The 56047-nt window shown below is 66.4% G+C and carries 55 protein-coding genes and 1 pseudogene (1 of these 56 running past the window's edge); 27 read left to right on the top strand and 29 right to left on the bottom strand.

Features of this window, described 5'->3' with window-relative positions; translation table 11 throughout:
* Positions 1-54 precede the first annotated feature (54 nt).
* From argE to WT24_RS12800, 3 genes are all read left to right on the top strand, one after another.
* Positions 55-1275, top strand: a complete 1221-nt coding sequence (gene argE / locus WT24_RS12810; protein ID WP_060033805.1) for an acetylornithine deacetylase — start codon at positions 55-57, stop codon at positions 1273-1275.
* 60 nt (positions 1276-1335) lie between these two features.
* Positions 1336-2355 (top strand): threonine/serine dehydratase, encoded by a 1020-nt coding sequence (locus tag WT24_RS12805; protein ID WP_059505980.1) that lies wholly within the window; start codon positions 1336-1338, stop codon positions 2353-2355.
* Positions 2356-2489: 134 nt separating this feature from the next.
* Positions 2490-2924, top strand: coding sequence for a DUF3574 domain-containing protein (locus WT24_RS12800; protein ID WP_060033803.1), 435 nt, complete (start codon positions 2490-2492; stop codon positions 2922-2924).
* An 81-nt stretch (positions 2925-3005) separates the two neighbouring features.
* Here WT24_RS12800 and WT24_RS12795 read toward each other — a convergent pair whose 3' ends face one another.
* On the bottom strand, positions 3006-5528 hold the full coding sequence (locus WT24_RS12795) for a penicillin-binding protein 1A (RefSeq protein ID WP_059506105.1): 2523 nt from the start codon (positions 5526-5528) through the stop codon (positions 3006-3008).
* Positions 5529-5971: 443 nt separating this feature from the next.
* Here WT24_RS12795 and WT24_RS12790 point away from each other — a divergent pair, with 443 nt between their 5' ends.
* The 4 genes from WT24_RS12790 to WT24_RS12775 all read left to right on the top strand — a co-directional run bounded on the left by WT24_RS12790 (position 5972) and on the right by WT24_RS12775 (position 9365).
* Positions 5972-6652, top strand: a complete 681-nt coding sequence (locus tag WT24_RS12790; protein ID WP_060033800.1) for a PspA/IM30 family protein — start codon at positions 5972-5974, stop codon at positions 6650-6652.
* Positions 6653-6741: 89 nt separating this feature from the next.
* Positions 6742-7917: a lipopolysaccharide assembly protein LapB gene (locus WT24_RS12785; protein WP_059790621.1), complete on the top strand. Its 1176-nt coding sequence runs from the start codon at positions 6742-6744 to the stop codon at positions 7915-7917.
* A 236-nt stretch (positions 7918-8153) separates the two neighbouring features.
* Positions 8154-8585 (top strand): large conductance mechanosensitive channel protein MscL, encoded by a 432-nt coding sequence (gene mscL, locus WT24_RS12780; RefSeq protein WP_059505972.1) that lies wholly within the window; start codon positions 8154-8156, stop codon positions 8583-8585.
* Positions 8586-8918: 333 nt separating this feature from the next.
* Complete coding sequence (locus tag WT24_RS12775; protein ID WP_006488003.1) at positions 8919-9365, top strand: hypothetical protein; 447 nt, start codon at positions 8919-8921, stop codon at positions 9363-9365.
* A gap of 66 nt (positions 9366-9431) precedes the next feature.
* Here the strand turns inward: WT24_RS12775 and WT24_RS12770 are convergent, their stop codons facing one another.
* Positions 9432-10325 (bottom strand): NAD(P)-dependent oxidoreductase, encoded by an 894-nt coding sequence (locus WT24_RS12770; protein ID WP_060033797.1) that lies wholly within the window; start codon positions 10323-10325, stop codon positions 9432-9434.
* 168 nt (positions 10326-10493) lie between these two features.
* On the opposite strand from WT24_RS12770, the gene WT24_RS12765 reads away from it, so the two are divergent.
* Both WT24_RS12765 and WT24_RS12760 read left to right on the top strand, forming a co-directional pair.
* Positions 10494-10703 (top strand): dodecin, encoded by a 210-nt coding sequence (locus WT24_RS12765; RefSeq protein ID WP_059505968.1) that lies wholly within the window; start codon positions 10494-10496, stop codon positions 10701-10703.
* Positions 10704-10920: 217 nt separating this feature from the next.
* Positions 10921-11850 carry a LysR substrate-binding domain-containing protein gene (locus WT24_RS12760; protein ID WP_006762467.1) on the top strand — a complete coding sequence of 310 codons (930 nt, stop codon included), beginning with the start codon at positions 10921-10923 and terminating at the stop codon, positions 11848-11850.
* 129 nt (positions 11851-11979) lie between these two features.
* Here WT24_RS12760 and WT24_RS12755 read toward each other — a convergent pair whose 3' ends face one another.
* Positions 11980-13392 (bottom strand): 8-oxoguanine deaminase, encoded by a 1413-nt coding sequence (locus WT24_RS12755; protein WP_060033794.1) that lies wholly within the window; start codon positions 13390-13392, stop codon positions 11980-11982.
* Positions 13393-13922: 530 nt separating this feature from the next.
* On the opposite strand from WT24_RS12755, the gene uraH reads away from it, so the two are divergent.
* Both uraH and WT24_RS12745 read left to right on the top strand, forming a co-directional pair.
* Positions 13923-14276 carry a hydroxyisourate hydrolase gene (gene uraH / locus WT24_RS12750; RefSeq protein ID WP_027784716.1) on the top strand — a complete coding sequence of 118 codons (354 nt, stop codon included), beginning with the start codon at positions 13923-13925 and terminating at the stop codon, positions 14274-14276.
* 53 nt (positions 14277-14329) lie between these two features.
* Complete coding sequence (locus tag WT24_RS12745; RefSeq protein WP_059505962.1) at positions 14330-15523, top strand: urate hydroxylase PuuD; 1194 nt, start codon at positions 14330-14332, stop codon at positions 15521-15523.
* Between the two features lie 99 nt (positions 15524-15622).
* Here the strand turns inward: WT24_RS12745 and WT24_RS12740 are convergent, their stop codons facing one another.
* The 12 genes from WT24_RS12740 to WT24_RS12685 form a co-directional block, all read right to left on the bottom strand.
* Positions 15623-16987, bottom strand: a complete 1365-nt coding sequence (locus WT24_RS12740) for a hypothetical protein (RefSeq protein WP_060033790.1) — start codon at positions 16985-16987, stop codon at positions 15623-15625.
* 201 nt (positions 16988-17188) lie between these two features.
* A complete protein-coding gene (locus tag WT24_RS12735; RefSeq protein WP_059505958.1) occupies positions 17189-17701 on the bottom strand; it encodes an ureidoglycolate lyase in 513 nt (170 codons plus the stop codon).
* Positions 17698-18711 carry an allantoicase gene (alc, locus tag WT24_RS12730; RefSeq protein WP_059505956.1) on the bottom strand — a complete coding sequence of 338 codons (1014 nt, stop codon included), beginning with the start codon at positions 18709-18711 and terminating at the stop codon, positions 17698-17700. Before alc ends, WT24_RS12735 begins: the two co-directional genes overlap by 4 nt.
* Positions 18712-18799: 88 nt before the next feature.
* Positions 18800-19321, bottom strand: a complete 522-nt coding sequence (gene uraD / locus WT24_RS12725; RefSeq protein WP_034207576.1) for a 2-oxo-4-hydroxy-4-carboxy-5-ureidoimidazoline decarboxylase — start codon at positions 19319-19321, stop codon at positions 18800-18802.
* The gene (puuE, locus tag WT24_RS12720; protein WP_034207577.1) at positions 19318-20271 is read right to left on the bottom strand and encodes an allantoinase PuuE; all 954 of its coding nucleotides are present in this window, start codon (positions 20269-20271) and stop codon (positions 19318-19320) included. The genes uraD and puuE overlap by 4 nt, the downstream gene beginning before the upstream one ends.
* Positions 20272-20432: 161 nt before the next feature.
* Positions 20433-21224, bottom strand: a complete 792-nt coding sequence (locus tag WT24_RS12715; protein ID WP_059790609.1) for an aspartate/glutamate racemase family protein — start codon at positions 21222-21224, stop codon at positions 20433-20435.
* A 10-nt stretch (positions 21225-21234) separates the two neighbouring features.
* The gene (locus WT24_RS12710) at positions 21235-22719 is read right to left on the bottom strand and encodes an NCS1 family nucleobase:cation symporter-1 (RefSeq protein ID WP_060033787.1); all 1485 of its coding nucleotides are present in this window, start codon (positions 22717-22719) and stop codon (positions 21235-21237) included.
* A 147-nt stretch (positions 22720-22866) separates the two neighbouring features.
* On the bottom strand, positions 22867-23571 hold the full coding sequence (locus WT24_RS12705; RefSeq protein WP_059790607.1) for a GntR family transcriptional regulator: 705 nt from the start codon (positions 23569-23571) through the stop codon (positions 22867-22869).
* A 308-nt stretch (positions 23572-23879) separates the two neighbouring features.
* Positions 23880-24818: a muramoyltetrapeptide carboxypeptidase gene (ldcA, locus tag WT24_RS12700; RefSeq protein ID WP_060033784.1), complete on the bottom strand. Its 939-nt coding sequence runs from the start codon at positions 24816-24818 to the stop codon at positions 23880-23882.
* 101 nt (positions 24819-24919) lie between these two features.
* Complete coding sequence (gene tadA / locus WT24_RS12695; RefSeq protein WP_060033781.1) at positions 24920-25513, bottom strand: tRNA adenosine(34) deaminase TadA; 594 nt, start codon at positions 25511-25513, stop codon at positions 24920-24922.
* On the bottom strand, positions 25510-25911 hold the full coding sequence (locus WT24_RS12690; RefSeq protein WP_027784729.1) for a DnaJ family domain-containing protein: 402 nt from the start codon (positions 25909-25911) through the stop codon (positions 25510-25512). The genes tadA and WT24_RS12690 overlap by 4 nt, the downstream gene beginning before the upstream one ends.
* 290 nt (positions 25912-26201) lie before the next feature.
* Positions 26202-27425, bottom strand: a complete 1224-nt coding sequence (locus WT24_RS12685) for an MFS transporter (RefSeq protein WP_060033777.1) — start codon at positions 27423-27425, stop codon at positions 26202-26204.
* A 315-nt stretch (positions 27426-27740) separates the two neighbouring features.
* Here WT24_RS12685 and WT24_RS12680 point away from each other — a divergent pair, with 315 nt between their 5' ends.
* The 8 genes from WT24_RS12680 to WT24_RS12645 all read left to right on the top strand — a co-directional run bounded on the left by WT24_RS12680 (position 27741) and on the right by WT24_RS12645 (position 33966).
* Positions 27741-28511 carry a GntR family transcriptional regulator gene (locus tag WT24_RS12680; RefSeq protein WP_060033774.1) on the top strand — a complete coding sequence of 257 codons (771 nt, stop codon included), beginning with the start codon at positions 27741-27743 and terminating at the stop codon, positions 28509-28511.
* Positions 28508-30247: a fumarate reductase/succinate dehydrogenase flavoprotein subunit gene (locus WT24_RS12675; RefSeq protein ID WP_060033771.1), complete on the top strand. Its 1740-nt coding sequence runs from the start codon at positions 28508-28510 to the stop codon at positions 30245-30247. Before WT24_RS12680 ends, WT24_RS12675 begins: the two co-directional genes overlap by 4 nt.
* 11 nt (positions 30248-30258) lie before the next feature.
* Positions 30259-30504 carry a ferredoxin family protein gene (locus WT24_RS12670; protein ID WP_060033768.1) on the top strand — a complete coding sequence of 82 codons (246 nt, stop codon included), beginning with the start codon at positions 30259-30261 and terminating at the stop codon, positions 30502-30504.
* A gap of 132 nt (positions 30505-30636) precedes the next feature.
* Positions 30637-31632, top strand: coding sequence for a HEAT repeat domain-containing protein (locus WT24_RS12665; protein ID WP_060033765.1), 996 nt, complete (start codon positions 30637-30639; stop codon positions 31630-31632).
* Complete coding sequence (locus WT24_RS12660) at positions 31629-31907, top strand: gamma-butyrobetaine hydroxylase-like domain-containing protein (protein WP_060033762.1); 279 nt, start codon at positions 31629-31631, stop codon at positions 31905-31907. Before WT24_RS12665 ends, WT24_RS12660 begins: the two co-directional genes overlap by 4 nt.
* Positions 31908-32013: 106 nt before the next feature.
* Positions 32014-32898 (top strand): NAD(P)-dependent oxidoreductase, encoded by an 885-nt coding sequence (locus WT24_RS12655; protein ID WP_060033759.1) that lies wholly within the window; start codon positions 32014-32016, stop codon positions 32896-32898.
* A gap of 43 nt (positions 32899-32941) precedes the next feature.
* Positions 32942-33421, top strand: a complete 480-nt coding sequence (locus WT24_RS12650) for an NUDIX hydrolase (protein WP_082742161.1) — start codon at positions 32942-32944, stop codon at positions 33419-33421.
* Positions 33422-33516: 95 nt separating this feature from the next.
* Positions 33517-33966 carry an acetyltransferase gene (locus WT24_RS12645; protein WP_060033756.1) on the top strand — a complete coding sequence of 150 codons (450 nt, stop codon included), beginning with the start codon at positions 33517-33519 and terminating at the stop codon, positions 33964-33966.
* Positions 33967-34047: 81 nt separating this feature from the next.
* On the opposite strand, the gene WT24_RS12640 is transcribed toward WT24_RS12645, so the two are convergent.
* Entirely contained in the window at positions 34048-34671 is a 624-nt protein-coding gene (locus WT24_RS12640) for a 2'-5' RNA ligase family protein (RefSeq protein WP_060033754.1), read from the bottom strand.
* Between the two features lie 117 nt (positions 34672-34788).
* Between WT24_RS12640 and WT24_RS12635 the strand changes: the two genes are divergently transcribed.
* The 3 genes from WT24_RS12635 (at position 34789) to WT24_RS12625 (ending at position 38561) form a co-directional block, all read left to right on the top strand.
* Positions 34789-35406: a PolC-type DNA polymerase III gene (locus WT24_RS12635; RefSeq protein WP_060033751.1), complete on the top strand. Its 618-nt coding sequence runs from the start codon at positions 34789-34791 to the stop codon at positions 35404-35406.
* 96 nt (positions 35407-35502) lie between these two features.
* Positions 35503-37098 carry a VPA1262 family N-terminal domain-containing protein gene (locus tag WT24_RS34310; protein ID WP_156441788.1) on the top strand — a complete coding sequence of 532 codons (1596 nt, stop codon included), beginning with the start codon at positions 35503-35505 and terminating at the stop codon, positions 37096-37098.
* On the top strand, positions 37083-38561 hold the full coding sequence (locus WT24_RS12625; protein WP_156441787.1) for a hypothetical protein: 1479 nt from the start codon (positions 37083-37085) through the stop codon (positions 38559-38561). The genes WT24_RS34310 and WT24_RS12625 overlap by 16 nt, the downstream gene beginning before the upstream one ends.
* A 210-nt stretch (positions 38562-38771) precedes the next feature.
* Here WT24_RS12625 and guaA read toward each other — a convergent pair whose 3' ends face one another.
* The 5 genes and pseudogenes from guaA to WT24_RS12600 all read right to left on the bottom strand — a co-directional run bounded on the left by guaA (position 38772) and on the right by WT24_RS12600 (position 44438).
* Positions 38772-40391 carry a glutamine-hydrolyzing GMP synthase gene (gene guaA, locus WT24_RS12620; RefSeq protein ID WP_059505925.1) on the bottom strand — a complete coding sequence of 540 codons (1620 nt, stop codon included), beginning with the start codon at positions 40389-40391 and terminating at the stop codon, positions 38772-38774.
* A 107-nt stretch (positions 40392-40498) separates the two neighbouring features.
* The gene (locus tag WT24_RS12615; protein WP_060033745.1) at positions 40499-41098 is read right to left on the bottom strand and encodes a hypothetical protein; all 600 of its coding nucleotides are present in this window, start codon (positions 41096-41098) and stop codon (positions 40499-40501) included.
* A gap of 6 nt (positions 41099-41104) precedes the next feature.
* Positions 41105-42565 (bottom strand): IMP dehydrogenase, encoded by a 1461-nt coding sequence (gene guaB / locus WT24_RS12610; protein WP_034207642.1) that lies wholly within the window; start codon positions 42563-42565, stop codon positions 41105-41107.
* A gap of 279 nt (positions 42566-42844) precedes the next feature.
* On the bottom strand, positions 42845-43645 hold the full coding sequence (locus tag WT24_RS12605) for a DUF2182 domain-containing protein (protein ID WP_060033744.1): 801 nt from the start codon (positions 43643-43645) through the stop codon (positions 42845-42847).
* Between the two features lie 27 nt (positions 43646-43672).
* A pseudogene (locus WT24_RS12600) lies at positions 43673-44438 on the bottom strand (DUF899 domain-containing protein).
* 114 nt (positions 44439-44552) lie between these two features.
* Here WT24_RS12600 and WT24_RS12595 point away from each other — a divergent pair.
* The 3 genes from WT24_RS12595 (at position 44553) to WT24_RS12585 (ending at position 47574) form a co-directional block, all read left to right on the top strand.
* Positions 44553-45773: a hypothetical protein gene (locus tag WT24_RS12595; protein WP_059505921.1), complete on the top strand. Its 1221-nt coding sequence runs from the start codon at positions 44553-44555 to the stop codon at positions 45771-45773.
* Positions 45774-45804: 31 nt separating this feature from the next.
* Positions 45805-46491 carry a hypothetical protein gene (locus tag WT24_RS12590; protein WP_060033992.1) on the top strand — a complete coding sequence of 229 codons (687 nt, stop codon included), beginning with the start codon at positions 45805-45807 and terminating at the stop codon, positions 46489-46491.
* A gap of 117 nt (positions 46492-46608) precedes the next feature.
* Positions 46609-47574, top strand: a complete 966-nt coding sequence (locus WT24_RS12585) for a DMT family transporter (protein WP_059790575.1) — start codon at positions 46609-46611, stop codon at positions 47572-47574.
* 42 nt (positions 47575-47616) lie between these two features.
* Here WT24_RS12585 and WT24_RS12580 read toward each other — a convergent pair whose 3' ends face one another.
* Positions 47617-47940, bottom strand: a complete 324-nt coding sequence (locus WT24_RS12580) for an RnfH family protein (RefSeq protein ID WP_050012887.1) — start codon at positions 47938-47940, stop codon at positions 47617-47619.
* Positions 47941-47944: 4 nt separating this feature from the next.
* Positions 47945-48382 (bottom strand): type II toxin-antitoxin system RatA family toxin, encoded by a 438-nt coding sequence (locus WT24_RS12575; protein WP_034188832.1) that lies wholly within the window; start codon positions 48380-48382, stop codon positions 47945-47947.
* Positions 48383-48481: 99 nt separating this feature from the next.
* Here WT24_RS12575 and smpB point away from each other — a divergent pair, with 99 nt between their 5' ends.
* Positions 48482-48928, top strand: coding sequence for an SsrA-binding protein SmpB (smpB, locus tag WT24_RS12570; RefSeq protein WP_034181129.1), 447 nt, complete (start codon positions 48482-48484; stop codon positions 48926-48928).
* Between the two features lie 153 nt (positions 48929-49081).
* Here the strand turns inward: smpB and WT24_RS12565 are convergent, their stop codons facing one another.
* The 3 genes from WT24_RS12565 to ppsA form a co-directional block, all read right to left on the bottom strand.
* The gene (locus WT24_RS12565; RefSeq protein ID WP_059505918.1) at positions 49082-50017 is read right to left on the bottom strand and encodes an SPFH domain-containing protein; all 936 of its coding nucleotides are present in this window, start codon (positions 50015-50017) and stop codon (positions 49082-49084) included.
* Positions 50018-50049: 32 nt separating this feature from the next.
* Positions 50050-50484, bottom strand: coding sequence for an NfeD family protein (locus WT24_RS12560; RefSeq protein WP_059505916.1), 435 nt, complete (start codon positions 50482-50484; stop codon positions 50050-50052).
* A 201-nt stretch (positions 50485-50685) separates the two neighbouring features.
* Positions 50686-53085 (bottom strand): phosphoenolpyruvate synthase, encoded by a 2400-nt coding sequence (gene ppsA, locus WT24_RS12555; RefSeq protein WP_034207651.1) that lies wholly within the window; start codon positions 53083-53085, stop codon positions 50686-50688.
* Positions 53086-53461: 376 nt separating this feature from the next.
* Between ppsA and WT24_RS12550 the strand changes: the two genes are divergently transcribed.
* Positions 53462-54277, top strand: coding sequence for a pyruvate, water dikinase regulatory protein (locus WT24_RS12550; protein WP_034207652.1), 816 nt, complete (start codon positions 53462-53464; stop codon positions 54275-54277).
* Positions 54278-54376: 99 nt separating this feature from the next.
* Here WT24_RS12550 and WT24_RS12545 read toward each other — a convergent pair whose 3' ends face one another.
* The 3 genes in view from WT24_RS12545 to lpxB are tightly spaced (each overlapping or abutting the next) and all read right to left on the bottom strand, a layout consistent with a single transcriptional unit that may run on beyond the window.
* Positions 54377-55159 (bottom strand): RNA methyltransferase, encoded by a 783-nt coding sequence (locus WT24_RS12545; RefSeq protein WP_059790573.1) that lies wholly within the window; start codon positions 55157-55159, stop codon positions 54377-54379.
* Positions 55156-55800, bottom strand: coding sequence for a ribonuclease HII (rnhB, locus tag WT24_RS12540; protein ID WP_060033741.1), 645 nt, complete (start codon positions 55798-55800; stop codon positions 55156-55158). The genes WT24_RS12545 and rnhB overlap by 4 nt, the downstream gene beginning before the upstream one ends.
* Positions 55797-56047, bottom strand: the 3' end of a protein-coding gene (lpxB, locus tag WT24_RS12535; RefSeq protein WP_059505911.1) for a lipid-A-disaccharide synthase. The gene runs 919 nt beyond the window's last position; only the last 251 of its 1170 coding nucleotides appear in the window; its start codon lies beyond the right edge, outside the window — the gene reads right to left on this strand; its stop codon occupies positions 55797-55799. Before lpxB ends, rnhB begins: the two co-directional genes overlap by 4 nt.

The following is a 56047-nucleotide window of genomic DNA, read 5'->3' as shown; positions in this document are numbered from 1 at the left end:
GCGGGCCGGCGCGTTTTTGAGTATGATTTCCCATTCATCAGACGGAGTTTTGCCATGTCCACTCTCGACGCGACGGCACCGTCCGCCGCAACCGAAGGCGACGCATCGCTCGTCAGCCTGCCCTGGGTCAAGCAACTCGTGTCGATGGACACGACGAGCCGCGTGCCGAACCTCGGCCTGATCGAAACGGTACGCGACGCGCTCGCCGCGAAGGGCATCGCGTCGACGATCACGCACGATCCGCGCGAAGGCTGGGCGAACCTGTTTGCCACCGTACCCGCGCACGACGGCTCGACCAACGGCGGCATCGTGCTGTCGGGCCACACCGACGTCGTGCCGGTCGACGGCCAGCAATGGGACAGCAACCCGTTCGCGCCGGAAATCCGCGATGGCCGCCTGTACGGCCGCGGCACCTGCGACATGAAGGGCTTCATCGGCGCGGCGCTCGCGCTGCTGCCCGAGATGCAGGCGACGAAGCTCGCGAAGCCGATCCATTTCGCGCTGTCCTACGACGAGGAAATCGGCTGTGCGGGCGCGCCGCTGATGATCGCCGATCTGGTGAAGCGTGGCGTGCAGCCGTCCGGCTGCATCGTCGGCGAGCCGACCAGCATGCGGCCGATCATCGCGCACAAGGGCATCAACGCATACCGCTGCTGCGTGCGCGGCCATGCGGCGCATTCGTCGCTGACGCCGAAGGGGCTCAACGCGATCGAGTATGCGGCGCGCCTCATCTGCCACATCCGCGACATCGCCGAGCGCTTTCGCGCCGAAGGCCCGTTCGACGAACTGTACGACGTGCCGTTCACCACCGCGCAGACGAGCACGATCCAGGGCGGCAACGCGATCAACACGGTGCCGGCCGAGTGCCGCTTCGACTTCGAATTCCGCAACCTGCCGACGCTCGATCCCGAGCAGATCTTCACGCGCATCGAAACGTATGCGCAGGAAACGCTGTTGCCGCAGATGCTTCGCGAACATCCGAACGCCGCGATCGAGTTCTCGAAGATCGCCGCGGCGCCCGGCCTCGACGCGACCGAACAGGCCGCGATCACGCAGCTCGTGCGCGCGCTGACGGCCGACCAGGACAAGCGCAAGGTCGCGTACGGCACCGAGGCCGGCCTGTTCGAACGCGCGGGCATCCCGAGCGTCGTGTGCGGCCCCGGCAACATCGAGCAGGCGCACAAGCCGAACGAATATGTCGAGCTCGCGCAGCTCGCCGCCTGCGAGCAGTTCCTGCGCAAGTTCATCCGCAGCATGTCGGTCGACGCGCACTGACTGCCTCCCGCCACGCCGGCCCGCGTGTGCGGGCCGGTCCACTCCGCCACCCGCCACGTCATGTCGACTGAACAGCAAGGCACCGCCCATACGACGATCGACGGCGAGCCGATTCCGACGCTCGACGAAATCGCCGCGCAGCATTTCGCGTTGTCACCCTGGGTCGCGCGCACGCCCGTGTTCGAACGCGCCGACCTGCCTTCCCTCGAAGGCACGCACGTCAACTTCAAGTTCGAACTGCTGCAGGCGAGCGGCAGCTTCAAGGCGCGCGGCGCGTTCACGCACCTGCTCGCGCTCGACGAAGGCCGCAAGAACGCCGGCGTCACCTGCGTGTCGGCCGGCAATCATGCAGCGGCCGTCGCATATGCGGCGATGCGGCTCGGCAGCAGCGCGAAGGTCGTGATGTTCCATACCGCGAGCCCGACGCGCATCGCGCAATGCAAGCAGTACCGCGCGGAAGTCGTGCTGGCGGGCAGCGCGTCGCAGGCGTTCGATCTCGTGCGGCGCATCGAGGCCGAGGAAGGGCGCTTCTTCATTCATCCGTTCAACGGCTATCACACGATCCTCGGCACCGCGACGCTCGGCTACGAATGGGCGACGCAAACGCCGGACCTCGACGCGGTGATCGTGCCGATCGGCGGCGGCGGTCTCGCGGCCGGCACGGCGACCGCGCTGCGGCTCGCGAATCCGCGCGTGCACGTGTACGGCGTCGAGCCGGAAGGCGCCGATGCGATGAGCCGCAGCTTCGCGGCCAATCACACGATCAAGATGAGCGCGATGCAGACGATCGCCGATTCGCTGATGGCGCCGCATACCGAGGAATACAGCTACCAGTTGTGCCGGCGCCACCTCGAGCGCATCGTCACCGTATCCGACGACGCGCTGCGCGCCGCGATGCTGTTCCTGTTCTCGCACCTGAAGCTGTCGGTCGAGCCGGCCTGCGCGGCCGCCCTCGCCGCGCTGCTCGGCCCGCTGCGCGAAACGCTGCAGGGCAAGCGCGTCGGCGTGCTGCTGTCGGGCACGAATACCGATCCCGCCACGCTCGGCATGCATCTCGCGCACGCGCAACTGCAACACTGATCGCGCGCCGGCCAACTCAGGGTTATCCCCAGATTATGTTGACAGCCCTGTTGATAACCCGCCGGACACGCACGCAAGTGGTTGAGCATGCAGCGTTTTGCGCGCGCGAAGGTCGATCGTCACGAAATGGGCAGATGCGGCGGCTGGCTGCATGCGCGGCGGCGCTCGCGCTGCTCGCCGGTTGCGCGGCGCCGCCCTCGTCCACCTCCCGCGCGCAACCCGCGTCCTGCACGCAACCGGGCGAAAGCCGCATGCTGCAGGCCGACCTGCTGTTCGGACGCGACATTGCCGGGCGCGGCCCCGTCACCGATGCCGAACGTGCGGCATTCCTCGCCGACACGGTCACGCCGCGCTTCCCCGACGGCCTCACCTACTGGGACACGCACGGCCAGTGGCGCGACCGCTCGACCGGCGGGGTCACGCGCGAAGACAGCTTCGTGATCCGTATCATCGCCGACGATACGCCCGACACGCGTACGCGGCTCGCCGCGATCCGGCAAGCGTACGTCCGGCGATTTCACCAGCAATCGGTCGGCATGACCGTCGTGCCGGCCTGCGCGTCGTTCTGATACACCGTCTTCCGGTGCCGGCCGCGTAAAAAAACGGGCGCCCGAAGGCGCCCGTCGCATGGGTGAAGAACAGCGTACCGCTTACTTGTTCTCGAACATGTCCATGATCTGCTGTTTCTCCTGCGGCGTGACGGGCGGCGGCGCGAGCCCTGCCGCGCCGGCCGAACCGAGTGCGTCGTTCGCGCTGATCGCGTTCTCGGCCGGGTTGATGTCGACGTTTGCGACGAAGCCGTTACCCGGCGTGCGATCGGCGTAGTACAGCTCGCCGTCGATCGTGGTCAGGCCGTCCGGCATCGGCATCTGCTGCTCGGGCACGCCGTTCAGCGCGGTGCGCATGTAGTTCACCCAGATCGGCAACGCGAGCTGCGCGCCGAATTCGCGGCTACCGAGGCTCTTCGGCTGGTCGAAGCCCATCCACGCGACCGCGACGAGCGACTGCTGATAGCCGGCGAACCATCCGTCCTTCGCGTCGTTCGTAGTACCCGTCTTGCCCTGCAGGTCGTTGCGGCCCAGCGCGTTGGTACCCGCGCCCGTGCCGGCCGTCGCGACCGAATGCAGCAGGCTGTTCATCACGTACGCGTTGCGGCCTTCGATCGTGCGCGGCGCCGTACCGCCCGCGACCACCGGCTGCGACTTCTGCAACGGCTGGCCGCGCGCGTCGTCGACTTCGGCGATCAGGTACGGATCGACCTTGTAACCGCCGTTCGCGAACACCGCGTAGCCGGTCGCGAGCTGCAGCGGCGTCACGAGGCCCGCGCCGAGCGCCATCGGCAGGTAAGGCGGCGTCTTCGCCGGATCGAAGCCGAAGCGCTGCGTCACGTACTGCTGCGCATACTGCGTGCCGATCGACGCGAGGATCCGGATCGACACCAGGTTCTTCGAACGCTGCAGGCCGGTGCGCATCGTCATCGGGCCGTCGGGCTGGTCGTCGTCCTTCGGCTCCCATGCGGTGCCGCCCGGCACGCTCGGCGGGAAGTACAGCGGCGCGTCGTTGATCATCGTCGCCGGCCCGAGCCCCTTGTCCAGCGACGCCGAATAGATGAACGGCTTGAACGACGAGCCCGGCTGCCGCCATGCCTGCGTCACGTGGTTGAACTTGCTCTTGTTGAAGTCGAAGCCGCCGACGAGCGAGCGGATCGCGCCGTCCTGCGGCGCGATCGCGACGAGCGCGCCTTCGACCTGCGGCAACTGCACGACCTGCCAGCCCGTCTTGCCGTCCTTCAGCACGCGCACGACCGAGCCCGGCTTGATGCGCAGCGTGTTGTTCGCGCGGGCCCCGAGCGCGGCCGCTACGAAGCGCAGCCCGGCCGGTCCGATCGTCGTGGTCGCTCCGCCGACGAACTGCACCTCGACCGCGTTCGGCGAGGCGGACAGCACGACCGCCGACTGCAGGTCGCCGTTGTCCGGGTGATCGGCGAGCGCGTCGTCAATCGCCTCGTCGCGCTCGTCGCCGGCCGGCGGCAGATTGATCGACGCTTCGGGGCCGCGATAGCCGTGACGGCGCTCGTAGTCGAGAATGCCGCGGCGCACGGCCTGATACGCGGCCTCCTGATCGGCCGAGTTGATCGTCGTCGTGACGGTCAGCCCGCGCGTGTAGGTTTCGTCCTTGTATTGCTCGTACATCATCTGCCGCACCATCTCGGCGACGTACTCGCCGTGCACCGCGTACTGGTTGCCCGGCGTGCGCACGTGGATCTCTTCCTTGATCGCTTCGTCGTACTGCGGTTGCGTGATGTAGCCGATGTCGAGCATACGCTTCAGGATGTATTCCTGACGCACCTTCGCGCGCTTCGGATTGACGACCGGGTTGTACGCGGACGGCGCCTTCGGCAGCCCCGCGAGCATCGCCGCTTCCGCGAGCGTGATGTCCTTCAGGTCCTTGCCGAAGTACACGCGGGCCGCAGCCGCGAAGCCGTACGAACGCTGACCGAGATAGATCTGGTTCATGTACAGCTCGAGAATCTGGTCCTTCGTCAGGGCCTTCTCGATCTTGTACGCGAGCAGCATTTCGTAGATCTTGCGCGTGTAGGTCTTCTCGCTCGACAGGAAGAAGTTGCGCGCGACCTGCATCGTGATCGTGCTCGCGCCCTGGCGCGCACCGCCGTGCATCAGGTCGGCCACGCCCGCGCGCAGGATGCCGAGGAAATCGACGCCGCCGTGCTCGTAGAAGCGGTAGTCCTCGATCGCGAGCACGGCCTTCTTCATCACGTCGGGAATGTCCTGGAAGCGCACGAGGCTGCGGCGCTCCTCGCCGAACTCGCCGATCAGCACGTGATCGGCGGTGAACACGCGCAGCGGCACCTTCGGCTGGTAGTTGGTCAGCGCATCGAGCGACGGCAGTTGCGGCGCCATCACGACCAGCGCGTAGCCGACGATCAGCGCGCCGACGACCGCCAGTGTCGCGAACAGGCCGACGAACCACAGCGCGACGCGCGAACCGAACGTGCGGCGGCGCCCTGCGCCACCTCCGCTGCGCTGCTGCGCGCGGCGGCCGTCGTCGCGATCGTCGTCATCGGGGTAATAGGCTCCGGACGGCGAACGGCGCAGCGTGTAGTGGGGTTCGTTCCTGTCGGAAGAAGAAGGCGGTCGTTTGATAATTGGCATGTCGGAATGGCGGGCGTACATCGCGCCCTCGGACGCATGCGGAAATGCAAGCGGATGAATCAGAGTGGGTGCATCGAGATGCGGCTGTCACGTCGACAGACCCCGCCGCGCGGCGATCCGTTCCCGCGACGTGACAGCGCATTTTAATGAAATCGACCGGGGGCCTTCGCGATTTTTTGTAAAAATTCCCGCAATGCCGTGATTTCCGGAACGTATTGTCGGCATCCTCGGCCTATGATGGACACGCAATGCGGCATGCACGGGCGAATTTCTTTCAGTGACGAAAGGTTTGGCGTCCCGATGCGCGAGCCGCTTGAACTCGCGCGTTTAAGCCGTATTTAAGTGAACCGGTGGTGTAATATCCGCCGGCTCACGCGGGCCCGAACCGGCTCGCCGCGGGCACTGCCGCGGTCGCGCGGCGCCTTTCAACCACGGAGGATTTCATGTCGCTTTTCGACTCTATTTCGCGCACGATCAAAGGTCTGCTGAACGATGCGGCCGATTCGGTACAGGATCCGTCGCGCGACGCACGGCAGATCGTGCGGGAGCTCGACGACAGCATCGGCCGTGCCGAGAATTCGCTGATCGAGATCGAGGCACAGGTCGCGACCCAACGCAGCAAGCGCGATGCGGCCGACGACAAGGTGAAGAAGTACGAGGACGGCGCGAAGCGTGCATTGCAGAGCGGCGACGAAGCGCTCGCCCGCGAGGCGCTCGCCGCGCAGGCGAACGCGGAAGCCGAGCGCGATGCGCTCGCGGCGGAGCTGACGACGCTTGAGCCGTCGGTCGAGAAGCTGAAGGGGCAGATCGCCGACATGCGTCAGCGCCGCAACGACCTGAATGCGCGCTCGAACATCCTGCAGGCCAAGCAGGAAATCGCGCAGGCGAAGGACGTGGCCGCCAGCGCGCTGGGCGGTATCGGCGGCAAGAACCTGTCCGAGGACTTCCAGAAGCTCGAGGACAAGGTCGCACTGCAGAACGCACGCTCGGATGCACGCCTCAATTCGGCCGACACGTCGAGCGGCAAGGCGCTCGACGACAAGCTCGCCGCGTTGAACAAGGGCCCGTCGGTCGAGGATCGCCTCGCCGCGCTGAAGAAGCAGCTCGATACGCCCGCGCAGTAACCGCCGCGCGGGCAACCGCGCCGCGCCCCGGCACGGGTGCGCGGCGCGCACCGATCGTCAGGAGACGGGCGCCTGCGCCCGGTTCGACCATGAAGAAATCCCTCGCCGCACTCGGCCTGTCGCTGATGTTGCTGTCGTCCGCCGCATTTGCGGTCCCGTCGTTGCAGCAGGTCGAGCAATCGATCGCGCAGCGCGACTGGCAACGCGCCGACACGCAGCTGTCGCAAGTCATCGACGCCCATCCGAACAACGCGCACGCGCGCTACCTGTATGCGCAGGTGCTGGACCGCGAAGGCCGCGCGTCCGACGCGCTCGCGCAACTGCAGCGCGCGAAATCGCTCGATCCGCAGTTGCGCTTCACCGACGCGTCGCGTTTCGCGCAGACGGAGTCGCGCATTCGCGCCGACGCCGCGCGCGTGAGCGGCAACACGCCGTCGGCCACGCAGGCCGGCACGCTGCAGCCGGGGCTCGCCCCCGCCGTCGCACCGGCCGACAAGCACGGCCCGTCGACCGGCATGTGGATCGGCCTCGGGCTGATCGTCGCCGTGATCGCGCTGGTGCTGCGCTGGACGCTGCGGCGCGCACGCACGGCCGACAACGGCCGCGCCGACGACGAACGCCGCACGCAGCTCAAGCGCGCGACCGACGTGCTGAACGACATCCGGCCGCTGAAGCTCGATGCGAAACTGTCGACGGCGCCCGGCGCCGCGGCGCTGACCGGCGAACTCGAAGCGATCGAGAACGACGCGCGCACGCTCGTCGAAACGCTGTCGAACGGCAAGAATCCGGTGCCGCCGTATCGCGTCGACGAACTCGAACAGCGTCACGCCAGCGTGAAGGCGCGCGTCGAAGGCCGCCCCGACCCAGCCGCGCAACCCGCGGCGCCGACGAACGGCAGCGGTTCCGTGTACGCGCAGGAAGCCGACCGCATGACGGGCGCCCAGGGCCAGCCGTATCAGCAACAGCCCTACCCGCCGCAGCAACCGTATCCGCAACAGCAGCCGCCCGTCGTGATCCAGCAAGGCGGCGGTTTCGGCGGTGGAATGGGCGGGCTGCTGACCGGCGTGCTGCTCGGCGAAGCGATGTCCGGCGGCCGCGATCGCGTGGTCGAACGCGACGTGATCGTCGACGGCGAGCACCGCCGGCACGAATCCGACCCGGGCTTCGATCTCGGCCGCGGCGACGATTCGAACTGGAGCGACGGCAGCGGCGGCGGGATGGACCTCGGCAGCAACGACGACGGCTGGACCGACGACAACACCTGAGCACCCGCGCACCGGGCGTCGACTCGCGTGTCGACACCCGGCACGCACGCTAGGCCCCGCTGCATGACCGGCCGCGCCGACCCGCGGATTTGTCAATCATTTCAAGATGGACTACCGGCAATGGGGCACGTTCGCTATCATGCGGCCATCGGCGTGCCACCGACCCTCATTCGACGCAAAGCAGTCCAGCGCGTCGCGGCACGCCTCCCTCGCCCCCAACCAGGAGAAAGCCGCTCATGAGCATCATCAAGGAATTCAAGGAGTTCGCCGTCAAGGGCAACGTGATGGATCTCGCCGTCGGCGTGATCATCGGCGGCGCGTTCTCGAAGATCGTCGACTCGGTCGTGAAGGACCTCATCATGCCGGTCATCGGCGTGCTGACCGGCGGCCTGGATTTCTCGAACAAGTTCGTTCTGCTCGGCACCATTCCCCCGTCGTTCAAGGGTAATCCCGATTCGTTCAAGGACCTGCAGGCCGCGGGCGTCGCCGCATTCGGCTACGGCTCGTTCATTACCGTGGCGATCAATTTCGTGATCCTTGCGTTCATCATTTTCCTGATGGTGAAATTCATCAACAAGCTGCGCAAGCCGGAAGAAGCCGCGCCGGCCGAGACGCCGGAAGACACCGTGCTGCTGCGCGAGATCCGCGATTCGCTCAAGCAGCGCTGATCGTCACGCGCTCCGCCCGCCAGGCCCGCCCCGTGCGGGCCTTTTTATTGCGCACGCGATGCACCGCCGCATGCGGCCTATCTCATTTTTTTGTGACGAGCGAATGCACGCGCGGGAAAAGCAGGTCTATGATGGAGACTAAACGACAGTACGGGCGCCAAGACGCTGGCTGTGTCGATCATGGCGAGCAGGTCGACGGGAGACATTGATCGTCGTACTGCACGAATGCAGCATTTTCGTGTGCTATAAAGGATCGACATGCGGCGTACATAGCCGGGAGTGGGTCGCATGAAAGTGCCGCATTTCTTGCAATTGTTTTTGAGGCGAGTGTTTATGTCCTTCCCGAAAAAACGTCGGCGTGCGCCGCAGGATGGCCAGGAGTCGTTCCTCGCGGTCTTGCGCCACTCGAAACCGTTTGCCCAGCTCGACACCAAGATTGCCCGCGCCCGCGCGCAGGACGAGCCCGTCCTCTATGCGCACGTGCTGCCCGGCCTCGACGTGCTCCTGTGCAGCGTACGCGGCGCGCAGCCGCCCTATCCGGCCATCGCCGAACTGCGCAAGCGCTGCATCGAATCGATCGCCAACGCGCTCGAGCAGCCGCTCGACGGCCTCGAGAACGGCGGATACTGGTACGAAGCGAACGGCTTCGGCTTCCTCGTCTTTGCAAGCCGTGCGCGTGCGCGCATCCTGCCCGAGTTTGGTGCAGGCACGAAAGCCAGCCTGCGTGGCGGCCTCGGCCGCCAGAACGCGGGCGACACGACACCCCGCTCGCTCGGCTGAGCCGCCAGTCATTCGATGGGCCGCCTCCGGGCGGCCCATTTGCCATTCACGCGCCCCGCTTGCCGCTCACGACGCCTGCCGGCGACCGTTGTTCGGACGCACGATGTCGATGAACGCGGCGAAATCGGCCCCGGCGAGCCCCTGCGCGGCGCCGAGCCTCAGCACCTGCTGCACGGTGGCCGACACGGGCATCACCGCGCCCGTGTCGCGCGCGGCGTCCGCGATGGCATCGACATCCTTCTGAAACGTACTCAGCGCACCGATCGGTGGATGGCCGCCCGACGTCATGCGCGGCACGAACGTCTGCAGCAGCACCGAATCGGCCCACCCGCCGGCCAGCGCCTCGGCCAGACGCGCGGCGTCGATGCCGCTCGCCTGCGCCAGGCCGACCGCCTCGGCGATCGCGGTGACCGTCGCGGTGACGATCGCCTGGTTGCACAGCTTCGCCGTCTGGCCCGCGCCGGCGTCGCCCATGTGCGTGATGCGCGACGCATACGTATCGATCAGCGGGCGCACCGCATCGAGATCGGCCGCGCGGCCGCCGGCCATCACCGCGAGCGTGCCGGCCTGCGCGCCCGGCACGCCGCCGGACACCGGCGCATCGACCCAGCCGACCCCGAGCGCGGCCGCGCGCGCCGCATAGTCGCGCGTGGCGGCCGGCGGAATGCTCGAATGATCGACGATGCGCTGCAGGCGGCGCGCGCTCGCGTCGCCGGAAAGCAGCCCGTGCTCGCCGAACACGACGTCGCCGACCGCCCGGCCGTCGAGCACGCACACGAATACCGTATCGACGCGTTCGGCCAGCTCGCGCGGCGTGCCGACCACCTGCGCGCCGTCCTTCACCAGCGCGTCGGCCTTGTCGCGCGAGCGATTCCACACGCCGACGCGATGCCCGGCCGCCAGCAGATGCCGAATCATCGGCGCGCCCATCAATCCCGGTCCGCAAAATCCGACTTCCACGATGTTCCTCGTCTCCGATATGGGTTGCACTTGCCGCCCATCATACCTATCACTCAAGAAGCCGGGCACGCATGGGACCGTTGCGGAACCGCCTCGGAACCGTAGCGGAACCGCTTCGGGACCGCGCCTTGCACCGGCCCGCCATACGAACGTCCCAGGGAGCGCATCATGAGCGACCACGTATACAAGATGATCGAGCTGACCGGTTCGTCGCGGCAATCGAGCGACGACGCGATCCGCAACGCGATCTCGAAAGCCGGCAAGACGTTGCACAACCTGCACTGGTTCCAGGTGACCGAAACGCGCGGCCACATCGAAGGCGACCAGGTCGTGCACTGGCAGGTCACGCTGAAGGTCGGCATGCGCCTCGACGACTGACGCACCCGCCGCCTCCCCACGCCGCGCTTCGGATCCGCGCAATCCGGATCCGCGCGGCGCCGCGCGCCCCGCGTTCCACCCCGTTCAGGTCCGTCGTCGCGGCCTGGCCGGCGGGCATCCGCGGGTATCCATCTCTTGACGCTGATTTTCGTTCATATTAAAAACGATATACCCGACCACCCCCTCGATCAGCCCAGCCATATAAACCGGAGATAACATGAGTCAGCAACGCGAGGCGATCGACACGTACCTCTTGCGCGTCTTGCACACCTTGTTGATGGAGCGCAGCGTCACGCGCGCGGCCGTCAAACTGAACCAGTCGCAACCGGCGATCAGCGCCGCGCTGCGGCGCCTGCGCGACATCACCGGCGATCCGCTGCTGGTGCGCGGCAAATCCGGCATGGTGCCGACCGAATACGGGCTGCGCCTGCTCGAGCCCGTGCAGAACGCGCTGCGTGAAATCGAGCGCATCAAGTTCCAGCAGCACAATTTCGACCCGGCCACGTCGATCCGCTGCTACCGGATCGGCTGTCCCGATTACCTGAACGTGCTGTTCGTGCCGACGGTCGTCGAACGCTTCCGTCAGGCCGCGCCGAACGCGACGCTCGAGTTCCACTCGCTCGGCCCCGCGTTCGACTACGAGCTCGCGCTGGAGGACGGCAAGCTCGACATCGTCGTCGGCAACTGGCCCGAGCCGCCCGAGCAGTTGCACCTGTCGAACCTGTTCGTCGACGAAATCGTCTGCCTGATGAGCAACACGCACCCGTTCGCGAAGCGCGGCGGGCTCACGCTCGACCAGTACCTGAACGCGCCGCATCTCGCGCCGACGCCGTACTCGGTCGGCCAGCGCGGCGCGATCGACGTGCATCTCGCGCGCGAACGGCTCAAGCGTCATGTGGTCGTCACGCTGCCGTACTTCAACCTCGCGCCTTACGTGCTCGTGAAGTCGGACCTGATCTTCACGACCACGCGGCTGTTCGCCGATCACTACGCGAAGTTCCTGCCGCTGTCGGTCGTGCCCGCGCCGCTCGACTTCCCGCCGATGCAGTACTACCAGCTGTGGCACGAGCGCTGCCATTACTCCGACGAAGTGCGCTGGCTGCGCAGCCTCGTCGCAGAAGCCACCCGCACGCTGATCGAGGCGTAATCGCATACGGCGCGCAGTGCGCGCCGGTCGCACCGTTACGCGGCGGCCCGGTGCGCGGCGCGGCGGGTCACGGCCGCAACGGCCGCGCGGCCGCTGCGTAGCGTGCGGCGCCACCGCCCCGCCGACGCGTCAACGCGACGCTTCCACCAGCGCCTGTGCAAGCACGTTGTGACGCTCGATCACGGGCGGCAGATCGAGCGTCGCGAGCCGCCCTTCCCGCACCACCACCTTGCCGTTCACCACCGTGTACGCCGCCTGCGACGGCGCACAGAACACGAGCGCCGCGACCGGATCGTGCAGCGCGCCCGCGAACAGCGGCTGACGCAGGTCGAACGCGGCGAAGTCCGCGGCCATGCCGGGTTTCAGTGCGCCGATGTCGTCGCGGTTCAACACCTTCGCGCCACCGAGCGTCGCGATCTCGAGCGCTTCGCGCGCGGTCATCGCATCGGGTCCGAAGCCGACCCGCTGCAGCAGCAGCGCCTGGCGCACTTCCGCCACCATCTGCGCGCCGTCGTTCGATGCGGAACCGTCGACGCCGAGGCCGACCGGCACGCCCGCGAGCCGCATCTTCTTCACCGGCGCGATGCCGGACGCCAGCCGCATGTTCGAACATGGGCAGTGCGCGACGCCCGTGCCGGTACGCGCGAACAGGCCGATGCCCGCCTCGTCGAGCTGCACGCAGTGCGCATGCCACACGTCGTGGCCGACCCAGCCGAGATCTTCCGCATATTCGGCGGGCGTCATCCCGAACTTCTCGCGGCTGTACGCGATGTCGTTGACGTTCTCCGCGAGGTGCGTGTGCAGCGACACGCCGTACTCGCGCGCGAGCACGGCCGCATCGCGCATCAGCTCGCGGCTCACCGAGAACGGCGAGCACGGCGCGACCACCACGCGCAGCATCGCGTAGCGGCCTTCGTCGTGATAGGTCTCGATCAGACGCTGCGCGTCGCGCAGGATGTCGGGTTCGCGCTCGACGACCGAATCGGGCGGCAATCCGCCGTCGCGCTGGCCGACGCTCATCGCACCGCGGCTCGCATGAAAACGCATGCCGATCCGCTGCGCGGCGCCGATGCTGTCGTCGAGCCGGCTGCCGTTCGGGTAGATGTACAGATGGTCGCTCGACGTCGTGCAGCCCGACTGCAGCAGCTCGGCCATCGCGGTGAGCGTCGACACCTCGATCATCTCGGGCGTCAGGTGCGCCCAGATCCGGTACAGGTTCGTGAGCCAGCCGAACAGTTCGGCGTTCTGCGCGGCCGGCACCGCGCGCGTGAGGCTCTGGTACATGTGGTGGTGCGTATTCACGAGCCCCGGGATCACGAGGTGGCCGCGCAGGTCGAGCACTTCGTCGGCCGTGTCGGGCAGCTCGGCGGTCGGGCCGACCGCGACGATCCGGTTGTCTTCGATGTAGAGCCCCGCGTCGCGCAGCTCGCGGCGCGTATCGTCCATGGTCACGAGCACGTCGGCGTGCTTGACCAGCAGGGTCGTCGGGCGGGATGAAAAGGAGTTCGGCGCGCGTGCGCCGGCGTGCTGCTCGAAATTCATGCGTTCTCCGCGTCGGTCTGCCTCCAGGGGCTGCCCTGGAGGCGGTCACACAGCCGTTCGAACGCTGAATCGCGGCACGCCCGGTGCCTGCGTCCGTTCGAACGCCCTGGCCCGGTTACCCGGCGTGCTCGCCGTCTTCGGGGTACGCGCCGGCCACGGGCCGACGCGCACGGCGTGAGGATCGCCCAGGCGCGCGCCGCACACAATACGCGATCCGGAATACCGCCCTTCAGGGATTCGGTATGGTACGCCGCCCGACGCCCCGCCGAGCGCCCCGAGGGGTACCCCGACGGGTGCCCGAAATCCGCGCTCGAAGCCGTTCCGGCGTGCCGTCGACAGCCGCTCATGCGCGGCGCATTATCTTCGATATCGCGCCCGTATTTGCGCGGGGAACCTTTTTACAATGCCTGCACGGCGCTCGCTTCAATCTCGCCGACGGGTATGTAGCCACGTGACGTGGAGCCTCGATCCGCCGCACGGTCAATGGATCGAGTCGCCGCCGAACCTCGCATTCACACAAGGAACAACGAATGGGAAAGCTCACTACCCATGTACTCGATACGGCGCACGGTCGCCCCGGCGCCGCCATCAAGGTGGACCTCTACGCGCTGGACGGCGATTCGCGCCGCGCGATCAAGACCGTGCTGACCAATAGCGACGGCCGCTGCGACGAACCGCTGCTCGAAGGCGCCGCGCTCGCCGCCGGCGAATACGAACTCGTGTTCCATGCCGGCGACTACTTCGCGGCGCTCGGCGTGAAGGTGCCCGAACCCCGCTTCGTCGACCGCGTCGTCCTGCGCTTCGGCATCGCCGACACCGGCTCGCACTACCACGTGCCGCTGCTCGTGTCGCCGTGGTCGTACAGCACCTATCGCGGCAGCTGACAGGCGAATCAGCGCCTGCATCAAGACAAACGATCTGAGTCTGGAGGAGTTTCATGGAAGGCTTCATCACCGACTGGCTGAACCTCGCGCTGCGATGGCTGCACGTCATCGTCGCCATTGCGTGGATCGGCGAGTCGTTCTATTTCGTCGCGCTCGACAACAGCCTGAAACCGCCGACCGACCCGAACCAGCGCAAGCGCGGCGTGTTCGGCGAGCTGTGGCACGTCCACGGCGGCGGTTTCTACAACATGCAGAAGTACACAGTCGCCCCGCCGGAAATGCCCGACGACCTGCACTGGTCGAAGTGGCCGTCGTACACGACGTGGCTGTCGGGCTTCACGCTGTTCTTCGTGCTGTACCTGCTCGCACCGAACACGTACCTGATCGACAAGAACGTGCTCGACATGGGCCCGGTGGTCGCCGTGGCTTCCGCACTCGGCTTCCTCGCCGCCGGCTGGATCGTCTACGACTCGCTGTGCCGCATCCTCGGCACCAACGATCGCGTGCTCGGCATCTGCGTCGGCGTGTACGTGGTGATCGCCGCGTATCTCGCATGCCACATCTTCTCGGGCCGTGCCGCCTACCTGATCGTCGGCGCGATGCTCGCGACGATCATGTCGGCGAACGTGTTCTTCGTGATCATCCCCGGCCAGCGCAAGATGGTCGACAAGATGCTCAAGGGCGAGGAGCCGAACCCGATCTACGGCAAGCGCGGCAAGCAGCGTTCGGTGCACAACACGTACTTCACGCTGCCGGTCGTGTTCGCGATGCTGTCGAACCACTATGCGATGACGTACACGAACAAGTTCAACTGGGTCGTGCTCGTGCTGATCATGCTGGCCGGCGCGCTGATTCGTCAGTTCTTCGTGATGCGTCACCGCGGCAAGCAGCTGTGGTATCTGCCGATCGGCGGTGTCGCGCTGCTGTCGGGCGCGCTGGTGTGGACGATGCCGAAGCCGGTTGCTCCGGAAGCGCAAGCGGCCAACGCACCGAAGGTCGCGATCCACGACATCATGCCGATCCTGCAGCAGCGCTGTGTCGAGTGCCACTCGTCGAAGCCGACGCTGATGGGCAGCGCGCCCGCGGGCGTGATGTTCGACACGCCGGAAGAAGTGTCGAAGAACGCGCAGCGCATCTACGACCAGGCCGTACGCCTGAAGGCGATGCCGATCGGCAACGTCACGCACATGACCGACGACGAGCGGATGAAGCTCGCCGCGTGGTTCGAGGGCGGCGCCGCGAAGTAAGCCCCTGGTTCGACCGCGCCTGAACGACTGGCCCGCTTCGGCGGGCCTGTTTTTTTGTATGCCGCGGGACCGCTCGACGGCGACGTCGAGCCGCACCGGTCAGCCGGCCGAATAGCGCGGCGCGTAGCTCGCCTTGCGCGCGGCAAGCTGCGTCGCCCGCTCCGCCGGCGTGACGTAGCGAGTCGTCGCCGGCAGTACCGAGCGCAGGTCGGCCAGCTTCACGAGCATCGCATGCGCGGCAGGCGCCGCGCCGGCCGACGTCGCGGGTAGCCCTTGCCAGCGCAGATTCAGAAAGCCTTCGTGGATGCCGACCGTATCCACCCAGTTGTAGACGCCCGGATCGCTCGGCGATACGACGAACGTGAGCGTACCGTCCGGATTCGCGACCGCCTGGCTGTTGTTCAGCGACTGCGTGTGATTCACGTAGTCGGTCGTGATCAGCCAGCGGCCATAGGCGGGCGCAATGAAGTATTTCGCGCCGCCAAGGCTGACCGTCACCACCAACGCTTCGTCGTCGGCGATCCGGAACGCGCTGTAGGTGGCCGCCTGCGTCGACAGCCGCCCGGCCGAGCCACCCAGCGATACGGCCGGAATCGTATTGACCGGCTGCGCGTTCGCGAGCGCGTTGTAGCTGGCGAACGTGCTGCCGCCGTTGCCGACCTGCGCGGCCAGCGCGGCGATCATCTCGGCCTTGGTCGGCGCCGCCGCCGACGAAGCGCCGGACACGCGCTCGATCGACAGATCGTCGAATTGCTGCACGCCCCATTCGGCGACGGTATCGCGAATGAAGAACGATGCGGCGACCGCCGGCAACACGACGTGATTGCCGGTACCGTCTCCCGCGCCGGAATCCGCGGTAATCGTGAAGCTGCCGTCCGCACCGACCCGCAACTGATCGCCGGTCAGGTTCGACAGCGTCGCGTGACGGCTGTCCCACAAGCTGACGTTGCTGTCGACCGGGCCGTCGCGATGCACGTTACCGCGAATCACGTAACGCGCCGTCGGGTCGACCGGAAAGCTGCGATAAATCGTATCCGGATTGTCGAACGTCGTGCGCGAGCCCGGCACGTCGATGCCGAACCACGTATGCGGCGCGGCGAGTCCGGAGATGACTTTCGGCGCGTTCGGATCACGGTTCGTGATCGCGAGCGCGCTCGACATCGCCGATTCGTCGACGGCCGTCTGCAGATAGGCGAGCGACTCGTCCGGCACGCCGCCCACCGCCTGGGCCGCGGCCAGCCATTGCGCCTTCAGCGCAGCCTTCGCCTGCACGACCGCGGGCGCGGCCACCAGTTCGAGCGCGAGTTTCTCCGCCGCGATCTGATCGGGCGTGGCCAGCGGGTTCGCGCTACGGGCCGCGCTCGTGCCGGTACTGGCGACGATGTCGCCGTCGCTGCCGTCGCATGCGGCGAGCGCCAGCACGGCCGCCGCCACTGCCGCGGCGATCGGGAGTCTTCCATTCATATCGGGATGTTCGTGGGAGGAGGTTCGAGGATTCGGAACGTACCGGCCCGCCGGGCCGACAAATCGGTCAAGATACCGGGCTCCCGTGCCGCAACGAACCAACGATATGGAATATGCAAAGTCCTCGCGCGACAACCGTGCAGCGAAATGAAAAAAGCCCGCGCATCGTGCGCGGGCTTTCCGGGTAACGCCGCCGTCGGCTCAGGCCGTCACCGCGTCCAGTGCATCCTCGGTGAGCCACAGCGACTCCTGCAGATCCTGCTCGTTCAGGTTCAGCCCATCGCCGCCGCGATCGACGACGATGAAGTCGCTCACGCCGCCCAACGCGATCAGCGGGTGATGCCATACGCCCTTCGCGTAGTTGACGCCCTGCCAGCCGCTCGTCACGAATGCGCGGATCTTCGCGGGATCGAGCTCGCCCGCGGGCGCGACGACGACGAGATACGGCTGGTCGTTCAGCGGCACGAACGCCTGACTGCCGAGCGGATGCCGCTCGAGCATCTTCACCTCGAACGGCAGCGTGCGCGGCTGGCCGCGGAACAGGTTGACGAGCGTGCGGCCGCCTTCATCGGTCACGTCGACTTTCGCGAGATCGTGAAAGCGGATCGTCGTGCCGAGGTTGATCGGGATCTGCTTGGCCCCTTCCGTTTCGATCACGTCGCCGAACGGCGCAAACGCTTCCTTGGTCAGCGGTTCGATGGCAAGCGTCTTCATTTGTCGAGCGTCCCCCACAGACGCAGGCGCGACACGCCGCCGTCCGGAATGATGTTCAGCCGCACGTGCGTGACGGGGCCGAGCGATGCGACGTCGTGTTCGAAGTAGTGCTGCTTGTCCATCTGCAGCTTCTGTTCGCCGAGCAGCACCGGCCAAAACATCGACTGCGTGATCAACGAGCTGTCCGTGCCGCCCGACACATAGGCAGCCTGGATCGAGCAGCGATCCGGGTAATTGCCCTTGAAGAACGCGGTATCGACTTCGATCTTGCGAATCACGCCCGGGTGCGCGAGCGCGATGATCGCCCAATCGTTGCCCGGTTCGCGGCGACGGCGAGTTTCCCAGCCGTCGCCCATGTTCACGCCGCGGCCCGGCAGCAGCAGGTTCGACGCGACGCCGAAGTGCTGGTTGTTCGCCGCCACCACGTAACCGCCGTTTTCCATCGCCGCGAGGTCGAACTGCTCGGTCGCGCTCGCACCGGCCCAGTCGAGCTGCGGCTGGCCGTACACGCGCAGGCGCGCGATGCCGCCGTCCGGGTAGATGTTTATGCGCAGGTGCGTGAACGCGCGCGCGTCGCTCGCTTCGACGTAGTGATGGCTGTTGCCTTGCAGCGTGGTCGACGCGACGATCTCGACCCACTCGGTGGCCTGCGTCGGCGCGCCGTCGGCCACGAACGCGGCCTCGATCGACGCCGCCGGCGGGAAGTTGCCGGTGAAGTGGCTCGTATCGATGTCGAAGCCCTTGATCACGCCCGGGCGCGCGAGCTTGACGATGCACCAGTCGTAGCCGGTCGTGCGCTTGCGGCGCGTCTCCCAGCCGTCCATCCACTTGCCGTGGTCGTCGTACTTGCCGGGGATGAAGACGGCGGGCTCGGGGTTCAGCATCCGGTCCTTCGGCGCGAAGAAATCGTCGCTGGCCTCGAGCGCCTGCGCACCGAGACGCGGGTCGGCAAGATTCACGTAGCGCCGCGTGAAATCGGGTGCGTTCGGATCGAGAAGCGGAACAGCCATGATGTTTCCTTGTTTCAGTGAGGCGATCGAGCCGCTGCGACGCAGCAGGCCGTATCGCGGTGTCAAGCGGCGGTGTCAGGCGGCGATGTCAGGCGTCGATCAGGTCGTCGAGGCGAAAGCGCGCGATCCGGTAAATCTGGTCGAGGCTCGCGCGCAGCTCCTCGGCCCGCGAATGATTCACGCGCGACTCGAAGTTCGCGATGATGCCGTGGCGGTCATAGCCGCGCACCGCGAGGATGAACGGGAAGCCGAACTTCTCGCGATACGTGCGGTTCAGCGTCAGCAGCTTGTCGAATTCTTCTTGCGTGCACTGGTCGAGGCCCGCGCCGCTTTGCTCGCGGGTCGACTCGGCCGTCAATTCGCCGCGCACGGCGGCCTTGCCGGCCAGCTCCGGGTGGGCGTTGATCAGCGCGAGCTGGCGCGCTTCGCCGCTGGTTTCCACCGCATCCGACATCGTCTTGTGCAGCGCGTCGATACTCGCGAACGGCCGCTCGCCCGCGGCGACCTCGGCCACCCACGGCGAATGCTCGAAAATCCCCGACAACGCCGCGACGAATGCGCTCGGCGCCATCGTGTTCAGTTGTTCCAACGTGTAGCGCATCGCCTTCATGCTTTCCCTTCGTTTCGATGATTGGGCTGATACGGATGATGTTCACGCCAGTGACGCGCGATATCGACACGGCGCGTCACCCATACGCGATCGTGCTTCTCGATGTGATCGAGGAAACGCTGCAGCCCGCGGAACCGGCCCGGCCGGCCGAGCAGCCGGCAGTGCATGCCGATCGACAGCATCTTCGGCGCCTCGTCGCCCTCCGCGTACAGCACGTCGAATGCGTCGCGCAGGTAGTGGAAGAAGTGATCGCCGGTGTTGAAGCCCTGCGGCGTCGCGAAACGCATGTCGTTCGTGTCCAGCGTGTACGGCACGATCAGTTGCGGCGACGTGCGGCCGCCCGACACCTCGACGTCCATCCAGAACGGCAGGTCGTCGCCGTAGTTGTCGGAGTCGTATAGGAAGCCGCCGTATTCGGCGACCAGGCGGTGCGTGTTCGGGCTGTCGCGGCCGGTATACCAGCCGAGCGGGCGCTCGCCCGTCACGCGCTCGATCGCTTCCATCCCGAGGCGCATGTGTTCGGCTTCGAGTTCCGGCGTCATGCTCTGGTAGTGAATCCAGCGCCAGCCGTGGCACGCGATTTCATGGCCGAGCTCGACGAATGCGCGCGCAAGCTCCGGATGACGCTCGATCGCCATGCCGACGCCGAATACCGTCAGCGGCAGCCCGCGCTTCTCGAATTCGCGCAGGATGCGCCACACGCCGGCCCGCGACCCGTATTCGTAGATCGACTCCATGCTCATGTGGCGGTCCGGATACGCGGCGGCGCCGACGATTTCGGACAGGAACTGCTCGGAGCCCGGATCGCCGTGCAGCACGCAGTTCTCGCCGCCCTCCTCGTAATTCAGCACGAATTGCACGGCGACGCGGGCGCGCCCCGGCCAGTTCGCCTGAACGGGATGGCGGCCGTAGCCGATCAGGTCGCGAGGATAGTTGGGATCGAGTGACATGGTTCGAAATGCAACGAATGCGGGCTGAGTGAGCGGGCTGAAATAATGGGTTCGCATCGACGGCGCGGCGCCCGGAAGCGGGCCGCACCAGCCGATGCGACGACGGCCCAGTGTAGCGAAAACGTTCATACGCGCCCATACAGCGGCGCAGATAGTGCGTGTCAGACGGTGTGTATGTGCGGGTGCGGCAAATCCGGGACCGGTTCCGCCGTATCCCCGTCCGGCGGGCTGAAGCGGGCGAACGCACCGTCGTAGCGCTTCGGCAGCGGCCGCGCGTAGTCGCCGCGCTTCGCGGTCGCGAGGCGCAACGCGACGAGCGCCTCGGCCCACTTGACGGCCGCCGTGACGCCCTCGACCACCGGCGCACCGATCTGCTGCTCGATCTCGTGCGCGAATTCGGCCATCCCCGCGCAGCCGAGCACGATCGCGTCGGCACCGTCCTCGTCGAGCGCGCGCCGGCATTCGTCGACGATGATCCGGCGCGCGGCCGAGCCGGGCCGGTCGAGTTCGAGCACCGCGACGTCGGTTGCGCGCACGTTGCGGCAGAACCGCTTCATCCCGTAGCGCTCCGCGAGGTGCCACGCCATCCCGCAGGTACGCGCGAGCGTCGTGACGACCGAGAAGCCCGGCGCGAGCACGCTTGCTGCATGCATCGCGGCCTCGGCGATGCCGATCACCGGCCCGCGCGCGAGTTCCCGCGCCGCATACAGGCCCGGATCGCCGAAACACGCGATCACGTATGCGTCGCAGCCGTCGCGCTCGCCCTGCGCGATCTCGGCGAGCAGCCCCGGCGTCGCGAGCGCCTCGTCGTAATACCCTTCGATCGACGGCGGCCCCATCGGCGGGCTCACGGCCACGATCTCCGTGCCGGCGGCCGCGACCTCGCGCGCGCAGCGGCCCATCGCGTCGGTCATCCGCTGCGTCGTATTCGGATTGATCAGTCGGATCTTCATCGCAGGCTCCTTACGCCTTCGCGCCTGCCAGCAGCCGGTAGAACCCGAAGCCGAGCCCTGCGCCGATGAACCACGAGAAATTCGCGACGCCCTGCCAGCCCGGCACCATCACGCACACGACCGCGATCACCGCAGCCGGCAGCAGCGCGGCGAGCGCGCGGCGGTTCACGCCGCCCGTGTACCAGTAGGCGCCGCTTTCCGACATCGTGTACAGGTCGTTGCGCACGAGGCGGCCGCGCTTGACGAGGTAGAAGTCGGCGATCAGCACGCCGTACAGCGGGCCGATGAACGCGCCGAGCACGTCGAGCGTGTAATGGATCACCGCCGGGTTGTTGAACAGGTTCCACGGCGTGATGAAGATCGATGCGACGGCGGCGAGCATCCCGCCCGCACGCCAGCTGATCAGGCGCGGCGCGACGTTCGAGAAATCGAACGCGGGAGACACGAAGTTCGCGACGATGTTGATGCCGATCGTCGCGATCGTGAACGTCAGCGCGCCGAGGATCACCGCGGTCGGATGGTCGATGCGGCCGACCGTCTCGACCGGGTCGGTGATCAGTTCGCCGAACACCGGCAGCGTCGCGGCGGTGGTGATCACCGTGACGAGCGAGAACGCGAGGAAGTTGACGGGCAGCCCCCAGAAATTGCCGCGCTTCACGTCGCCGAACGAGCGGCAGTAGCGCGAGAAGTCGCCGAAGTTGAGCATCGGCCCGGAGAAGTACGACACGACGAGCGACACGGCGGTGATCATCACCGGAATCACTTCGGCGCCGTGATACTTGACGCCGCCGAGGTTGATGCCGATGTTGCGCCAGCCCGCGCGCCACACCATGTAGCCGGCCAGGATGAACATCACGACATAGACGGCCGGGCCCGCGAAGTCGATGAACTTCTTGATCGTCTCCATCCCGTTCCAGAACACGAACGCCTGGAGCACCCACAGCAGCATGAAGCCGGCCCAGCCGACCGCCGACAGCCCGAGGAAGCCGTAGCGATGGACGTCCGCATACGGCAGCCATTGCGGGAAGAATTTCAGCACGACGATCACGAGCGCGCTCGACGCGAGATAAGTCTGGATTCCATACCATGCGATCGCGATCAGCCCACGGATCACGGCCGGCACGTTCGCGCCGAGCACGCCGAAGGTCGCGCGGCACGCGACCGGATACGGCACGCCGATCTGCTGGCTCGGCCGCGCGATCAGGTTGCACAGCCCGTTCACGAGGCCGATGCCGACGATCAGCGCAATCAGCACCTGCCAGCTCGTCAGCCCGAGCGCGAACAGGCTGCCCGCGAACACGTAGCCGCCGACGCTGTGCACGTCCGACATCCAGAACGCGAAGATGTTGTACGCGCCCCACGTCTGATTTTTTAGGGGTGCCAAATCTTCGTTATACAGACGTTCGCTGTAACCGTCCGGCAATGCCGGACCGCCGCCCTCGCCGCCTTCTTCCGCCGGATAGGCGCTGTCGTGCGCCACACTGAATTGAGCCATGACTTCTCCTTGACGCGGCCGGAAGGCCGCTCCACCGTCATCGATATCGCTCCGGATCGTCGCCCGGAGTCGGACCCGCGGCCCTCGGCAAACACCGCAGGCCTGCATTGCTCTCGTCGTGTGGCGCGGCCGGGTTCGCGTCGCCGCTCAGGCGCCGCCGAACACTTCGCGCAAATCGACCTGCCCTTGCGCGGGCCGGTCCAGCATCTTCAGTTCGACATGCTGCAGGTGGCGCGCCATCAGCGTCACCGCCTGCTTCGGATCGCCCGCCTCCAGTGCGGCGAGGATCTCGTCGTGGTCGTCGCACGAACACGGGCTGCGCCCGTGCGATTCGTACAGCGCCGACATCAGCGTCGAGCGTGCGACGAGCCCTTCGAGGCACTCGCTGAGCGTCGCATTGCCCATCAGCGTCGCGAGCGCCGTATGGAATTCGCCCGACAGCCGGATCCACGCCGCGAAGTCGTGCCGCTCGAACGCCTTGCGTTCCTTGTCGATCAGCGCCGCGACGCCCTTCAACCGCCTGGCGCCGGGGCCGGTCGCGAGCCGCTCGACCACGGCCAGCTCGATGATCCGGCGCATCTCGAACACTTCGTGCACGTCCTGCAGCGACGGGCTCGCGACGAACGCGCCGCGGTTCGGCTCGAGGTCGACCAGTTTGTCGGTCGCGAGCTGCGCGAGCGCCTGGCGGATCGTCCCGCGCTTCACGCCGAACACTTCGCAGAGCTGCGCCTCCGTCAGCTTCGCGCCGGGCGCGAGCCGATGCTCGAGGATCGCGGTGCGGATGCGCTCGGCGATCGCTTCGGGACCGGCTGCGCCGGACGGATGGGAATCGGGCTCGTTCATGATCTGCATCGTGTGATGGTCCTCATCCTAGGATGGACATAAAGATTGTCAACAATTCTTTTGCGAGATTTCGCACGACCGGCGTGCGTCGGCGTGTCCCCATTCGGTGCAACGCGCACGAAATCCATGCACCACAAGCTTGGAAAGCAAGACGGAGGCCTTTCTCGTCGTATACCCTCCCGGCTATTTTGTTGACAAAAATGGTGCAAACCCGAGCGAAGATCGTGTGGGCGTCGACGAAAAATATTGACCGTTAGTTGCGTACTTACATAAAGAAAAAGGCGGGGAAACCCGCCTTTCGATCGATCGCGCCGGCGTCAGCCGAGATGCGGATAGTCCGACACCGTCAGCCGGAACCCGTGCGCATTCGCGACCAGTTGCGCCTGGGCGCCGAACGGCAGCGTCAACAGATCGGGTACATGGCCGAACTGGAGCCCCGTGACGACCGGAATCCCGACCACCGCGCGCACCTGGTCGATCATCGCCTGCATGTCGTAGCCGTTGTCGTACTCGAACGGCCGCGCGCCGGTGAACTGGCCGAGCACGAGCGCCTGCTGGCGCGCGAGCAGCCCGGACAGGTGCAGTTGATAGATCATCCGCTCGATCCGGAACGGCTGCTCGTTGACGTCTTCGATGAACAGGATGCCGCCCTCGATGTCGGGCATGTACGGCGTGCCGACCAATGACGTGAGGATCGCGAGGTTGCCGCCCCACAGCGTGCCCGTCACGTTCACCGTCTGCACCTGCGGTGCGTCGGCGACGATCGTCGTGCTCGGCTGCGTCAGCGTCTGCCAGAAATGCTGCATCGTGAAGTCGCTCGGCGTTTCCGCGCCGAAATCGGCCGACAGCATCGGGCCGCCGAACGTCTTGATGCGCGCCTTCGCGTACAGCGCCAGCTGGATCGCCGTGAAATCGCTGTGACCGACGAGTGCGATCGGCTGGTCGCGCAGCCGGCGCTCGAGCCCGCGATAGTCGAGCCCGTGCAGGATGCGCGCGGCGCCGTAGCCGCCGCGCACCGCGAGCGCGATGTCCGGCAGCGGCCGCTCGGGATCGGCGAGGCGGTTCAGGTCGCCCGCCCGCTCGCCGTCGGTGCCGCCGAAACGCTGGAAGCGCCGCTGCGTCGCCTCGATGTTCTCTATGCGCTGCTGCGCGCTGCTGAGGCGCTCGAGCGCGCGGTTGATCGCGTCGGGGTCGTGCGGATAGCCGGACGGCGCCAGCAGGCGGATGGTGTAGGACGCGGCGGGCTGGAAGGACATGGCGAAAGGTGTCGGGATCGTCAAACCTGCTTAGAGGGTCCGAACCGTGTCCGGTTCACGAAAACCGTGCACGCCCGTAACGACGGGCGCGACAGCGGCGCCTATGACGCGCCTGATTCGGCGTCGCGGGCGAGCCGCGCTTCGCGCAGCGCGCGACGGCGCTCGGCGAAGAACGACTTCAGCGCGGCGCCGCACTCGTCGGCGAGCACGCCGCCGGTCACTTCGGTGTGGTGGTTGAGCTGCGGATTCGCGAATGCGTCGATCACGCTGCCGCACGCGCCCGTCTTCGGATCGGCCGCGCCATAGACGACCCGCGCGATGCGCGCATGCATGATCGCGCCTGCGCACATCAGGCACGGCTCGAGCGTCACGTACAGCTCGCAGCCGGGCATCCGGTAATTGCGCAGCTGCTGCGCGGCCATGCGCAGCGCGGCCATTTCGGCATGCGCGGACGGATCGTGCCCGCCGATCGGATGGTTGAAGCCGCGTGCGATCACTTCGTCGCCGCGCACGAGCACCGCGCCGACCGGCACTTCGCCGGCCGCGCGCGCCTCTTCGGCGGCGGCCTGCGCCAGACGCATGAAATGCAGGTCGCGCGCCGATACGGGCGCGGCTTCGTGAACGGGAGAATCGGCGGCGGGGTCAGCGGCCGCGGGTGCCGCGTGGGCTGCGTCGTGCAGCGCGTCGGACGTCACATCGTCCCCGCTTCGGCGGGCGCGTCGTCGAGCCCGCGCTCGCACAGGCGTTCCGCGATGCGCCGGCAGTAGTCGCGCGGCATCACCATCGGGCCGCCGCGCAGCGATTCGAGCGCCATGTCGAGCGCGAGGATCTTCGCCTGCAGCCGGCAGCGCGCGGCGCGGTCGCTGACCGCCTGCACTTCGTCGTGCAGGTTGCGCAGCGCGCGCAGTTGCTCGACGGCCGGCGGCACGAAGCCCGCGTTCTTCAGGATACGGTTGGCCACCCGCACCTCCTCGGGCACGAGGAGGTCGTCATCCAGCGCCTGCGGCGCGCCGGTACCCGGCAAATCGTCGAACTCGCCCCGCGCGGCGGCGGCGGCAATACGTTGTTCGACCAGGGCGTCAAGCAATCTCATCAGTCAATCGGAACAATGCGGCAGGCCGAATTCTAGCAGGGTGACGCCGGTATGACAGGCCCTTCGAATATATGCTCGATATCACGTTTTTAGGGGCCGAATCGCAGCGCATGCGCGCCGATCGCCGTCACTTGCCGCTGTGCTGCGCCGCAGCAGGCCGAGCGCCATCCCGACGCTTCCGGACGGGGGCGATGGCCTACCCCATTTTTTATCCACGACGATCCCGCAGGCCCCCGCCGACCCGGCGAAAATGCCGGCCTCCTGCCTGCCTCCCCGCCTTCGCCGCCCGATTACGCAGCTACCGTTTCCGGCCGCGCTTTCGCGAACGGGCGGAACATCGTCGCGATCAGGAACGCGCCGACCCCGATCGCGAACGATCCGAGGTACAGCCAGCCGTAGCTGCCGAGCGCGTCGACGATCAGCCCGCCCGCGACCGGGCCCGCGGCCATCCCGAGACTGCCGGCCATCGCGCAGCCGCCGATCACGGTGCCCATCATCCGCAGCGGGAAATTCTCGCGCGCGAGCACCGAATAGAGCGGCATCACGCCCGCATAGACGAAACCGAACAGCGTCGCGACCGCGTAGAAGCCGTCGAGCGAGCGCACGAAGTAATAGCCGAGCGCGCCGAACGCCTGCGCGAGCAATCCCGCCACCAGCATGCGCTTCGCGCCGAGGCGATCGCCGAGTATCCCGAACGCGATCCGGCCGCCCATGCCCGCGAGCCCTTCCACGCTGTAGATCGACACCGCGACGATCAGCGGAATCCCGCAGGTCACCGCGTAGCTGACCGTGTGGAAGATCGGGCCCGAATGCGTCGCGCAGCAGAAGAAATTGGTCAGCAGCAATACCGCGAACTGCGGCGAGCGCAGCGCATCCGCGACCGACATCGCGGCGGGCGCGCCGGTGGACGCTGGCGCGGGCGCCGCGTGCGCGGCTGCAGCGGCGAGCGCCGGCGCCCGGCGCACCAGCAGCGACACCGGAATCATCACGACGGCCGCCAGCGCGGCAATCAGCAGCATCGACGTGCGCCAGTCGCGCACCGACACGAGCCATGCGGCCAGCGGCGCCATCGTCATCGGCGCCATTCCCATGCCGGCCGACACGAGCGATACCGCGAGGCTGCGGTGCGTGTCGAACCAGCCGGTCACGCACGCCATCATCGGCGCGAATATCGCGGCCGTCGCGCTGCCGACGGCCAGGCCGAAGGTCAGCTGGAACACGAGCAGCGACGGCGCGCGGCTCGCCAGCGCCAGGCTCGCCGACAGCAGCACGGCGCCCGCGACGACGACCGGCCGCGTGCCGACGCGGTCCGACAGGCTGCCCCACGCCATGCTCGCAAACGCCATCGCGATGAAGCCGAGCGTCATCGCGGCCGAAATGCCGGTCATCGACCAACCCGTATCGCGCGCGATGGACCGCAGGAATACCGGTAACGAAAACATCGCGCCGATCGCGACGCAGCCCATCAGGCCGCCCGCGGCGACGATCACCCAGCGGTATCGGGAATCCGGCATGTGACGTGTCATGTGGCATCTCCTCGTTCGTTGCGCCATTCGCGGCAACCCGGTGCCGGCCGCAGGGCGCGGCGCACTGCCCGGTCGATATCGATACGACGGGCGACGCATCGGGAAATCGACATGCGCGGCGCATGGGCCGCGGATTTTTTATTGTCGGCGATTCGCGCGGCTCGCAAGGGTCGGATCATCCGGTCGCCCCGCCGCCTGCCGCCCCGCTTTTCCGCAACGGGAAATTCGAAAGCAGAAATGGTTGGTTGGGGCGCGCACGTGCGCTGGCTACACTCGCCCCATCTTGTCATAACAAGTTGACCGATGACTCCATCCAACGTCGTGCCGCTGTCCGCGGCCCCGCTCTACGTGCAGATCAAGGACGCGCTGCGCGCGCGCATTCTCGACGGCACCTATGCGCCGCACAGCCGGATGCCGTCCGAGCACGAACTCTGCGCGATGTTCGACGTCAGCCGCATCACGGTGCGCCAGGCACTCGGCGACCTGCAGAAGGAGGGCCTGCTGTTCAAGCTGCACGGCAAGGGTACGTTCGTGTCGAAGCCGAAGGCCTTCCAGAACGTGACGTCGCTGCAGGGGTTCGCCGAGGCGATGTCGTCGATGGGCTACGAGATCGTCAACCAGTTGCGCAGCCTGCGCACCGTGAAGGCCGATCGCCATCTCGCGACGAAGCTGAACGTGCCCGAAGGCGCGCCGCTCGTCGAGATCCATCGCGTGCGGCTGCTGAACCGCGAACCCGTGTCGCTCGAACAGACCTGGGTGCCCGAAGCGCTCGGCAAGCGCCTCGCCGGCGCCGATCTCGCGACCCGCGACATCTTCCTGATCCTGGAGAACGACTGCGGCATTGCGCTCGGCCATGCCGACGTGTCGATCGACGCGATCCTCGCCGACGACGAAATCGTCGACGCGCTGCACGTCGAGGAAAGCAGCCCCGTGCTGCGTATCGAGCGTCTCACGCACGATGCATCCGGTGCTCCGATCGACTACGAAACCCTCTACTTCCGCGGCGACGCCTTCCAGTACCGGCTGCGCATCGATCGGCAGAAGGCGCGCAAACCTGCAAGGAACCCGCGATGAACACCCATGTGCACGAATACGACATCGTCGTGGTCGGCGGCGGCACGGCCGGCCCGATGGCGGCCATCAAGGCGAAGGAGCGCGATCCGTCCCTGCGCGTGCTGCTGCTCGAGAAGGCCAACGTGAAGCGCAGCGGCGCGATCTCGATGGGCATGGACGGCCTGAACAACGCGGTGATCCCCGGTCATGCGACGCCCGAGCAGTACACGCGCGAGATCACGATCGCCAACGACGGGATCGTCGACCAGGAAGCCGTATACGCGTACGCGACGCACAGCTTCGCGACGATCGAGCAGCTCGATCGCTGGGGCGTGAAGTTCGAGAAGGACGGCACCGGCGACTACGCGGTGAAGAAGGTCCATCACATGGGCTCGTACGTGCTGCCGATGCCGGAGGGTCACGACATCAAGAAGGTGCTGTACCGGCAATTGAAGCGCGCGCGCATCGCGATCACGAACCGGATCGTCGCGACGCGCGTGCTGACCGACGCGCAGGGCCGCGCGAGCGGCGTGCTCGGCTTCGACTGCCGCACCGCCGAATTCCACGTGATCCGCGCGAAGGCCGTGATCCTCTGCTGTGGTGCGGCGGGCCGCCTCGGTCTGCCGGCATCGGGCTATCTGATGGGCACGTACGAGAATCCGACCAACGCGGGCGACGGCTACGCGATGGCCTATCACGCGGGCGCGGCGCTCGCGAATCTCGAATGCTTCCAGATCAATCCGTTGATCAAGGATTACAACGGCCCGGCGTGCGCGTACGTGACCGGCCCGCTCGGCGGCTTCACCGCGAACGGCAAGGGCGAACGCTTCATCGAATGCGATTACTGGAGCGGCCAGATGATGTGGGAGTTCTACCAGGAACTGCAGAGCGGCAACGGCCCCGTGTTCCTGAAGCTCGACCATCTCGCGGAAGAAACGATCCGGACCATCGAGCAGATCCTGCATACGAACGAACGGCCGAGCCGTGGCCGTTTCCATGCGGGGCGCGGCACCGACTACCGCAGCCAGATGGTCGAGATGCACATCTCGGAGATCGGCTTCTGCAGCGGTCACAGCGCATCGGGCGTGTATGTGAATGCGCGCGCGGAGACGACCGTGCCGGGGCTGTACGCGGCCGGCGACATGGCGGCCGTTCCGCACAACTACATGCTCGGCGCCTTCACCTACGGTTGGTTCGCCGGGCAAAACGCGGCCGACTACGCGGCCGGCCGCGAACACGCGCCGGTGGACCACCAACAGGTCGACGCCGAGCGCTCGCGCGTGCTCGCGCCGTTGCTGCGCGAGCGCGGCCTGGCGCCGGCGCAGGTCGAGTACAAGCTGCGCCGCATGGTGAACGACTACCTGCAACCGCCGAAGGTGACGCGCAAGATGGAAATCGGGCTGCAACGTTTTGACGCAATTACTGAGGATATCGAAGAAATCAAGGCCGATAACCCGCACGAGCTGATGCGCGCGGCCGAAGTGCGCGCGATCCGCGATTGCGCGGAAATGGCCGCACGCGCGTCGTTGTTCCGCACCGAGAGCCGCTGGGGGTTGTACCACCATCGCGTCGATTTCCCGCACCGCAACGACGCCGAATGGTTCTGCCATACGTGGCTACGCAAGGATGCCGCGGGCGCGATGCGCAGCGAGAAACGGCCGGTCGAACCGTACGTCGTGCCGCTTGCCGACGACGAACGCGGCGCCTACGCGCAGTTGCGCATCCGCGAACCGGCCGCGCTCGCGGCCGCCCTTTGAGGAACCTTGCCATGCCCCATACCCCGCACGACATCTTCCAGCGCAGCAGCGCGCCCGTGACGATCGACGAGACGCTGTGCATCGCCGACAAAGGCTGCACCGTCTGCGTCGACGTGTGCCCGCTCGACCTGCTCGCGATCGACGTCAGCAAGGGCAAGGCGTACATGCAGTTCGACGAATGCTGGTACTGCATGCCGTGCGAACGCGACTGCCCAACCGGCGCAGTCAAGGTCGACATTCCTTACCTGCTGCGCTGACACGGCGCGCCACCCGCACCGACGACAGGACGACCGAGCCCGCGTGCGTCGACATCGAGCGCCGCTGTCTCGCGCTGTTGCGCAACGCGCCTGAGCATGTGTGCCTGCCCATTCACCGCACCGACTTTTTCCATGACCGCCTCTTCCTCCGCTTTCCCGCCGCCCGGCGTGCCGGCCGCCGATCATGCCGCGCTCGTCGCGCGCCTCGCCGCGGCCGATGCCTCGGTGCGCCGCATCGCGTTGCTCGAACTCGCCGATCTCGAGGCTCCTGAACTCGTGCCGTCGTTCGTCGCGGCGCTGCGCGACGACCCGTCGGCCGACGTGCGCAGCGAGGCCGCACGCGTGCTCGACGCGTGGGAGCAGCCCGATGTCGTCGACGCGCTGTGCCATGCGCTGCTCGATGCGGACGACGGCGTGCGCGCAACGGCCGCGCACAGCCTGTCCGAACTGAAGGACGCGGCATCGGGCGCCGTGCTGTGCCGCTGGGCCGACCGGCCCGAGCCGTTCGTGCGCACCGCCGTGCTGCGCGGCTTGCGCGAATTGCGCGACCCCGACGCGTTCGCGCCCGCGCTGCGCGCGCTCGACGCGAGCACCGCCGCCGTACGCACGGAGGCGGTCGTCGTGCTCGGCTGGCTCAAGGACGGCCGCGCGCTGCCGCTGCTCGCCCGAATCGCGACCGCGGACGCCGATGCCGACGTGCGGCGCGCCGCGGTCGGCGCGATCGGGTTTGCAGCGGCCGGCGATACCGCCGTCGTCACCGCGCTGCTCGCGGCGCTGCGTGACGTCGAATGGCAGGTGCGCGAGGAAGCGGCTGCCACGCTCGGCAAGCTGCGCGTCGCCGTTGCGCGCGACCCGCTCGTCGCCGCGCTCGACGACGACTACTGGCAAGTGCGCGTGCGCGCCGTCCGCGCGCTCGGCCAATTGCGCGATGCGGCCGCGGCATCGGCCGTCGTCGCGCTGCTCGCGCATGCGATCAGCAACCTGCGCAAGGAAGCCGCGCTCGCGCTCGGCGAATTGCGTGACCGGGCGACGCTGCCCGCGCTGCACGACGCGCTCGACGATCGCGACCCCGAAGTCCGCAAGGCCGTGCGGATCGCGATCGGACAGATCGACGAGGCGTCGCGATGATTACGCCGATCGGAATCGCACTCGATCACCCGGCACGCGCACTGACGCTGTCCTGGCCTGACGGCTCGGCGCAACGCATCGACTATGCGCGGTTGCGCAGCGATTGCCCGTGTGCGGAATGCCGCAAGATCCGGCTCGACGGCGGCCGCATCGATACGCGGCCGGGCCTGACGCTGGACGGCGTGGAACCGCTCGGCTACGGCGTACGCTTCCTGTTCGGCGACGGCCATGCACGCGGCATTTATCCGTGGCCGTACCTGGCGGAGATCGCGTAGCGGCGACGACGCGGCTGCCGCGCTCGAGCGGACCGGATGGCAGGCATGCGAAAACGCTGCGATACTGACGCCCACGATCGTCGCCACCTCCCGTGGGAGCAGCACCATGCAAACCCCTATCGGATTCATCGGCCTCGGCGTGATGGGCACGCCGATGGCGCTCAATCTCGCGCGGGCCGGCACGCCGCTCGTCGTGTGGAGCCGTTCGCACGGCAACGACGATGCGCTGCGCGACGCCGGCGCGCGCGTGGCCGAGGACATCGACGACGTATTCGTGTCCTGCCGCACCGTGATCCTGATGCTCGCGAACGACGCGGCGATCGATGCCGTCCTCGCGCGCGGCACGCCCGGTTTTGCCGCGCGGGTCGACGGGCACACGATCGTCAACATGGGTACGAATGCGCCCGAATACTCGCGTGCGCTCGCCGACGACATCGCCGCCGCGTCGGGCCGCTACGTCGAGGCGCCGGTATCGGGCTCGCGCAAGCCGGCCGAAGCCGGCCAGCTCGTCGCGATGCTGGCCGGCGCACCCGACGACGTCGAAGCCGTCCGCGCGCTCGTGAAGCCGCTGTGCCGCGACAGCTTCGTGTGCGGCGACGTGCCAGCGGCGCTGACGATGAAGCTCGCCGTCAACCTGTTCCTGATCACGATGGTCACCGGTCTCGCCGAAGCCACGCATTTCGCGCAGCGTCACGGTATCGACCTCGCGCGCTTCGCCGACGTGCTGAACGCCGGCCCGATGGCGAGCGACGTGTCGCGCGTGAAACTCGGCAAGCTCGTCGCGGAAGATTTCTCGGTGCAGGCCGCGATCGCCGACGTGCTGAAGAACGCGCGCCTCGTCGCCGAATCCGCGCGGGGCATCGGCATCGCGTCGCCGCTGCTCGACATCTGCCACGCGCTTTACGGCGAAACCGAGCAGGCCGGGCATGGCGCGGCCGACATGGTCGCCGTGATCCGCGCGATCGAACGGCGTACCGGGAACGCACGATGAGCCGCGTGTACGCTCACGCGTTCGTTCGAACCAACGGATACGCATGACCCTGTCCGCAACCGGCCACGCTGCTTCCTTGCGCCCCGTTCCCGCCGTGATCGGCATCGTGCTGCGCGAACGCGACGTGCTGCTCGTGCGCCGCGCGAATCCGCCCGATGCGGGCTGCTGGGGCTTCCCCGGCGGCAAGATCGAGCCGGGGGAGCCGCTCGCGGATGCGGTCGTGCGCGAGATCGCGGAAGAGACCACGGTCGACGTGGCAGCGCTCGACGCCTTTACCGCGCTGGACGCATTCGATTACGATGCGCACGGCGCCGTGCGCCAGCATTTCATCCTGGTCGCGGTGCTGTGCAGATGGCTGCGCGGCACGCCGGCCGCCGGCGACGATGCGCTCGACGCGCGCTGGTTCGGGATCGACGAACTCGAGCGCGACGATTTGCCGATGAGCGCGGGCGTGCGCGACGTCGCGCGACGAGCAATCGAGCGGGCGGCGGTGCTGGGCAATGCGCGTCCGCCATCCGCCTGACACTTCCACTGTCGCTTGCGTATCGGCGCGATGCGTTCGGTCCGTCACTGAGCCAGCGACCTGCCGAGCGCCGCCGAATCACAACCTATCAAACCATGATCAGAATTCGACGATCCACCGAGGCCGATCGCACACGCGTGCTGGATATCTGGCGCAACGCCGTCGACGCCACCCATCACTTCCTGAGCGGCGACGATCGTCGTGCCATCGAATCCGAAGTCGTCGCGTTTTTGCCGCGCGCACCGCTCGACCTGGCCGTCGACGAGAGCGATCGCGCGATCGCCTTCATGCTGCTCGACGGCAATCACATGGAAGCACTGTTCGTCGATCCTGAACACCATGGCACGGGGGTCGGGCGGCGGCTGGTCGAAGAAGCACTCAAGCGCCATCCCGACCTGTCGACCGACGTCAACGCGCAGAACGAAGCGGCGGCGGGATTCTATGAACGGCTCGGATTCGAACGCTGCGGGTGGTCGGAGGTGGATGCTCAGGGGCGACCTTATCCGCTGATTCATCTTCGTTATCGCGGGAGTGGTCGGGACTGAGCCGGAGTCCGGGCAGGAACGGGACACGGCACCGGCCCGGACCGGACGCGCTGAAACGACACCGCCCTTGCGGTATCGCGATTATCCCGAGGAGTCGCCGGTCGTCAGCGGCCAGCGCCCCAACACGTCGTAGTGCGACTTCCCGAGCCAGCTATCGATCAGGACGAAGTCGAACACGGTCCAGGTAATCGGCTCGATCCGATACTCATCGGGCCTGCGTGCGCCATACAGCAGCGTCACGTGCGGGGTGAAACCCGAAGGAAAAACAGGCACACCGGCCGGTTTCAGCGCCTCTCGCAACTGCCGTCGAAAGTCGATCAAGTCGTCCAGACCGGCCCGCCCCATCAGCACCAGCGGTTGATGACCGGGACGCCCGTTGAAGCTGACGATCTTGTCGAACGTCACGGAGAAAGACGGCACGTCCATGCGGTCCGCCACCGCACGTGCCCGTACAAGGGTAGCGCCCGGCACGTAAGCGAAGTCGCCGAGCGAGCCCAGCGTGATGTGCAGACGCTCGGTACCCACCAGGCTGTCCTTCTTTAGCCGCATGCTTTCGGCAAGGCTGGCAATGCGCACCGCCGCGGCCGGATCCGGCATCACGGCGAAAAAGAAGCGGTGCACGGGAACCGGCGGCGGCGCATCGAATCCGGGTAGCGTCAGTTGAGTCACGGCAGCATATCCGACAGGCCTGGAGCGAGATTTCATTATCGTCAATCGGAGGCCGGCCCGCTTGCTGGTCGATGAATCCGCCGTTCGCGAGCACGGAGATGCTACCCTCTCGGCCACACTCGAGACCCTCTGATGAAGCATCCGAACTCAACCATGCAAACCGTCGCGGTACTGGACTTCGAAACAACCGGGCTGTCGCCGAATCTGGGCGACCGTGCGACCGAAATTGCCGTCATCCTGCTGCGCGACGGGCAAGTCGTCGACCGTTTCCAGAGTTTGATGAATGCAGGCAGACGCATCCCTTCCGATGTCGTTGCGCTCACCGGCATCACGAACGACATGATCGCGACGGCGCCCCCGGCGTCCGAAGTCATGAAGGAAGCGGCGGCGTTCGTTGGCAAGCACGCGGTCGTGGCCCACAACGCCGGTTTCGACAAACGCTTCTGGCAGTCGGAACTCGGGCTGCTCGGCATGTCGGCCGACCATGCGTTTGCATGCACGATGCTGGTGGCGAGACGGATCTACCCGGACGCCAGAAGTCACCGCCTGTCAAGCCTCGCCGAGATGCTGCGGTTGCCGCGATCGGGCCGTGCGCACCGCGCGATGGTCGATGCCGAGATGGCTGGGCATCTGTGGTGCCGGTTGCAGCAGGATATTTCGCGGACTTACGGGCTGGACCGGATCGATCACGCGTTGATGTCGCGGGTCCAGGCGACGACCAAGGCGAAGGTGCCGATGTATTTGCGATCGCTGGTGCGTACGCAGGCGTGACCCATCCGATACCGGAACGGAAAGCATCACACGCGCCGACCGACATCACGCGTTAGCGCAAAACGGCCTGGCAAAACATGGATCAAAGAGATTGTAATGAACCGGTACAAACGACCCGAACCTCGCTCCCCTTTGCCCGAGCTAACGCAGCTTCTCTCGCCCGGTGTGCTAGGGTTCTATACGCATGTTGAATGTACAGAACTGTTCGCTAATCGACGCGATCATGATGGTGCGTTCAATGTCCTTACCCTCTTGGTTGCCGAGGAGCGATCTGATATCGAGGCACCGTGCGCCCGCTTCCTGACTCCGAAACCTATCCGGATCAAATCCCTCAACGACTGGAGTTTCGGCATCCGTCGTTACACATTGCCGATCGACACGCTCATTCCTGCACTCACGGCTGTGGAGGCAGGAGAAGGATGGAGACTTTCCGGCGATGAACTCGAAATCGGCAAGCTTTTCCCAATGCCCGCGCAATTTGTTCCTTCCAACAATGGCACAGCGGTCCCATGGAACAAGCTCCTGAAAAACAACTTTTGGAGCGGTTCACACCTGTTTGAATGGACCGATCATGGCAAGGAAGTGCTGGCACCCTTCTCTGCCGACCCTCGCCGTTTGCAAGAGCTATCAGTGCAGGTCGAGAAGCATATCCCACTCCAATTGGCGGCTATGTCAGACCGGCTCGGCAATCTGTTTGTGCAACTCCCTGTCACGGTGCTGATGGCTGAATTCCAAAAGCTTCACGATGGTAATTTTCAGGTCGAACACGCCTGGCACCCCAAAGCCACTCCGCGTCCTTTGATTGCGGTCTGCGAATTGGAACACGACGACATCCTCACGGGCTTTGCTTCGTCAAGCTTGGAGGACAGGATCACCCCACTCCCGATGCGTGCCGGCCGAGGGCTGTATCGCGGCTTCATCTGGGACGAGCAAAGCAGCACACTTCTCGTCGCCTCCGGCCCGGGCTCTTTTATCTCTACCGTCTCATTGAACATGAGTTCACCCGATCCTGAGCCGCGCATCTTTTCGGTCAAGAATCCGGATGGAAGTTGGAACCCTCGGCGCGTCGGTCTGACTGCGTTTTCCAATCAAAGCCTCGTTGGCGATCCCCAACCGGACGACAACGGGGGGTGGACAGCGAAACGAATGTACACCGAGCAAGCCAATAGGCTGGCTGCCGAGCGTCGCTTTGTTCAATACCGTCCGACTCATGGAAATAGAAATGCCTGCCGTCGAAAAGCGTTGGATGACCTCCGGGCCCTGATCGTCGCTTACGGAGGAAAGGGTGCTTGGCTCTGGGATCCTTACCTGTCAGCCAACGACATACTCGAAACGCTGTTTTACTGCCCATATCAAGGAGTGGACCTCCGTGGTCTGACGACGACCAAAGGTGCTCCTGGCGACGAAATCCGCGACGCACTTGACGGGTGTCAGAGCAACTGGCGGGGCTTAAAACTTGAGCTTCGAGTGCAGAAGGGCTCGACGGGATGGGACTTCCACGATAGGTTTCTGATCTTCCCGTCCGGCCCGGACGGAGCCATGGCCTGGTCGCTCGGCACCTCGGTGAACTCCGTGGGCATGGCGCATCACATTCTTCAGAAGGTCGACAATGCTCAGCTTGTCGTGGATGCCTTTACCGATCTCTGGGAGCTACTCAGCGAGTCGGACCATCTCGTATGGAAGAAGCCGTGATGAGCGCCGCGAATATGTTCCTCTCGGCGATCGAGAAAGCTACGCAAGCTGGCCCGATCGAAGCTCCGACTGCTCTTATTGCGGCTATCGAAGCGCAGTCCGATCCATTGCAGGCCCTTTCCGATTGGGACGCCGGCAACAAGATATTTGAATCGATCAGATCCCAATTTACCTTCGTCGATTTCGTCCAAACGAGCGGCAAGCCGCCGAGCGATGAGGATTTGGACCGACTCTGCGGGCTGCTTCGGTGGGCCCTCCAAGAATGTTCCAGTTGGGACAGCGGTGTCGATCCGCGGCGTATCCGGCTGGTCGCCCTCCTCGTCGTCGGAAAATTCACAACGAAGGATACGAATTTCTGGGTCGCCATACCAAATAACTTCAAGCCCAACGATGATCTGCTTGCTGCGCTTAAGAGAGTGATCGCGGGCCTAACGACAAGCTTTACGATTCGTGGTCTATCCCCTCCCATCTGGGAGTCGGAAGCCATAGAAAGATTTGAAAAGGCTGACACCGAGGGCGATTGGATCGGCATCGCACAAGGCTGGCGTTTGATCGAAGACGTTTTTTTCCCGAGCATCGCCATCGCGCAGGCTGCCCAGTGCCTCGACAGATTTGCGCCCGAGCACCTCGTACAGGCTGTCTCGGGTCTACGGCAGATGGCGTCGATCATGAGTGTGGCGCTATCGCTTCCTCCCAATGCAGCGCTACGCCTCGGGGCTGAATCGACCAACCCTCATGTTCAATTCGCGACAACTTATAGAGCTGCGTCATCAAGGGCTAACCGGGAGCCGCTTGGGGACACTTGTAAAGAATTTTTGACCCAAATCTTGCAAGACGTGTCGAAAGATACGCAGCGCTGGGCTGGTTGGATGCGCGTGTTCAACTGCTTTCCTTCGCAATTTCCAGAGTTGCAGGCGCCGCTTGGCTCCGCTCTTGCCAATGCGGACACCGCAGCACTTCAACTCTACGTTGATACGATCAGCTTACACTGGTCTGGCCAGCAAACCCGATTTGCAGTTGCGAATTGCCTTCGAACCTTCCGCAACACGGCCGGAGTCGAGAAGCGCCAGACGTTGTGGCATTTGGCTTATCAGCGTTGGACGTCGTGGGAATTTGGTCTGAACGAGACTGGTGAAAGCCTTACCAAGATCGCTCGATGCGAATTGGATTACGCTTTGGTGGGTTATATCATCGAATGTCTCGACGATGCCAATAGACAACACATGCTGGCTTCACTCACCAAGGAACTTCAGGCAGTGGAAGACACTTGGCACCCAGGGATCGTAGACTGCCTCTCTAAGTGGTACGCAGTGTTGTCGGAAATGCAGCCCGTTTACTTGGCAATGAGTATCGTGGGCACAAAAGCTGATTGGATCGATCAAGAACGGATGATGCGGCTGCCGTTCGATCCGGACAAGGAGGCCTATACGGTCCTCAAATACGGCAGACCTCAACTCGCATAGGTGTGTGGTCAAGCCAAATACGCAATTTCAACTGAATTGCCCTAGCCGCAAGTTTGGCTGAACGTCCGATACCATGCCGGGATTACAAATTCCAGGCATGGTATCCGCAGTTTTTCGATGGTATACCTCTCGCACACCACGAAAAATACAGTTTATGACGCGAGAGATAACGTTATTTTAATTTTTAAAAATCAATAACGTACAACGCGCTCACTCCCACTCGATTGTCGCCGGCGGCTTCCCCGAGATGTCGTACACGACCCGATTGATCCCGCGCACTTCGTTGATGATCCGGTTCGACGCGCGGCCGAGCAGTGCATACGGCAGGTGCGCCCAGTGTGCGGTCATGAAGTCGGTGGTCTGCACCGCGCGCAGCGACGTCACGTAGTCGTACGTCCGCCCATCGCCCATCACGCCAACCGACTTCACCGGCAGGAACACCGCGAACGCCTGGCTCGTCAGGTCGTACCAGGTCTTGCCGACGTCGGCCTCGCCGCACAGGCCGGCTGCCGCGTCCTGCGCGGTGGCCGTCGTGCCGCGCAATTCCTCGATGAAGATCGCGTCCGCACGGCGCAGCAGGTCCGCGTACTCGCGCTTCACTTCGCCGAGAATCCGCACGCCGAGGCCCGGGCCCGGGAACGGATGGCGGTACACCATCTCCGGCGGCAGGCCGAGCGCGACGCCCAGCTCGCGCACTTCGTCCTTGAACAGGTCGCGCAGCGGCTCGAGCAGCTTCAGGCCGAGCGTCTCCGGCAGGCCGCCGACGTTGTGGTGGCTCTTGATCGTCGTCGCCTTCTTCGTCTTCGTGCCGCCCGATTCGACCACGTCCGGGTAGATCGTGCCCTGCGCGAGCCACTTCGCCTTCGACAGCTTCTTCGCCTCGGCCTGGAACACCTCGACGAACTCGCGGCCGATGATCTTGCGCTTCGCTTCCGGATCGGTCACGCCGGCCAGGTGGCCGAGGAACTGGTCGGACGCATCGACGTGCACGACCTTCGCATGCAGGCGGCCCTCGAACATGTCGAGCACCATCTTGCCTTCGTTCAGGCGCAGCAGGCCGTGGTCGACGAACACGCACGTCAATTGATCGCCGATCGCACGATGGATCAGCGCGGCCGCGACGCTCGAATCGACGCCGCCCGACAGGCCGAGAATCACTTCCTCGTCGCCGACCTGCTCGCGGATCTTCGCGACGGCTTCCTCGATGTGGTTCTTCATGATCCAGTCGGGCTTCGCGCCGGCGATCTGCAGCACGAAGCGTTCGAGGATCTGGCGGCCCTTCACCGTGTGCGTGACTTCCGGATGGAACTGCACCGCGTAGTAGCCGCGCGCCTCGTCGGCCATGCCGGCGATCGGGCAGCTCGGCGTCGACGCCATCAGCGCGAAGCCCGGCGGCAGCTCGGCAACCTTGTCGCCGTGGCTCATCCAGACCTTCAGCATCCCGTGGCCTTCGGCCGTCGTGAAATCCTCGATACCGTCGAGCAGGCGCGTATGGCCATGCGCACGCATTTCCGCGTAGCCGAATTCGCGATGGTCGCTCCACTCGACCTTGCCGCCGAGCTGCACGGCCATCGTCTGCATCCCGTAGCAGATGCCGAGCACCGGCACGCCGAGCTCCCACACGGCCTGCGGCGCGCGCAGCTGATGGTCTTCGTACGTGCTCGCGTGGCTGCCCGACAGGATCACCGCCTTCGGCGCGAACTCGCGGACGAAGTCGTCGGACACATCGTTCGGATGGATTTCGCAGTAGACGTGCGCTTCACGCACGCGCCGTGCAATCAGTTGGGTGACTTGCGAACCGAAGTCGAGAATCAGGATTTTGTCGTGCATGGCTGCGGACGGGATGAAGAGAATAAGAAAAGCAGCGCATCGAGCGCTGCGTCAAAAGCATGGTCGGCGGCGTCGGGCGGCAGGCGGCACGCGCGACGCATCGCCGGTCAATCCTGCGACGGCGGGCGCGCGTCGAACGCGACGCTGCCGGACGCGCGGTCGGACGCGGCCGACGAGGTCGCCGCGGCCGGCGCCGAAGGCGCCACCGGACGGCCGACGACCGGCTCGACCCGCGGCTGCGCTGCCCAGGCCGGCGCCGGTTCGACCGGACGCTGCGCGCTCCGGCCTTCGAGCGCCTGCGCTTTCTCGCGCCGGCGCACGGCCGATGCGAGCCGCACGCCGCCGAGGCCGAGCACGATCAGCGCGACCCCGGCCACGGCCGACAGCACCCGGCCGGCGGCCGCCAGTGCCGGCCCGCTGCCGGTGCCGATCGACCACACGATCGTCAGCACGCCGGTCAACCAGTACACGTGGCCGACCGACCGCGCGACGGGCGCCGTGAGATCGCCGTTGAACGCCGCATGAAACGCGAGCCACGCGAGCCCGAGCAGCGCGATACCGAACGCTTGGCCGAGCATCGCCGGCTGGATGTTAGCCAGTTGCAGCGCGTTGAACAGCGCCTGCCAGGGCGTCAGCACGAACAGCACGCCGAACGCCAGCAGCAGCACGGCATCGACGATCAGCACGGCTCGCAGCAGCGGTTTCATCGGCGATCAGTCCACGTGATAGTTGGGCGCTTCCTTCGTGATCTGCACGTCGTGCACGTGCGACTCGCGCATGCCCGCCGCGGTGATCTGGACGAACTCGGCCTTCTCGTGCAGTTCGTCGATCGTACGGCACCCGCAGTAGCCCATGCTGGCGCGCACGCCGCCGACCAGCTGGAACAGGATCGCGTTGACCGAACCCTTGTACGCGACGCGGCCTTCGATGCCTTCCGGCACGAGCTTGTCGATGTTCGCCGAGTTGTCCTGGAAGTAGCGGTCCGCCGCACCGTCCTTCATCGCGCCGACCGAACCCATGCCGCGATACGACTTGTACTGGCGGCCCTGGTACAGGAACACGTCGCCCGGCGCCTCTTCGGTGCCCGCGAACATGCTGCCCATCATCACCGCGTTCGCGCCGGCCGCGAGGGCCTTCGACACGTCGCCCGAGAAACGCACGCCGCCGTCGGCGATGCACGGCACGCCGGTGCCCTTCAGCGCTTCCGCGACGTTCGCGATCGCGCTGATCTGCGGCACGCCGACACCCGCGACGATCCGCGTGGTGCAGATCGAGCCCGGGCCGATACCGACCTTGACCGCGTCCGCGCCGTATTCGACCAGCGCCTTCGCGGCGGCGGCCGTCGCGATGTTGCCGCCAATCACCTCGACGTGCGGGAAGTTCTGCTTGACCCAGCGAACGCGCTCGAGCACGCCCTTGCTGTGACCGTGCGCGGTATCGACGACGATCACGTCGACGCCGGCCTGCACCAGCAGCTCGACGCGCTCCTCGTTGTCCGGACCGACGCCGACCGCCGCGCCTGCGCGCAGCTTGCCGTGTTCGTCCTTGCACGCGTCCGGGTGCTCGGTCTGCTTCGTGATGTCCTTGACGGTCATCAGGCCGCGCAGCTCGAACGCATCGTTGACGACCAGCACGCGCTCGAGGCGGTGGCTGTGCATCAGCGCCTTCGCTTCGGCGAGCGGCGTGCCTTCCTTGACCGTGACGAGGCGCTCGCGCGGCGTCATGATCGACTTGACCGGCTCGTCGAGGCGCGTTTCGAAACGCAGGTCGCGGTTCGTGACGATGCCGACGAGCTGCGGGCCTTCGACGACCGGGAAGCCCGAAATGCCATGCTGGCGCGACAGCGCGATCACGTCGCGCACCTTCATTTGCGGCGGGACCGTGATCGGGTCGCGGACGACGCCCGACTCGAAACGCTTGACCTTCGCGACTTCACGGGCCTGTTCGGCCGGCGTGAGGTTCTTGTGGACGATACCGACGCCACCCTGCTGCGCCATCGCGATCGCGAGGCGACCTTCGGTGACCGTGTCCATCGCGGCGGACACGAGCGGCATGTTCAGGGAGATGTTGCGGGTCAGCTTGGTCTTGAGGCTGGTGTCGCGCGGGAGAACGTCGGAGAAGGCGGGAACGAGGAGCACGTCATCGAAAGTGAGTGCTTTTTGGATCAGACGCATGGCAAATCCTATGGGCGCAAAAGCGAATTATACGCGAAGCGCTGCGAATTTTCACAACACGAACAACGGCTTAGCCGGTTTCGGCCGTTCGGGGGCCGAATCGTTCGGATCGCCGTTCGGTTCGTTTTCGATCGCTTTTCGTTTCATCGCCGCATCGAGCCATTCGCGCAACCGGCAGTTTGGGCGGCAAGCACCCGTGTCGCGGCGGGGCCACACGGCCGCTTCGGCAGCGGCCGCGCACGGCCCGGCGCCCCGCCGAAGCGGCTGGCCTGCCGCGCGTCACGCCAGCCCGGCCGCGCGAACGATCATCGCCACGCCGCCCGCTACCGTCCCGCAACCGACGATCCGCGCGACGCGGCCGCCGGCCGGCGCAACGCGTTCGGCGGCGATGGCCACCGTCACGGCGGCCATCACGCGCAGATCCATCATGCCGGCCGCCAGTGCGACCGCCATCAGGTTTCCGCAACACGCCCCGCATCGAATGGCTGCGCGCACGCCGGCCCGCCATGCCGCGACGATCGCCACCTGCGGCCAATGCGCGGGCGCCGCCGCGTGCCGGCAGCATGCCAGCCGGCGCGCCTTCCACCCGGAGAATTGCAACGCGCCCGCGGCCACCACGACGGCGCCGGCCGCAAGGGGCATCGCACGGGCGAGCGCCGGTAGCCGGGCGCCGGCCGCCGTCAGTGCGGCGCCGGCCGGAAACACGAGCGCCCCGAGCGCCATCCAGACCGAGAAATATCCCGCCCCCATGACGACGAGCCAGGCCGACCGCGCCGTCCGCGGGCCGATGCGCTGCCAGTCATGCCAGAGCTGCGGCGCAAGCACGGGCAGCATCATCGTCACCGTCATCGCGCCCCACATTCCGACGAACGTCGCGAATGCGCGCCCGGCGCCCCGGCCGCACGGCCGCAGCCAGACGGCCGAGGCCATCCAGCCGCCGGACATCGGTTCGCCGCCCATCGCGGCCATCGACGCGTGCTGCGCCAGCGTCGCCATCGCGGCGAGCACGAACACGGCCACGGCCGCCGCGCCGAATGCCCGCGGATCGGCTGCCGCCTCGCCGGTTGTCGGCCGTGTCATCGCGCGCTCCCGCTCGTCACCGGCCGCTCAGCCGCGCGCGTACTCGTCGTGACGGCGCCACCACGGGCCGGCCTCGTTGCGGCCGCGCGGCGCGCGATCGAGCCACTGGTACATCCCCCCACAATCCGTCGAGGCCGCGCGCGTAGGTCGAATACGTGTGATAGACGGCGCCGTCCTCGCGCACGAACGCGCTCATCCCCGGCCGGTCGAGCGAATACGTGGCCGCGTCGGTGCCGCACGTGGCCGCGAACTGCACGACGGGCGCCGGCGGCGGATCCATGTCCATCGCGTGAGCGGCCCGCGCATAGTTGTATTCGACGTCGCCCGCGCGCCGCTGCGTTTCGGTGAACGACACGTTGAAGTCGAAGTTGAAATCGCTGCCGACCGACGACGCCCACGGGAACGTCCACCCCATCCGCTGCCGGTACGCGAGCAGTTTCGCGAGCGGCGCGCGCGACACGGCCGCGAGCGTCACGTCGTGGTGCGCCAGATGCACGGCGAAGCCGTCGAAGCCGTCGGCGAGCGCCGAGCACGACGGGCAGCCCGCCTTGTAGTCGGGACCGAACATGAAGTGATAGACGAGCAATTGCGAACGGCCGCCGAACAGGTCGTCGAGCGTCGCCTGCCCTGCTTCGGTATCGAACCGGTAGGTCTTGTCGACGCGCACCCACGGCAGCGCCTGGCGCCGCCGCGCGAGTTCGTCGCTTTGCCGCGTCAGCGCCTTTTCCGCGTCGAGCAGCGCGCGGCGTTCGGCCAGCCATTCGTCGCGTGTTCCGGTGAGATGGGTCGTCATTGCGGGTTCCTCCTTCCGATGGGTATCCGGGCACGGCGTACGAGGCCGTGTGCGTGGTGCTAGATTAGTGCCGGGCATCGGACCGGAGGGAGTGACAAGTGTGTCGGGATTCGAATGGATTCGCTGATCACGGCGGCCGCGCGCGCGCTCGCGGCCGGTGACGCGCTCGGTGCGCTGAACCGCGTCGCGCTGCGCGACGATGCGCCGGCGCTCGCGCTGCGCGGCATCGCGCTCGCGCAGCTCGGCGATTTCGAACGTGCACGGGCGCTCGTGCGCGGCGCCGCACGTGCATTCGGCGCAAAGGAAGCGATCGCCCGGGCGCGCTGCGTCGTCGCGGAAGCCGAGATCGCGCTCGCGTCGCGCGACCTGCACTGGCCGACGCGCGCGCTCGATGCGGCCTGCGCGACGCTCGACGCGCACGGCGACCGCGCGAACGCCGCGCATGCCCGCTATCTCGGCGTGCGCCGGTTGCTGCTGATCGGCCATCTCGACGAGGCCGAGCGGCTGCTCGCGCATCTCGATCCCGCGCCGCTGCCGCCCGCATCGCGCGCCGCCCATGAATTGATCGCGGCCGGCATCGCGATGCGCCGCATTCGCACGCACGCGGCCCGCGCGGCGCTTGCCCGGGCGCGGACGGCCGCCCGCGCCGCCGGCATCGCCGCGCTGACGGCCGAGGTCGACACCGCGGCGCGCGTGCTCGACGCACCGGCCGCGCGGCTCATCGCGCGCGGCACGTCGCGGCTCGTGCCGCTCGACGAAGTCGAGACGCTGTTCGAATCGAATGCGCTCGTCGTCGACGCGTGCCGCCACACGGTGCGCGATGCGCGCACGACCGTGTCGCTCGCGCGGCGTCCGGTGCTGTTCGTGCTCGCCCGCGCGCTCGGCGAGGCGTGGCCGGCCGACGTGTCGAGAAACGCGCTCGTCGCCGCCGCGTTCCGCGCGAAACAGGCCGACGAATCGCATCGCGCACGGCTGCGTGTCGAGATGGGCCGGCTGCGCGCGGTGCTGCGCCCGCTCGCGAACGTCGTCGCGACGCCGCGCGGCTTCGCGCTCGAACCGCTCGGCGTGCGCGAGACCGTCGTTCTCGCGCGCCCGGTCGACGATCGCCATGCGGCCGTGCTCGCGCTCCTCGCCGACGGCGAAGCATGGTCGAGCTCCGCGCTGGCGCTCGCACTTGGCGCCAGCCAGCGCACCGTGCAGCGCGCGCTCGATGCGCTCGTGGAAACCGGCAAGGTGCAGGCACTCGGCCGCGGACGTGCGCGCCGCTGGCTGACGCCGCCGCTGCCCGGATTCGCGACGACCTTGTTACTCCCGGTTGCGTTGCCGGGCGATTAGGATGGCCTCATCGAACGACGAGGTGACGAACATGAAACGCTCCACTACAGACATCCTTCGCGAGTACGGCCCGTTTCCGGGCGTCGACGGCGTGCACGGCGTCACGTTCGACGGGCAGCACGTGTGGTATGCGTCCGGCGACAAGCTGAATGCGCTCGACCCCGAGGCCGGCACGACCGTCCGTTCGCTCGACGTCGCCGCGCACGCGGGCACCGCGTTCGACGGCCGCCACCTGTTCCAGATCGTCGAGGACCGCATCGCGAAGATCGACCCCGAATCGGGGCGCGTGCTCGCGACGATTCCGGCGCCCGGCGGCGGCGCCGATTCGGGGCTCGCATGGGCGGAAGGCACGCTGTGGGTCGGCCAGTACCGCGAACGCAAGATTCATCAGGTGGATCCGCAATCGGGCGCCGTGCTGCGCACGATCGAATCGAACCGCTTCGTCACCGGCGTGACGTGGGTCGACGGCGAGCTGTGGCACGGCACGTGGGAAGCCGACCGGAGCGACTTGCGGCGCATCGATCCGGGCACGGGCCAGGTGCTCGAGCAGATCGACATGCCGGCCGGCGTCGGCGTCTCGGGGCTCGAATCCGATGGTCACGACCGCTTCTACTGCGGCGGCGGCAACAGCGGCAAGCTGCGCGCCGTGCGTCGCCCGGCACACACGCGTGCCGCGACCGACGGCACGCAGGCACCGCCCGATCCGGCAGAAGACTGATGCGCCGCCCGTCGACACCGCTCGACGCGCCCCGCCCCGAGTGCAGGAATGAACAAGACGCCGCCGCGACGGCATCGCTAAGATGCGCGCACCTCGGTCATTTGTTCGGAGCGGTCGATGCGGCGCGGCGTGGTGTACGGTGTCCTGGCAGGCGCCCTGTGGGGCATGGTGTTTCTCGTTCCGCGGCTGCTGACCGATTTCTCGCCGCTGCTGCTGAGCGCCGGCCGCTACGCGATGTACGGCCTCGTGTCGCTCGCGGCCGCGTTGCCCGCCACCCGCTCGCTGCTCGCGCGGCTGACCCGCGAGGATCTCGCCGCCCTGGTGAAGCTCGCCATCGTCGGCAACGTCGCGTATTACATGCTGCTGTCCGGCGCCGTGCACCTGATCGGCATCGCGCCGAGTTCGCTGATCGTCGGCGTGCTGCCCGTGACCGTCACGCTCGCGGGCCTCGGCGACCATGGCGCCGTGCCGCTGCGGCGGCTCGCCGCCCCGCTCGCGCTGGTGATCGCGGGCATCGTCTGCATCAACGTCGACCTGTTCACGTCCGAAGCCGCACACGCCACGACGCTCGCCCGGAAACTCGCGGGCATCGCGTGTGCGGCGGGCGCGCTCGCGAGCTGGACCTGGTATGCGGTGGCGAATGCACGCTACCTGCAACGTCATCACCGCTTCGGCGGCAACGAATGGTCGGTGCTGTGGGGTGTCGTGACGGGCCTGCTCGGCGGGCTCTGCTGGCTGGCGATCCTCGCGCTGCCGGCCGGCATGGTGCAGGCGACCGTTCCGGCGTCGCGCTGGCAGTTGTTCTGGCTGCTGAACCTCGGGCTCGCGATCGGCGCGTCGTGGCTCGGCAACGGGCTGTGGAATGCCGCGTCGAAGCGGCTGCCGCTCACGCTGTCGGGTCAGCTGATCGTGTTCGAAACCGTGTTCGCGATGCTGTACGCGTTCGTGTACGACCGGCGAATGCCGCACGCGCTCGAGATCGCCGCGCTCGTGCTGCTGCTCGCCGGCGTATACGGCTCGGTACGACGGCACGGCGACACGCCGGGCAGCGCGCCGGCAAATGCAAACGCCGCGGCCCACTGAGCGCCGCGGCGTTCGATCCGACCAATCGGGGCGAACGACGCGTCAGCGCGCGTCCTTGTGCATCCACTTGCGGCCCTCGATCGAGCCGTCGCGGCGGGATTTGTCGACGCGCCGCTGGCGCGCGAGCTTCGGATCGACGATCAGCGGACGGTAGATCTCGACGCGGTCGTGATCGACGAGCGGCGCATCGAGCGGCGCGAGCTTGCCGTAGACGCCCGTCTTCGCGTGCGCGAGATCGATCTCCGGATGCAGCGCGAGCACGCCGCTCGCGTCGATTGCCGAGCGCACGGTCGCCCCTTCGGGCAGCGACAGCGGAATCAGCGTCTGGCGGTCCGGCAGTGCGTAGCAGACTTCGATCGACAGCATCGCGTCACCCCTTTCCGTAGCGCTGGTCCGCGCGCTTCACGAACGAATCGACGAACGTGTTCGCGATGTGGCTGAACACCGGCCCGATGATCTTCTCGAGCAGGATGCTCGAAAACTCGTAATGCAGCGCGAATTCGATCTTGCACGCATCGGCGCGCAGCGCCGTGAAACGCCACGAGCCCGTGAACTTCTTGAACGGGCCGTCCGTGAACTCCATGTCGATCCGCGTCGGGCGCTGCTGCGTGTTGCGCGTCGCGAAATGCTGCTTGATGCCCTTGAAGTTGATGTCGATGCGCGCTTCCATTCCGCTCTCGTCCTGACGGCGAATCTCGACACCGCCGCACCAGGGCAGGAAATTGGGGTAGTCGGCCACGTCGGTGACGAGGTCGAACATCTGTTCCGCCGAATGACGGATCAATACGGTTTTCTGGACATCTGCCATAAATCGCGCGGCATCGCTCAAAGTGGGAACGCCAAGCCGGGCGATTCTCGCCCCGCTTTGCTAAAATCGTGATTTTAAACGACTTGGCCCGATCCTTTCATGAGCATCATCGACAACAGGAAAGCGCACTTCGATTACCACATCGAGGAACGCTACGAGGCGGGGCTCGTGCTCGAAGGCTGGGAAGTCAAGGCGCTGCGCGCCGGGCGCGGCCAGATCAAGGAAGGCTACGTCGTGGTGAAGAACGCCGAGATCTTCCTGATCGGCACCCATATCAGCCCGCTGCCCGAAGCCTCGACGCACATCAAGCCCGACCCGGTTCGCACGCGCAAGCTGCTGCTGCACCGCGAGGAAATCAAGAAGCTGATCGGCAAGGTCGAGCAGCGCGGCTACACGCTCGTGCCGCTGAACTTCCACTACAAGGGCGGTCGCGTGAAGTGCGACATCGCGCTCGCGAAGGGCAAGAAGCTGCACGACAAGCGCGAAACCGAAAAGAAGCGCGACTGGGAACGCGAGAAGGCGCGCATCATGCGCGCCGGCGCCTGACGCTCGCGGCGCTCATCGCCAACGACACGGCCCGCTCGAAGCGGGCCGTGTTGCTTTGGTATTCCTGAATCGCGCCGGCTGGCCACCGGCTGCGCGACGATTCGCCGCACGACGACGCGCACGCGGCCACCGCGTGCGCATCGATCACCGGGCTCAGCCCTTCGCGCCGGACGCCGCCCCCGCGCTCTTGACGATCGTGAGCGCCGACGAGATCGCGGTGCCGAGATCCGCTAGGTTCGACGGCACGATCAACGTGTTGCCCTGCTTCGCGAGATTCGAGAACGCGCCGACATACTGCTCGGCGACCTTCAGGTTCACCGCGTCCATCCCGCCTTGCGACTGAATCGCGCTCGCGATTTTCTGGATCGCCTGCGCGTTCGCCTCGGCCACCGCCAGAATCGCGGCGGCTTCGCCCTGCGCCTGGTTGATCGCGGCCTGCCGCTCGCCTTCGGACTTCTGGATCGCGGCTTCGCGCGCCCCCGACGCGAGGTTGATCTGTTCCTGCTTGCGTCCTTCCGATGCGGCAATCAGCGCACGCTTTTCGCGCTCCGCGGTGATCTGCGCCTGCATGGCGTGCAGGATCTCCTTCGGCGGCGTCAGGTCCTTGATCTCGTAGCGCAGCACTTTCACGCCCCAGTTCGCCGCGGCGTCGTCGAGCGCCGACACGATGCTGTGGTTGATGAAATCGCGCTCCTCGAAGGTCTTGTCGAGTTCGAGCTTGCCGATCACCGAGCGCAGCATCGTCTGCGACAACTGCGTGATCGCGAGCACGAAGTTGCTCGACCCGTACGACGCCTTCATCGGATCCATCACCTGGAAATACAGCACGCCGTCGACCTGCAACTGCGTGTTGTCGCGCGTGATGCAGACCTGGCTCGGCACGTCGAGCGGAATTTCCTTCAGCACGTGCCGGTACGCGATGCGATCGACGAACGGCAGCACGATGTTGAGACCGGGCGACAGCGTCGCGTGGTAGCGCCCGAAGCGCTCGAGCACCCACGCATGCTGCTGCGGCACGATCTTCACCGTCTTCGACACGATCACGATCGCGATGACGAGCAGGACAACCCAGATGATCAGCGAATCCATGAATATTTCCTCCTTGTTGTATCAGCGGACGATCAGCCCGCGGGTTTCGCCACGACCACGAGGCAGTTGCCGCGCACGGCGCTCACCTGGTACACGTGCGCATCGTCGCGCTCGCCGTGCGCGAGCTCGACGTCCCAGTCGGCACCGCGATACCGTACGCGCGCGCGGCCGTCACGCCACGCGTCGACCGTGACGGTCGAGCCGATATCGAGATTGACGTCGGGATTCGTCGACGTGTCGCGCTTCTGCTTGCGGCCGAGCCCCGAGCGACGCAGCACGATCATCGCGACGATCGCGACCGCGGCCGCCGCGCCGAACTGCACGTGCGGCGCGAAACCGGCCAGTTGCAACAACCCGCCCGCGAGAAAGCCGAGTGCGATCATCAACAGATAGAACGTGCCCGTCAGCAATTCGGCGACGACCAGCACACCCACCCCGACCCACCAGAACAGATGCCCCGACATCATTGTGGTCTCCAGAAAAACGCCCCCGCGCTCACCCTGTTCGCGGCCCCGCGGGGTAGTCGGCACGCTTGGGGCGGCCCGACACGTACCGACAAACAAAAACACCCCGGTGCTTACCGGGGTGTTTATAGCATGAACCTTGCATTTTGCCTTCATCGAAAGAGCGGCGATGCCGCTCCTTCGCCGAAAAGGCATGACCGACCGTTACTTCCGGTTGGCGAGCGCCTGCCACGTATCGATGATCGTGTCGGGGTTCAGCGAGATCGACACGATGCCTTCGTCGGTCAGCCATTGCGCGAAGTCCGGGTGATCGGACGGGCCTTGGCCGCAGATACCGACGTACTTGCCCATCTTGCGGCAAGTATCGATCGCACGCTTGAGCAGGAACTTGACGGCAGGGTCGCGCTCGTCGAAGTCGACTGCCAGCAGTTCCATGCCCGAATCGCGGTCGAGGCCGAGCGTGAGCTGCGTGAGGTCGTTCGAGCCGATCGAGAAGCCGTCGAAGTGTTCCAGGAACTCTTCGGCGAGGATCGCGTTGGTCGGGACTTCGCACATCATCACGAGGCGCAGACCGTTTTCGCCGCGCTTCAGGCCGAACTTCTCGAGCAGGCCGACGACGCGCTCCGCCTGCTTCACGGTCCGCACGAACGGCACCATGATCTCGACGTTCGTCAGGCCCATCTCGTCGCGCACGCGCTTCAGTGCACGGCATTCCATCTCGAACGCCTGCGCGAAATCGTCGGCGATGTAGCGCGACGCGCCGCGGAAGCCCAGCATCGGGTTTTCCTCGTCCGGCTCGTAACGCGAACCGCCGATCAGCTTCTTGTACTCGTTCGACTTGAAGTCGGACAGACGCACGATCACGGGCTTCGGATAGAACGCCGCCGCGATCGTCGCAACGCCTTCCGTCAGCTTGTCGACGTAGAACTGACGCGGCGACGCGTGACCGCGCGCAACGCTCTCGACCGCCTTCTTCAGGTCCTGGTCGATGTTCGGGTACTCGAGAATCGCCTTCGGGTGAACGCCGATGTTGTTGTTGATGATGAACTCGAGACGCGCGAGGCCCACGCCGGCGTTCGGCAGTTGCGAGAAATCGAACGCGAGCTGCGGGTTGCCGACGTTCATCATGATCTTGACCGGAATTTCCGGCAGTTCGCCGCGCTGCACTTCCGTGACTTCGGTCTCGAGCAGCCCGTCGTAGATCTTGCCTTCGTCGCCTTCCGCGCACGACACGGTAACGAGCGCGCCGTCCTTCAGGATGTCGGTCGCATCGCCGCAGCCGACGACGGCCGGCACGCCGAGTTCGCGCGCGATGATCGCCGCGTGGCAGGTGCGGCCGCCGCGGTTCGTGACGATCGCCGCGGCACGCTTCATCACCGGCTCCCAGTTCGGGTCGGTCATGTCGGCCACCAGCACGTCGCCCGGCTGCACGCGTTCCATTTCCGACGGATCCTGGATCACGCGCACGGGGCCCGCGCCGATCTTCTGGCCGATCGCACGCCCCGTCGCCAGCACCTGCGACTGGCCCTTCAGCTTGAAGCGCTGCTCGGCCTTGCCGGTTGCCTGGCTCTTCACCGTTTCCGGACGCGCCTGCAGGATGAAGATCTTGCCGTCGCGGCCGTCCTTGCCCCACTCGATGTCCATCGGACGCTGGTAGTGCTTCTCGATGATCACCGCGTACTTCGCGAGCTCGATCACGTCGTCGTCGGTGATCGAGTAGCGGTTGCGCTGCTCGTGCGGCACGTCGACCGTCTTCACGCGGCCCGGCTCGCCCGGCTGCGTGAATTCCATCTTGATCAGCTTCGAGCCGATCGAGCGGCGGATGATCGGGTACTTGTCCTGCGCGAGCGTCGTCTTGAACACGTAGAACTCGTCCGGGTTCACCGCGCCCTGCACGACGGTTTCGCCCAGGCCGTAGCTCGACGTGATGAACACGGCGTCCTTGAAGCCCGATTCGGTATCGATCGTGAACATCACGCCGGCGGCGCCGACGTCCGAGCGGACCATGCGCTGCACACCGGCCGACAGCGCGACTTCGGCGTGCGTGAAGCCCTTGTGCACGCGGTACGAGATCGCGCGGTCGTTGTACAGCGACGCGAACACGTGCTTCATGCGGTCCAGCACGTCGTCGATGCCGACGACGTTGAGATACGACTCCTGCTGGCCGGCAAACGATGCATCGGGCAGGTCTTCCGCGGTCGCGGACGAGCGCACGGCGAACGACAATTCGCTCGGCGAGCCGTTCTTCAGCACTTCGAACTGCGCGCGAATTTCCTGCTCGAGGCGCGGCTGCAGCGGCGCGTCGACGATCCACTTGCGGATTTCGGCGCCGGCTTCGGCGAGCGCCTTCACGTCGTCGATGTCGAGCGACTCGAGACGCTTGGCGATGCGATCGGTGAGGTCGTTGTGCTTGAGGAAATCGCGGAACGCGAGCGCGGTCGTGGCGAAACCGGTGGGTACGCGAACGCCTGCTTCGGAAAGCTGGCTGATCATCTCGCCGAGCGACGCATTCTTGCCGCCCACGATCTCCACATCGGTCATCCGCAACTGCTCGAACGGAATTACATACGCCTGGTCCTTTGCGACGTTTGCTGCGTTAGTCATACAAGCCCCTAAGTGTGAAAAAAATACTCGATCGCGCAAGTGGGCTCGAACGCGGGCGCTTGCAAAAAGGCGCGGCGCGTCTTGCGCAACCTGTTAGATAAACACTCGCAGCGGCGGAAATCTTCCGACCCGATTTGCAAAAATCCCGGCAGAAGGGCGATATTTTCAGACAAATCGCCAGACTTGCCGGGAATTCGGGAATCGCGCGGCCCAGCCACCGGGCGCCGTTCGCGCCCTGCCCCCGCAATTGCTTATCCAACAGGTTGCCGCTATTCTACCGTGCCGGCTGCCGGATGTGGCGCGACCTTGTCACTGGGTCTGGAGGCTCGCCTCCAGCCGCCCGCGCAACTGCCCTTCACGCTCGACGTCCAGATTCATGCTGCCTACCGTATTCATCGTCTCCGACGGCACCGGGATTACTGCCGAAACCTTCGCGCATTCGATCCTTTCCCAGTTCGACCAGAAATTCCGCCTCGTGCGCGTGCCGTTCGTCGACTCGCTCGACAAGGCCTATGCGACCGTCGAGAAGATCAACGAGGCCGCCGTGCACGACGGCCGTCGCGCGATCGTGTTCACGACGCTCGTCGACAGCGAGTCGAACGACATCGTCAAGCGCTCGAACGCGCTCGTGCTCGACATGTTCCAGCGCTTCGTCGAACCGCTCGAGCAGGAACTGGAACTCAAGTCGAGTCACGCGATGGGCCGTGGCCACCAGAATGCGGACACCGAGGAATACAAGACGCGGATCGAGGCGATCAACTTCTCGCTCGCGCACGACGACGGCCAGTCGAACCGCAACCTGTCGGAAGCCGACGTGATCCTCGTCGGCGTGTCGCGCAGCGGCAAGACGCCGACGAGCCTGTACCTCGCGATGCAGTACGGCGTGAAGGCCGCCAACTATCCGCTGATTCCGGAGGATTTCGAACGCGGCAAGCTGCCGTCGGCGCTGTCGCCGTACAGCGACAAGCTGTTCGGGCTTTCGATCGACCCGCAGCGCCTGTCGGAGATCCGCAACGAGCGCCGGCCGGGCAGCAAGTATGCGGCGCCCGAGAACTGCCGCTACGAGATCAACGAGGCCGAGGCGATGATGCGCCGCGAAGGGATCAAGTGGCTGTCGTCGACGCACAAGTCGATCGAGGAAATCGCGACGACGATCCTGCAGGAAATCCGCCTCGACCGGCAGTCCTACTGAGCGCGAAAGCACTGGCGGCGGTCCGGCCGCCGCCGAAAGCAACAAGGCCGCGTCGAACGCGGCCTTGTTTCGTTTTACGGCGAATACGCGCGTGCGACGTCACGCAGGCCGCTGCTGCCGCACCTGCTCGAACAGGCATACTGCCGCCGCCGCCGCAACGTTCAGCGACTCCATCCCGCCCGGCTGCGGAATCGTCACGCGATGCGTGGCCGCGTCGCGCCAGAATGCCGACACGCCGGCGCCTTCGTTGCCGAACACCCACGCGACGGGCCCCGACAGATCGCAGTCGTAGACCGCCTGCGCGCCATGCGAGTCGGTCAGCGCGACCGGTACGTCGAGGCGTTCTGCAAGCGCCGCCGCGTCGACATCCTCATGGATCGACAGCAGGAAATGCGCGCCCATGCCCGAACGCAGCACCTTCGACGACCACGCATGGGCCGTCCCCGGCGCGCAGAACACGTGACGCACGCCGGCCGCCGCCGCGCTGCGCAGGATCGAACCGACGTTGCCGGCATCCTGCACGCCGTCGAGCACGACCGACGTATGCGTCACGCGTTCGGGCAGCGGTTGCGCCGGCCGGTCGACCAGCAGCAGGAAACCGACGCCGTTGACGACGTTCGACAGCTGCCCGAACAACGCGTCCGGCAGCGTGACGATCCGCTGCGCGTCGATACGCGCGACGATCGCTTGCGCGTCGGCGTGGCCGAGCGCACCTTCGGTCGTGACGCACAGCTCGGGTGTCGCACCCGTGTCGAGGTACGCGCTCGCCAGATGGAAACCTTCGAGCAGCGCCTGGCCGCTGCGGCGCTGATGGGGCGTCGAACCCGCGAGCACCTTCAGGCGCTTGTACAGCGGGTTGTCGCGGGAAGTAATGCTTTTCATCGAATCAGATCAAGCGCCGCACGCACGGGCGCGAACGAGCGCCGATGCGCTTCGCACGGGCCGTGCTCGCGTAATGCGGCAAGATGTTTCGCGGTGCCGTAGCCCGCATGTACGTCGAAGCCGTACACCGGGAAGCGTTCGTGCAGATCGACCAACATCCGGTCGCGCGTGACCTTCGCGAGGATCGATGCGGCCGAGATGCTCGGCACGAGCGCGTCGCCGCTGACGATCGCCTCGGCGCGCACGCTCAGCGTCGGGCAACGGTTGCCGTCGATCTGCGCGAGCGTCGGCAGCACCGGCAGCCCTTCGACGGCCCGCTTCATCGCGAGCATCGTCGCGTGCAGGATGTTCAGCGTATCGATTTCGTCGACGCTCGCCGACGCGACGCAGTATGCGTGCGAACGCTCGACGATCAGGTCGTACAGCATGTCGCGCTTCTTCGCGGACAGCACTTTCGAATCGTCGAGCCCGTCGATCGGCCGCGCCGGATCGAGGATCACCGCGGCGGCCACCACCGGCCCCGCGAGCGGGCCGCGGCCGGCTTCGTCGACGCCGCAGACGATCTCGTCCGGGCGGCTGAAATCGAAACCGCCCTGCACGTCGCTCGACGCGCGGCGGCGCGGTGCACGGACTGCGGTCATGCGCGCCCCTTGCGTTGCTCGAGCACGCGCACGACGGCCTCGGCCGCCTTCGCGGCCGTGTTCTGCCGCAGCGAAAGATGCATTTCGGTAAACACTTCGGTCAGCGTGCGGCGGTTCGCATCGTCGCGCAGCTGCGTGAGCGTCGCATCGGCAAGCGCCTCTGGCGTCGCGAAATGCTGCAGCAGCTCGGGCACGACGAAGCGCCCCGCCAGGATGTTCGGCAAGCCGACATACGGCAGGTAGCCCT

The organism is Burkholderia sp. MSMB1078WGS (assembly GCF_001528895.1).
Classification (GTDB): Bacteria; Pseudomonadota; Gammaproteobacteria; order Burkholderiales; family Burkholderiaceae; genus Burkholderia.
This window is presented reverse-complemented; position numbering and strand designations above follow the sequence as displayed.

What these genes read in the sequence shown, in the direction of transcription:
- guaB (WP_034207642.1), bottom strand. Translation starts at nt 42,565, where the DNA reads ATGCGTCTGATCCAAAAAGCACTCACTTTCGATGACGTGCTCCTCGTT.
- WT24_RS12790 (WP_060033800.1), top strand. Translation starts at nt 5,972, where the DNA reads ATGTCGCTTTTCGACTCTATTTCGCGCACGATCAAAGGTCTGCTGAAC.
- mscL (WP_059505972.1), top strand. Translation starts at nt 8,154, where the DNA reads ATGAGCATCATCAAGGAATTCAAGGAGTTCGCCGTCAAGGGCAACGTG.
- WT24_RS12760 (WP_006762467.1), top strand. Translation starts at nt 10,921, where the DNA reads ATGAGTCAGCAACGCGAGGCGATCGACACGTACCTCTTGCGCGTCTTG.
- WT24_RS12765 (WP_059505968.1), top strand. Translation starts at nt 10,494, where the DNA reads ATGAGCGACCACGTATACAAGATGATCGAGCTGACCGGTTCGTCGCGG.
- WT24_RS12625 (WP_156441787.1), top strand. Translation starts at nt 37,083, where the DNA reads ATGGAAGAAGCCGTGATGAGCGCCGCGAATATGTTCCTCTCGGCGATC.
- guaA (WP_059505925.1), bottom strand. Translation starts at nt 40,391, where the DNA reads ATGCACGACAAAATCCTGATTCTCGACTTCGGTTCGCAAGTCACCCAA.
- WT24_RS12545 (WP_059790573.1), bottom strand. Translation starts at nt 55,159, where the DNA reads ATGAAAAGCATTACTTCCCGCGACAACCCGCTGTACAAGCGCCTGAAG.
- smpB (WP_034181129.1), top strand. Translation starts at nt 48,482, where the DNA reads ATGAGCATCATCGACAACAGGAAAGCGCACTTCGATTACCACATCGAG.
- WT24_RS12655 (WP_060033759.1), top strand. Translation starts at nt 32,014, where the DNA reads ATGCAAACCCCTATCGGATTCATCGGCCTCGGCGTGATGGGCACGCCG.
- WT24_RS12785 (WP_059790621.1), top strand. Translation starts at nt 6,742, where the DNA reads ATGAAGAAATCCCTCGCCGCACTCGGCCTGTCGCTGATGTTGCTGTCG.
- ppsA (WP_034207651.1), bottom strand. Translation starts at nt 53,085, where the DNA reads ATGACTAACGCAGCAAACGTCGCAAAGGACCAGGCGTATGTAATTCCG.
- WT24_RS12650 (WP_082742161.1), top strand. Translation starts at nt 32,942, where the DNA reads ATGACCCTGTCCGCAACCGGCCACGCTGCTTCCTTGCGCCCCGTTCCC.
- WT24_RS12605 (WP_060033744.1), bottom strand. Translation starts at nt 43,645, where the DNA reads ATGACACGGCCGACAACCGGCGAGGCGGCAGCCGATCCGCGGGCATTC.
- WT24_RS12705 (WP_059790607.1), bottom strand. Translation starts at nt 23,571, where the DNA reads ATGCAGATCATGAACGAGCCCGATTCCCATCCGTCCGGCGCAGCCGGT.
- puuE (WP_034207577.1), bottom strand. Translation starts at nt 20,271, where the DNA reads ATGTCACTCGATCCCAACTATCCTCGCGACCTGATCGGCTACGGCCGC.
- WT24_RS12755 (WP_060033794.1), bottom strand. Translation starts at nt 13,392, where the DNA reads ATGAATTTCGAGCAGCACGCCGGCGCACGCGCGCCGAACTCCTTTTCA.
- WT24_RS12615 (WP_060033745.1), bottom strand. Translation starts at nt 41,098, where the DNA reads ATGAAACCGCTGCTGCGAGCCGTGCTGATCGTCGATGCCGTGCTGCTG.
- WT24_RS12805 (WP_059505980.1), top strand. Translation starts at nt 1,336, where the DNA reads ATGTCGACTGAACAGCAAGGCACCGCCCATACGACGATCGACGGCGAG.
- WT24_RS12675 (WP_060033771.1), top strand. Translation starts at nt 28,508, where the DNA reads ATGAACACCCATGTGCACGAATACGACATCGTCGTGGTCGGCGGCGGC.
- WT24_RS12735 (WP_059505958.1), bottom strand. Translation starts at nt 17,701, where the DNA reads ATGAAGACGCTTGCCATCGAACCGCTGACCAAGGAAGCGTTTGCGCCG.
- WT24_RS12585 (WP_059790575.1), top strand. Translation starts at nt 46,609, where the DNA reads ATGCGGCGCGGCGTGGTGTACGGTGTCCTGGCAGGCGCCCTGTGGGGC.
- WT24_RS12580 (WP_050012887.1), bottom strand. Translation starts at nt 47,940, where the DNA reads ATGCTGTCGATCGAAGTCTGCTACGCACTGCCGGACCGCCAGACGCTG.
- WT24_RS12680 (WP_060033774.1), top strand. Translation starts at nt 27,741, where the DNA reads ATGACTCCATCCAACGTCGTGCCGCTGTCCGCGGCCCCGCTCTACGTG.
- WT24_RS12690 (WP_027784729.1), bottom strand. Translation starts at nt 25,911, where the DNA reads ATGAGATTGCTTGACGCCCTGGTCGAACAACGTATTGCCGCCGCCGCC.
- WT24_RS12685 (WP_060033777.1), bottom strand. Translation starts at nt 27,425, where the DNA reads ATGCCGGATTCCCGATACCGCTGGGTGATCGTCGCCGCGGGCGGCCTG.
- WT24_RS12640 (WP_060033754.1), bottom strand. Translation starts at nt 34,671, where the DNA reads ATGAAATCTCGCTCCAGGCCTGTCGGATATGCTGCCGTGACTCAACTG.
- WT24_RS34310 (WP_156441788.1), top strand. Translation starts at nt 35,503, where the DNA reads ATGAACCGGTACAAACGACCCGAACCTCGCTCCCCTTTGCCCGAGCTA.
- WT24_RS12645 (WP_060033756.1), top strand. Translation starts at nt 33,517, where the DNA reads ATGATCAGAATTCGACGATCCACCGAGGCCGATCGCACACGCGTGCTG.
- WT24_RS12795 (WP_059506105.1), bottom strand. Translation starts at nt 5,528, where the DNA reads ATGCCAATTATCAAACGACCGCCTTCTTCTTCCGACAGGAACGAACCC.
- argE (WP_060033805.1), top strand. Translation starts at nt 55, where the DNA reads ATGTCCACTCTCGACGCGACGGCACCGTCCGCCGCAACCGAAGGCGAC.
- uraD (WP_034207576.1), bottom strand. Translation starts at nt 19,321, where the DNA reads ATGAAGGCGATGCGCTACACGTTGGAACAACTGAACACGATGGCGCCG.
- WT24_RS12740 (WP_060033790.1), bottom strand. Translation starts at nt 16,987, where the DNA reads ATGAATGGAAGACTCCCGATCGCCGCGGCAGTGGCGGCGGCCGTGCTG.
- WT24_RS12660 (WP_060033762.1), top strand. Translation starts at nt 31,629, where the DNA reads ATGATTACGCCGATCGGAATCGCACTCGATCACCCGGCACGCGCACTG.
- WT24_RS12665 (WP_060033765.1), top strand. Translation starts at nt 30,637, where the DNA reads ATGACCGCCTCTTCCTCCGCTTTCCCGCCGCCCGGCGTGCCGGCCGCC.
- WT24_RS12715 (WP_059790609.1), bottom strand. Translation starts at nt 21,224, where the DNA reads ATGAAGATCCGACTGATCAATCCGAATACGACGCAGCGGATGACCGAC.
- WT24_RS12575 (WP_034188832.1), bottom strand. Translation starts at nt 48,382, where the DNA reads ATGGCAGATGTCCAGAAAACCGTATTGATCCGTCATTCGGCGGAACAG.
- alc (WP_059505956.1), bottom strand. Translation starts at nt 18,711, where the DNA reads ATGGCTGTTCCGCTTCTCGATCCGAACGCACCCGATTTCACGCGGCGC.
- WT24_RS12710 (WP_060033787.1), bottom strand. Translation starts at nt 22,719, where the DNA reads ATGGCTCAATTCAGTGTGGCGCACGACAGCGCCTATCCGGCGGAAGAA.
- WT24_RS12775 (WP_006488003.1), top strand. Translation starts at nt 8,919, where the DNA reads ATGTCCTTCCCGAAAAAACGTCGGCGTGCGCCGCAGGATGGCCAGGAG.
- WT24_RS12590 (WP_060033992.1), top strand. Translation starts at nt 45,805, where the DNA reads ATGAAACGCTCCACTACAGACATCCTTCGCGAGTACGGCCCGTTTCCG.
- ldcA (WP_060033784.1), bottom strand. Translation starts at nt 24,818, where the DNA reads ATGTCCTTCCAGCCCGCCGCGTCCTACACCATCCGCCTGCTGGCGCCG.
- WT24_RS12565 (WP_059505918.1), bottom strand. Translation starts at nt 50,017, where the DNA reads ATGGATTCGCTGATCATCTGGGTTGTCCTGCTCGTCATCGCGATCGTG.
- WT24_RS12635 (WP_060033751.1), top strand. Translation starts at nt 34,789, where the DNA reads ATGCAAACCGTCGCGGTACTGGACTTCGAAACAACCGGGCTGTCGCCG.
- WT24_RS12745 (WP_059505962.1), top strand. Translation starts at nt 14,330, where the DNA reads ATGGAAGGCTTCATCACCGACTGGCTGAACCTCGCGCTGCGATGGCTG.
- uraH (WP_027784716.1), top strand. Translation starts at nt 13,923, where the DNA reads ATGGGAAAGCTCACTACCCATGTACTCGATACGGCGCACGGTCGCCCC.
- WT24_RS12670 (WP_060033768.1), top strand. Translation starts at nt 30,259, where the DNA reads ATGCCCCATACCCCGCACGACATCTTCCAGCGCAGCAGCGCGCCCGTG.
- WT24_RS12800 (WP_060033803.1), top strand. Translation starts at nt 2,490, where the DNA reads ATGCGGCGGCTGGCTGCATGCGCGGCGGCGCTCGCGCTGCTCGCCGGT.
- WT24_RS12550 (WP_034207652.1), top strand. Translation starts at nt 53,462, where the DNA reads ATGCTGCCTACCGTATTCATCGTCTCCGACGGCACCGGGATTACTGCC.
- WT24_RS12595 (WP_059505921.1), top strand. Translation starts at nt 44,553, where the DNA reads ATGGATTCGCTGATCACGGCGGCCGCGCGCGCGCTCGCGGCCGGTGAC.
- WT24_RS12560 (WP_059505916.1), bottom strand. Translation starts at nt 50,484, where the DNA reads ATGATGTCGGGGCATCTGTTCTGGTGGGTCGGGGTGGGTGTGCTGGTC.
- rnhB (WP_060033741.1), bottom strand. Translation starts at nt 55,800, where the DNA reads ATGACCGCAGTCCGTGCACCGCGCCGCCGCGCGTCGAGCGACGTGCAG.